The sequence below is a fragment of the Mycobacterium sp. Aquia_216 genome (genome assembly GCF_026723865.1).
Classification (GTDB): domain Bacteria; phylum Actinomycetota; class Actinomycetes; order Mycobacteriales; family Mycobacteriaceae; genus Mycobacterium.
Genome location: NZ_CP113530.1, coordinates 57,672 through 113,269 on the forward strand (window position 1 = coordinate 57,672; position 55,598 = coordinate 113,269).

The window sequence follows — 55,598 nt, forward strand, 5'->3', positions numbered from 1 at the left end:
TGGCGAAGCGAATAGTGTCGGCCGGTCTTGGTGCGAACGAGCCGGACCGCAGCCCGGGAGACGGCCAGAAGGTCGGTCGCGATATTGACAGTGCTACGAGAGGAAGCCTGAGGCGTTGGGGCACTGTGGCTTGAGGGATCAAGCGGTGGATGCTGTGTCATGCTGCGACAGTCCCGCGACTAAACAGCCCGAGTGACCCCTCCAGGTAGTCCAGAGCGGTCTTGTAGTCGTCACTGACCGGCTTCGCCCGGTAGCCATACAGGGGCAGGGGAGTGGTGTTGACGAATGCTTCGTCGACGATGCCGGCCCGCCGTATGCCGGGGGTGACCAGCTCCCCGTAGATCTCGCGAAGGTCGTTCATTTGGTCGATATAGACGCGGCCCGCATTCTCCGGGGGGACTACGCACGGGATGATTGCGAGCAGGGGCAGCTCCATTCGATACGTCTCGCGCAGGATTCGCAGCTGGCTTTCCAAGTCGGGAATGCCGCGGCTCTCTTTGTAGGCCGGCTTGGTGCACGCGATGACGCCCCAGGCACCTGGAGTCGTGTCATTCTCGCTGATGCTTGTGGCCAGGATGCCGGCGACGACGAGTGTGGACATTGTTCCCGGGCAGTCAATCAGGGTGACGTCGACGGGCTCGGCATCTGCGAGTGCCTTTCGTAGCCGTAGGACACCACCCTGTTCGGCAGACAACTCAATCATGATCTTGTCCAGGGTCGCCCGGCGTGCCGGGACGAGGGTGAGGTTGGGGATCTCGCCGAAAATCGGCTCGTCCTGGTCGTCGACGCCATTGACCACGCGGCCGGGAAGTTCTACATCGCCGATGGCGGCCTCGTTACGCAGAATCTCGGCGATCGTCTTGCCATGGGTGTCCTCGTAGCCGAGCCAGGTGCTGGCGTTGGCCTGGCTATCGAGGTCGACGATTCGAACCTTGAGGCCGGCGAGTGCCAGCTGTGTTCCGAAGGTGACGACGGTCGTGGTTTTTCCGGTGCTGCCCGCCAAGCTGGCGAAGGCATAGGTGGTGCCCATGGGGCCTCCTTAACGGTCGTAGGGGAGAGGGTGTGACAGGGACATGGATAGCGGGGTGTTGCGGCCATCTCGGGCAACGAGGGGGGTGGTGATGCACGGTGCATCAGTGTCGGGGAGGGTGCCTGATCGGACGGGTGATGCACCGTGCATCACCGGAAGGGTGGTGGGTGGTTCAGCGGGTGATGCACCGTGCATCACCCGTCCACGCCAGAGCGTTTTGCCTGGTCGTGGCCGTTTAATCATTGCTGCTCCTGGCCCGGATCGTGGTTTGGCTCGTTTTGATTCGTGTCTTTTCCCACGGCGTGGGGGAGTAGTTCGCACGTTCTTGCAGCAGCTGCAGGTACGCGGAATCGATGTGATTCCATTCGTTTCGCGCCTTGTCTGCAGCGTGTAATTCGAAGCCCGCGACTGCACACGCCCATGCGATCTCGAGGTGGCGTTTGAGTTCGCACTGGGCTGTCGCGGCGGCGCGATAGGACGTGACATCAGGATGCTGGCCGGTCTCTAAGCCGGCGGCACGGCTGAATTCGAAGGCGAGGCTCCAGCCCGCAGGGCTGGCGGCGAGCGCCGTCACTCCGGATGCGTATTGCCCAGCTAACAGCGGAAGGAGTTTGTCGCGCGGCGGCGGGCTGGCGACCAGTCGCGGACATGCGGCGCGGCGTGCTTTCGTCGCGGCGGTACGCAGCTTCGGCGAGTGCTCGGGCGCGGGCTGCGGCGCTGCCTCGGGGCTAGTTTCGCGGGCGCCAGGCGACGCCGCGGGATAGTAGACAAGCCCACCCTGCAGTGGATCGATCGACGCAACCACCGCACCGTCGACCGCGGTTGGCGACATGACCGCGTGGCGCTGAAAATCGGGTCCGAAGAGGGCTTGCGGGTCGATGATCTCCACGCCTTCGGAGGCCGCCTGCTGGCGTGCGCGGCGCTCGACGAGAATACGTTCGGCGGCACGCTTGGGGGTTGTGCCTGCGACCACCAACGCATAGGCGGCGAGCTGGTCGGCGTGCCGATGTGCTGTCCCTTGCTCGAGGTCGGTCTCTTGCTGCCAGGGCCGTGCGGGTCCGAACGGCAGCTTGCCGGCGAGCTCGGCGGCTTCGGTGGATCTGATCTTGCCTTGCTCGACTGCGTTGAGCACCTCGGGGGCTAGCAGTAAAAGGCTGAGCCGGCGCGAGACTGTGGATTGGTTGACTCCGAGTTTCTCAGCAATCGCGCGCTGGCCGAGGCCGGCTTCGCTGTAGTGGGCGAACATTTCTGCCTGCTGCAGCTCGGTCAGGTCCTCACGGCCAAGGTTCTCGATCGTCATGGCGTCGAGGTCGCCGCCATCGGCGAGCACAGCGTCGTCAACGACTGCGGGAATCGTCTCCAGCCCGGCGGCAAGGGCGGCCGCGCGGCGCCGATGCCCGTAGATAATCACGTAGTGAGCGTCGGGGCCGATCGCGGCTTCCAGTGTTGGGCGCGCCTGAACGAATGCCGTACGGGAGACAAGAAGGATGGGTACTTGCACGCCGGCGGCGCGGACCGAATCCACCAATTCCGTCCACCGGGAGCTCTCCGGCTGTGGGGCAGACCTGATCGGGTCGTTGTATGGATGGGGGGCGATCGCAGCGGTCGGCGCCTCGACGAATCGCTGCCCGTCGGCGGCGGCAAGGGAAGCGAGCCCCGCGGTGATGCCCCCAGAAGTGTTGATGTTCTTGGCGGCCGCTAAGAACTGTTCACTGTCGGAGCCACCGGCGTAACGGGCTAGCCTGTTCGCCGTCTTGCGGCCACCGGTTCCGCGCGTGAGCCGCTTGCCAACTGCGGAAGATCCGGTTGTCGTCATTCGCAACCTCCAAGCATTCAATACATGTACTGCGTCAGGGTAGGGCGTGGAAGGTGGTTCTCAGCGAACAACACGCGTGCACTCGGTGAAATTGCTGAGGATTTCGTACCGATCGGCCGGGACGGCCTCGGCATCGAACAGGGTGATGCACGGTGCATCACTAGCCGTGCCGGTGCGCAGAAGCGGGGCCCGCTGCCCCAGTATTGCAGCACCGATGGTCTGCGGCATGTTGAAGCGGCGACCGAGCGCCTTGGTGAGTGCGCGGTGGGCACACGTCGTCGCGTAACCACCGTCACGCTGACGGTCGGCACACGTCGCCGTTGCCTCGGGTGAAAGTCAGCCCGTGAGACATTCGGCGGCCGCCGGACCCCCCTGGCGCTGAGCGTGTCCTTCCAGGATCCGTCCCACCGTGCTGTGATGCAGATTATGGCGTCGGCTGATAGTGCTCGGCGCGGTCCCCGCCGCTTTTTCCGCCAACACCGCAGCCACAATCGCCGGGTCTTTGGACGTCACCCCGTCGCGCACCAATTGGTCGGCCGCCAAGCGCCAGTGCTTGATGTCGATACCATCGCCGGGCGCAGCCGGTGACGCCGAAACCGCTGCCAGGGACCGATTTACGCGCTCTGATGGCGCGCGATCGGATTCGCTTCGCGTAGCGGGGACAGGGGAGGGCGGCCCCGGAGTTGGCGGGGGAGCGGGCCGCTGGTCACCCGAGGCACTGCTGGGTGGTGGGAATGTCATCGCCGGTGTCGCTTGAGCCGACGGGAGAGCCGCCGTCGGCGCTACCTCGCGGACCTCTTTGACGTCTCCGGCGGCCGATCGGGCGATCGACTCGGAGCGTGGGGGAGAAAGCGACAGCAGCGACAGCGTGGAGTTAGCGATCGACACATCGATCGCCACCGGCCATAACCACGCCCGCGACGGCGCCATGCCCAGCGCGACGGCCAGGTCACGCAAAGCATCGAAAGAAAGAATGAACGCGCACCCTGCCAGGGCAAAGGTCATAGCCAGCGCGAGCCAGTAGACGAAGCCGACACGGCGGGTCTTGACCAGCAGTGCAACGGAGTGAGTGGCTCCCAGAAGCACCGCCGGCGGCACCACGGCCGCCGCTGCGGCCAGTCGAACGGTGCCCGGCGGTGCGGTCAACACGGCGTGAGCCACATTGCCGGCGACCGAGACGGTGGTCGCCAAAAACAGCCACGTCCAGAAGAAACGCACCGCTCCGCGCGTTTCCTTGGTGGTTCCGTCGGCAACCATCGATCACCTTCCCGCCGTCTGCATCATCCCGATGGCCCGCAGTCGGGGACTTATCGGAAGCTGACCTCTTTAGCGTATGGCCGCCAGAGTGCTTCACATGCACAACTTTCGGTGTCCCTGGCGCGCGGCCGCGTACCGGGTGATCACTGCGCGCAAGTGCAACGGACACATGCGCGCTCTTTGGTTGCGTGGAAGAAAGCCTATGTGTACGAACCTGATTGCTAACTGATGAACGGACGGGAATGAATTATGTTCGACGCCAGGGATGCTCGTCGAGCATCGTGGTGACGAGCATCACGAGTTCAGCTTCTCCGTTGTTGCGCAGCTGCTCGGTTATGGACTCGATCCGTTGCAGCAGAGCGCCATACGCATTGGCCGCGGCCGCGACATAGTTCTCGGCTGCCTGGGCCTCCCAGACTGAGCTATAGCGCGAGGGCAGCGTGCGCAGCTCTTCGGACAAGCCCCGGGCCTGCTCTTGAACCGTACCCGACAGGCTGCGCACCAGTTCTGCATCGTTTCCCGCTTGTGGCCGCCCACCATCTGCAGTCGCGGCGGCCTCAAGCAGATAATCGATTTGGCGCACCGTGGACAGGGCCTCTTCGATGGGGCCGGTGTGCCCGCGGAGCTGCACCGGAGGGACCGGGACGCTCAACAAGGATTCGGTGGAAGCCGCGTCGTTCACCGCGGCTAGGCGGATCTCCTCCCGTTCGGCGTGAATCCGTGCAATTTCGGTGTGCACGGCCTCGTTAGCGGCGGTAATCGTTGCGTTCGCCTGCCGGCGGGCTTCAGCAACGTGCGCGGCGGCCTCGGCACGCACCTCCTCCTCTTTGGCCTGCGCACGTCTCATCGCCTCCTGCGCTGCGTCGCGGGCCTTGGCTATCTGCGCTTGAGCGGTCTCCTGCGCTGCAGCGATCTCTCCGCTGGCCTGGCCTCGCGCCGCCGCCACCGCATCCGCGGCATCGGCGCGCACCTGCTCGAGTTCCCCACGCACCTGCTGCACTCGATGTTCGGCGCCCTGGCGCTCGGTGGCCCGCTCGGCCATGCGCTGCTGGGCCCGTTCCTCTGCGGCCCGCACCTCCTCGCGGGCCCCGGCTACCTCGGCCTCGGCGTCGGCGCGCACTCGGGCCAGCTCGTCTCGCAATTCTTGGACCGTCCGCTCGGCCGCCGCCCTCTCAGCGGTTCGCTCAGCCAACCTTTCTTCGGCGCGCGCTTCAGCGGCGGTGAGTGCTTCGCGCGCCGCCGCAGCGTCGGCGGCAGCCTCGGCGCGGACCTGTTGGAGTTCGCCACGCAGCATGTCCAACCGCTGTTGGGCTGCGGCCCGTTCCTCGGCGCGTTGTGCGTCTTTGCGTGCGCTTTCAGCTTCGATCGCTCTGACGCGTTCACGCGCTGCGGCAGCCGCCTGTGCCGACTGCTCGGCTTCAGCGCGCGCCGCGTCCGCGGCCAAGGCCGCGTCTCGACGATCTTGGTCAGCTTTGTCGGCCCGGCGCTCGGCGAGCACCCGCCGGTGGTCGGCTTGCACGAGCTGCTGGACGATCGAAAGCCGTTTGGGCGCCGGGCCGAACCGCCGGCGGCCTTCAGCGAGGTCCGCTTCACTTATCGCCGTGACCGCGGCGACTTCGGGGGGTGCCGCGATGCCGCTTCGGCGTGTGGCATCCAGGGCGGCCTGCGCCGCCTGTTTGGTCAACGACGCCCACTGGTCGACGTCGAGTTCTTCGATCTGCTGCACCAGCGTCGTCATGGCCGGCGCCGCCTTCCGGAGGTCGGCACCTTAGGGGCCGGCGCGTTCGATTCCTCACTGACGCCCGCGTCAGCGTCGGGGGCACCATTGGATTCCGGCGGCGCAAGGGGCGCCGCATCGGTTGCCGCTGCATCGACAGACCCGAAGGTGGCCGGGGCGCCGCTTTGCTTAGCCAGCACACGTGAGAGCTGACTGAGTTGAACCGCCGCCGCCTTGGCCAACGTGGCATCGCCGAGCTTCTCAGCGTCGTCGTGGATGCCCTGCAGGACGGTCAACGCCAATTCGGGCCCAAAGCCCACCGTGGCGCCCTCGTTGGCGGCAGGTTCAATGCCGCCCTTATCCACCACCCACGCGAGCCTCTCCCGGCATTCTCTGAGTCGTTGAGCCCGTAGCTCGTCTTGGTGCACCCCCTCGTGGTGGCGTTCTTGCTGTTCGGTCAGCGTCTGGTGTCGCTTGGCAGCACTGCGTACGGCGAAGACCAGCACAGCCGCCACGATCACGGCGGCAAGAAGTGCTGCTAGACCGCCGAATCCCGCTGAGGTGAGAAACTCACGCGCGGGCGGCAGCGCCGGCATCCCTTGCGGCAGGGACAATGATTCCGCTAGCAGATGGGGGCATGAGCCAGTCATCAAAAGCTCCTCTGAACTGCGGTCGGTGTGGGTTTACAGGACGCGTGACCCAAAGCCGTCACGAGGACGGCTTTGCGGAGAGCAGTGATTGCCGGCACGAGCATCGCCTCAGTGGGGACCGGGGACTGAGGGCGCAAACCAGCCAGGCAAATACTCGACGTAGCCGTAGGGGGCCTTTTCGCCGGCGGGGAGGTGGATCACGTCCCGGACGTCGATCGGCTGTTTCGGTGGCGGCCACGCGGCTTGCCCTCCGTAGGACGGGTCGGGGGCGAAGATCCCTGGCGCCAACTCCTTGGTGCCGTACGGCCCGAGTTCGTGCGGTCCCAGTCGGGTAAGCGCGGAGTTATCCAGTGGAAACTTCGCCGGCGGTGGCCCCGACATCGACGTGTCCTCGGGATACCACAGGCCAGGACCAATCTGCTTGGTGCCATACGGGGCCTTTTCTCCCGGACCAACCGCGATGATTTTCGACAGGTCGATCCAGTAGCGGGGATCTTTGCCGTGTGGTGGCTGTTCCCCGGGCGCCGGGGAGTCCGGCAGCGGGTCCTGCCCGAAGCCGGCGCCTTGCGCCTGGCCGCCGCTGTGGTAGTCGAGGGCGCGGATTTGTCCGGCCAGGGTGCTCGATTGCTGCTGGGTGGTGTTGAGCACGGTGTTGGCGGCCGAGACCTGGCTGCGCAGGCCTTGGAGCAGGGTGCGTTGCGCGGCGGGGGAGCGGGCCGCGGGTGCGGCTTGGGCCAGGGCACGGGTTTGGTTGGTGATCGTGTCGAGTTGGCCGGCGCCGGTCTGGTTGAGTAGTGCTGCGCTGCTGAGGTTTTGGTGCAGGGCGGTGTCGTTGTGTCCGTTGCTGGTGAGCCGTGTGGTGGCGTCGTTGACAAATCCGCGGTGCTCGTCGACGAGGTCTCCGGTCATCACCGATGCGCGGGCGCCGGCGCTTTGCACGATTTGCGCGCCGGACTCCAGCGAGGGCTCCGTCGGGGCAGGCGGTTGGGGGCTGGACCCGAACAGCGTCCGGGCCCGCTGCACCACCGCCACCGCGTCTGCGGCTACCTGCTCAATCGACACATCCGCATTATCACCCGCCCACCACCACTGAAAAGTCACTTTTTCGCGCACAAGCGAGGGCGCAGCGGGCGTCAGGCCCTGCTCGCCGTCTTCGCGGCCCGGTCGTCAGCGTTGAGCGATGATGCTCGGTGTGATCGGCGCAGGTGCTGCGCCGCCCACCACGGAGCCATTAACGAAGGTGAACTGCCCTCCACAGTCCCCGGGCATGTAGTACTGCACCGTGGGGTTGGCCGCCGACAGGGTCGCAATTTGCGGCAGCGACATCGGTTGCCACGGGCCGATATGCGGGGGCGGATTCAGGCCCGCCAGCCCACCCGTGCTCACGCCGCCGAGTTCACCGGTGATCTCGTTAGGGGCCTTGGGAGCCCAGATCGCGCCGCCGAGGTTGAGCCGAGTAAACCGTTGGGCGTCGTAGCTGAATTGCACCCACTGCTGTCGGTGACCGTCTATGGGATCGACTCGGGTGTAGCCGGTGTAATCGGCGCCGGAGATCCGGAACTTGTATTGCTCCTCAAGATCGGCCATCGGGGGAGCGCTGTCATCTGCCCACGTCTTCCCGCCGGGCACATAAAAGCCGCTCGGTCCGCCTTCTGGCATATCCGCCAGCGACCGGTGCCCCGTCCACGGCGGCGGGGGAGTGTTGCCCACGTAGGGCGGGGGGATCACATCTTGCCAATACCCGAACCGCTCATCACCGACAAACGGATTCCGCGGGTCGATCGCGACCGGAGGTATCGCCGGATTGGGTGAGCCATGCTTGTCGTCGACGAGCTGGACATGACTATTCGGATCAGTCGCCCCGCCGCTGTGGTAGTCGAGGGCGCGGATTTGTCCGGCCAGGGTGCTCGATTGCTGCTGGGTGGTGTTGAGCACGGTGTTGGCGGCCGAGACCTGGCTGCGCAGGCCTTGGAGCAGGGTGCGTTGCGCGGCGGGGGAGCGGGCCGCGGGTGCGGCTTGGGCCAGGGCACGGGTTTGGTTGGTGATCGTGTCGAGTTGGCCGGCGCCGGTCTGGTTGAGTAGTGCTGCGCTGCTGAGGTTTTGGTGCAGGGCGGTGTCGTTGTGTCCGTTGCTGGTGAGCCGTGTGGTGGCGTCGTTGACAAATCCGCGGTGCTCGTCGACGAGGTCTCCGGTCATCACCGATGCGCGGGCGCCGGCGCTTTGCACGATTTGCGCGCCGGACTCCAGCGAGGGCTCCGTCGGGGCAGGCGGTTGGGGGCTGGACCCGAACAGCGTCCGGGCCCGCTGCACCACCGCCACCGCGTCTGCGGCTACCTGCTCAATCGACACATCCGCATTATCACCCATCTGCTACCTCCAGCTAATCGCTAATTGTGATCAGCGCAGTCCTCACGACAGCGCCCACCAGCCGGGGAAGCACTTCCGGGCATCGGGTAGAGCAAGCTGCGCGCTCGGCGTCCTTCCCGACGTGGTGCCCGGCCGCACCCGCATGCCAAGCTGGTCCACGTGCACTTCGACACCGCGACCAGCCGATGAGTCGCCGACGCAACTCCCTGCCCTGGGCGGCCACGAGCATGCCTGTCATCCGGCGCCAGTGGTGCTATGCCATGGAGGCGGCCGCGGGGATTAGCTTCGATGAACACATGGCCCCGCTCCCTCCTGAGGCCTCCGCCGGGGAGGTGGCCCAGGCGAAGAAGATCGAGAGGTTGGTGGCCAAGTTCGCTGCCACTGCCGAAGTTATTAGGGCCGAGGCGCAGGCATTGCGCGGCGCTGAACTGTACTGGGTCTCCCGCGACATGGTCGACGTCGTGCTCGAGGCGGCCGACTCGCTTCCTGAGTGGACGCCGGCCCTCGCCATGCCGGCGAGTACAGGGCTGCTGTGTTGGGCAAAATCAGCGGGCACCGTGGCCGCCGGCATGCCGGTCCGCGACGTGGCGGAGGCCGACTTGAACAATCCCCGGTTCCAGCCGACGATGTTCACCGACAACACGGCCACAGTGACTGAGGTCGCGTGGGATGGGGTCTGTTGGTGGAGTCGACCGGATATTGGTGTGCTGCAACTAGTTCCGTGCTCACGTGACGATCAGGGAGACTACTCACTACAACTCGCCAAGACCACCTCGCCGCTCTGGGCGGCGCACAGCATCATGATCAACCCGGACGTGCCGCGCACCGAAGAAGTGAACGGCACCGAGACCGCCTACCCATTCGTTAGTGCGGTGGGGGCGGCCTGGCTCTTGATGGCCCAGGCCAATGTGGCTGAAACGCGGACCATCAACGACCCTGCGATACCGCGGACCCAGCCCGACCCACTCACCGACACCGATGCTGCGGGCTCGGCGCCGGCGCCGGCGAGGCGCCCATCGACCGTCACGATCATCGACCTTCGCGCCAAACCCCTTGCCGCCGAACGCGGTCCCGAGTCCGGGCACGCCTACTCCCACCGGTTTCCTGTATCAGGTCACTGGCGGCAGCAAGCCTGTGGACCCGGACACAGCCAACGGAAACCGCGCTACATCGGCAGCTTTATCAAGGGCCCAGAGGGCGCCCCACTGATCGCGCCGAAAACCCGAGTCCACGTTCTCCGCCCGCCGCGCCAACCCTGACCGCGCGCCCGCACAGGCAGAGCTCTGAGGCCTGCAGTCCAAGACAATTCGCGAGCAGACAGCGCACGCCGCGCGTCGAGGTAGGCGGGCGTCCACCGCGATCCGTCGGCCACGCGGTTAGGCCAGTTAAGGCAGGCGCTATGGACGCGGCGCGGTGAATGCAGCTGTGAGCAGCCGGGGTTTTTTGCCCGGTCTCAGTGAGTTTGGTGGTCGCATCTACGGGAGATCTTGTTCCGCGAGCCTTAAAACGGGAGCGGCGATGCTTGGACCAGAATCTCTCGGGCAACGGTGATCGCGTCGCGCGCGTCGGCTTCCGGCAAGTGCGAACCTGCATGGGTGGCCGCGTTTCGCCGTTCAATGAGCCGAGACCGATAATTCAGCGGGAGGGTTCCGCCGCAATCGCGTGTCCAGTACTCACATAGTTTGCCGAGCATCCTGTGGGCGCGCAGCTCACCGTCAATATCGGCGTGGCCAGCAGCAGCGAGGTGGGTTCGGATAAGAGCAGTGACAGCGAGTTCCGCTGCCAAGCCGGCATCGAGCACCGCCCGCCGATAGTCCTGCCCCAGGCACAAGGAATTCGCATCGCGAATGAGTAGCCATTCGGCGGGGGGCGGTCCGTGGAGCTGCGCGTGGTCGATGCAGAGCTGTAGTTGTCGGGCGGTAATTGGTCTGTAGTTCGGCCACACCACAGCGAAGGCGCTCGACCCGACCGGAAGAATGCCGCCGGCACGGAGCGGCCGGCCCTGCAACGTGTAGAGACGCGACCACAGTGTGACACCGCTGAATTTGATTCCCGGTTGGACGCTACCGATTCGGGACAAATCTTGACCATGCACCACTTCGATCCAGGCGCTTATCGCGACCCACCATGCAGGCATTGCATCGGCGATTCTGCGGCCGGTGTCCCGCACAGCGTCGTCGTCGCCGCCGACCGTCAGTGAGATCCCGATTCGGCGGATGTTTGCCGCTGTTGGTGTCGTGAAGCCGTCCGCCCTTGTCACGATGCGACCCCAGAACGGCGCCAGCTCAGGTTGGCTGCTGAGCAGGTCCTCGCGTTCTGAATAGTGCCACGAGGGCGCCGACAGTTCCTCGGGGGACCGACTTCCTCCGTTAACGGATGGCAGGCTCAGAACTAAGGCTTCACCAGCAACGACCGCTGAGTACTTCGCCTGGAGAGCGGCGATGTCGACGGTGAACTGGACCGGACATTCGTAGTAGCCCTCGACCACACGCGTCTTGACAGGCTCCACACGCCGAGCCTAGGCCCCGCACTTCTAAATCGCGGGTGTTTCCACACCCGCGTCCGCGGCGGTGATGACAATTCAATCCAGGGTTGAGCGCGCACGAGCTGGGGGGAGTTGACGCGGGAAGAGAGCCCAGATTTGGCCCGGCGCGCGAAGCGCCCCGGAGGGTATGGGGCCGGCTCCCTGCGACCCGTCATCGGCTGACAACTTTGAGGTAGACGACAGATTTGAGAAGGCCCCAAAGTCGCGTCAAAGTGCGGCGGGCGTGATTCTCGCGGGTAGTCAGGCCCCACGTCTCGGGGCGTAATAATAAGCAGCACAGCTGGCTACCATCGGCGTATGTCGCCGCGCCGCCCTGCCGCATCTGAGCTCGGCATCCTCGTCACCACCGACGAACAGATGCAGGTGGTGCCACTTGCTGATCACCTACGGGCCGATGAGATCGGCGCCAACCCGATCGACACCATCACGGCCCGGTCCAACGTAGTGTTTTGGTTCAATACCACCGCCCAGTCAGCGGTCAACAAGATGGCAACGCTAAACCTGTACGCCGCGAGTGGGCTCTCGGCGCATGCGGTGCCGCTATTGCGCGGGACCGTGCTTATCACGGGAATCAATCCGGCGGGAGATCCAATCGGCCTCTCACGCCAACAACTCGGCCTTTTGCAAACCGGCCCGGCGCCGGGCTGGTGGGCACGATTCGTCTTGCAAAGCCGCGCGCAACGCTCCCACTGCCGCCGACCCCGCTAACCGAGATCATTGATCTAAGGTCGGCCTGAGTCGGGAAAGCCCGCGCCGGAAGTCGTCCCAGGCCGCGCGATCCGCAGCCGTATTTCTAGCTTTGAGGCGCCGGCGCAGCGCACGGCCATCGAGACCGTAGCGCCAACCGAGCACCCATTGATCACGGCCTCGGGCCTGGTATGAGGCGATTCGCGACATCTGCTGCCGTGTCAGACCGGCAAGCCCCCCGTACACGTCATGTGATGTGAGCACGACACGGCCCCGCAAGAGCGGAACTGTGCGCGCCGTCAACTCCGTCGCCGCCAACAGCAGTTCGGTCGCAGGCCGGTTCACCGTCTGAGACATCAGCTCCACCGACCCAAACCAGAAGTCTAAATGACCGAAAATGCTTCTGGTGGAGAGACTTTCGACTCGCCCGGCGCTCAGAAACGCCGCGATGTCATCTTCACACGCCGCCTGCACCACGGCCAACCCCTCAGGATGCAGGTATTGGTACGTCGGGTTGACGAAGATCGCGATCGACCCGGCCTCTTCCATGTGTTGATTCTCCCATCTCAGTCCACCAGCGAACGGCAGTCTTTTCGGCTGACGATCGCCAGCGTCGACAAGCTCGGTGGCTTCGATCCCACGGCGACTAGGGCCGGCGCAGCAGAGTTGGGACATCGATTTCCAGGGGTGGAGGCTGCTTCGAGATCACCGCCCACAGCTGACCGTCCTTGGTGTACTCGGCGCCCGCGGCCACCGAGGCGCTCGAATCCGCAGCCAGGCGCACGATCGCCCGGGCGAAATCGCCGGGCCCGGTCCCGGGAAACCCGCTGTGAAGGCCGCCTTGGTCAGGATGGGGGAGCGGCCACAGCGTATTGGAGCCGTCCCGGAAGAACGCGACGTCGATGCCCAGTAACACGACGGACTTGGCGGGACCTTCAGCGGGCACCCGCGTACCCACCGTCGCGTGCACCGCGCCGTTGACGGTCTGCACCGCCCAACAATCAGGGTTTAACGGGTCGCGAAGCCAGCATCTGATAGGTACTCGGCCGGCCTCGTGGGCCACGAGATGGTCACCGAGCTCTCGCGGCCCGGTGGCGGGTTCCAGTCGCCGATCGGCCCACTCACGTGCCCAGGGGTGCGTTTCGGTTGGCGATACCGGTGAGATCTTCCATCGAATCTGTGGCACTTTCGTTCATGCTGCGATTCTTCCTCCCAGGCCTGACACCCCGCACGGTTTCATGGTGTTCTTCCGGGCCCGTCGCACTCGAGGTCCTGTCGCGCACGATCAGAGTTCGCCTGCAGGGGAAGCCCGTGGCAGATTCCGCTGTGCTCGGCCGCGTACCGTTATGCTTCTTCAGTCTCGGCCTCGGTGAAAGCCCTTGCGGCGCCAGGTTTTCCCGGAACACAGACAAGCCAGCTCAGGGAATCCAGTCGTACCAGCGGTTCCCGCGGCGGAATGCGAATCGAGTGAGCACCATCGGACACGATTTGGGCCTTCCCCTCATACCTTCAGTCAATCCCTTGCGGCGGTGGTTCGATCGCCCTTGCGCTTCAAGCACGCCGGTGAGCGTCAGGGAAACACTCACTTCCCATCTAACGAGTGGCTAGGGGCTAGCTTCGAGGCGCGCGTTTAAGACCTCGTCGTCCTGGTCTGAGGTGTTCAGCTGCCAATACACCGCGCCACCGGGTTCACGTCTCATGCGCGACACCACGCCGGTTCGCGCCAGGGCGCGTAGTTGAGGAAGAACGTAGGCGTGATGTTCGAAATTGTTAAATCCGGCCGCAGCGCATAATTCCGGTGTCGACGTCTCGCCGCCGGCGCCCGCCAAGGCAGCGATGAGGCGTTTGCGGACAATCACCGTTGCCGGGCTCACCGTTGCCATCTCACTCGCCCGAGTTTTCCGACGAGTCTGTTGTCGGCGCCAATACCTCAAGCATGACGGTTTTGATCGAGTCGCGTTGGCGCACAGTCAAGTTTGCGGCCCGCAAAAGACGACCACCCAGCATGTCGTTTGGACATGACTTCGCGATCGCTACCCAATTGGGCAGCTCGGGATGGCCGGGGTCGGCGGCAGGTCGAGACGCCGCCTCACGTACCTCTGTTACTTCTACGCGGCCATGGTGTGCATGCGCCACGGTGAACAGGATGGCCGCGAGCGGAACGACCGCACTCACTCGCCACACCACCGAGGCGTCTGTGGTGCCGTCGATGGCCAGTAACCGTTCGGCTTCCATCAACGCCGCCGAAGCATCATGAATTTCTTGCACGGTCGCTGTTCCTTCCTGATGACCCACGCTCCCACGTGTCGCGCAGTTGGACCTCGCAATTTTCCCTCACGGGGGTGACACCCTCTGGCGTGTGCGTTAGCACGTCGACGAGCTCGCCGCCGGCGTTGCCGGGCCCGCGCCGCAGGCGTGCGACTCTGCTTTATCTGGCGTAAGCTGCTACTGGCTGTTCCGCGCAGCTACCCCGAGCCGAATAGGCGCCCGTACCGGCCTTCGGTGCTTGAGGGCAAGGTCCGCTGGATCCGCGGTCGTTCTGCCGTCACTGTTGAGTGTTGGCATGAGTACGGGGCGTGCCGCATATTCCAGTGAGGAAGCAACGCTATGACCAAGTATTCAGCCCAGAAGAAAGCTGCGCGCGCGTACCAGCGACTGCGTCCCGGCACCCGATTTGCCGCTGCCTTAGCTGCCGTCACGACCCGCGGCGCCGGGCGCCCCGGTTGGCAAGTGGGCTACGCGCCGGCGATCCGGCGCCGAAGGAAAGAAGCTTCATGCTATTTCTGCGGACGTGACACGGCCATTGCGTCGTTCACCGACATGACAGACGATCCTGGCCGGGTGGCCGTGTATTGCGACAATTCGGACTGCGATGCGCGGGAGTTCGAGGTCGTGATTGTCGATGATGGCACTGCTGCCACGCGCAACCGTACCGATGTCCGCATTCTCGCCCACTTCCCGCCGCAATTCGTTGATCCGCTATGGGCCGGACCTGGTGAGGACTGGGCGGCAGGCACGCCGCCCTTCGCGCGTACCCGCGGCGGGCTCGTTGACTGCATGTTCTGCGGTGAGCGAAGCTGCCGACTGTCCCAAGGCGACATCGCCCATGACGATGGGCGTATCCGCTTGTGCTGCAGCAATAATCACTGCCAAGTTGGTGAGGTCGAGGTGTTGGTTATGCGCGACGAAGTCAGATCACTCGGTGAGGAGCGCCCTGATGTCAAAGCGCTCAACGCGCTGTTCGTCAGTCGCGCCGATCGGCTGGCTGCTGAGTTGCCGCCTGGGGCGCCGCGGATTTTCGCGTTCGCGGACTTCGCGGCGCCCGCCGACGGGGTCGATCCGTTGGCGATGCGTATCTCAGGTCCGGTTCCCTGGGACGGCGGGTAACTGCATCCCAACTCCAACGGGCCGGATGCGCAGGGCCGGCGTGAGGGGGAAATGACCCCCGGCTCTTGCGGGTTTGGCACCGTAGTTCTCGACGAGCCCTACGCGGTCGACACCGCGCGTAGGGCTCGTTTGGGGCGTCGAGGAATCCAGCCGGCGGCGATGGATCGATCGCTGAAGCTCTGCAGTCGCGAATGGGCGAAACGCGGTGCAGTCTAGGGGCCTATCGGGTGGACCCGCCCATTGATCACGTCAACCCCACGAGTCGCGCGACTACGCTCGCACGGTACGGGAGCACCCGCGCACGGTGCGCGAGGGACAGAACTCATCCCGCCCGACGGCCAGCTCCAACTCCGCAACACATGCAAATGTTGGCGTAGGTCGTGATGCACCACACCCGTGTCGCCGTGGGCGTCGAACTCCCCACCCGCTCCCATCCCCAGGCTGTGTAGGTGTCGCCCGTTGTCGGGTCGGTGGGAAGTCAAATGTGGTTGTTGCCCAGGCGGGTTCCATCGTCTGATACCACCCCGGATAGCGAGTGCTCACTGGACCGCCTTGCACCTAGCGCCCGCTGACAGCTCCACCGGCGCGCGCGGTCGCCGCGTCGGCCCCGATGTAGACAGCCCAACCATTCAGGAGAGTCTGGCCGCGGACCGCGACGAAGGCGTTGTGCAGCAATTCACTTGGGGAAAGTCGCACCCCCGAAAGGCAGCCACTTGGCTCGTTCCGGCCCGCGCAGGCCCTCCCTCTCACGGTCGGCGATCACCGTCGCGAGCCTATCGATCAATCCACCCGCAGGAGCCCTCGCGTCTGCATCGGTGAACTCCCCGGCCGACCCAACGGCACCATCCGGTGTCACTAGTTCGTAAAACATGCCGTCATTCTCCTTGGTAGACACTACAACTCGTGTACGTATCGGAGTTTCTCGCGTTGCATTGCGCCACTCCTTCTCGCTCGATTCTCCTGTAGGCAATCACCGCTTCGCGGTACCCGACCCGCGTTTCCGCGGGGACCGTTTCGACGGTGTGGGAGGGGTGCTTGTTGCAGCTATCTGGGGAAGTTGGTCGCGGTAGGCGGCGGCGGTCTCCCGCGCGAGCGTCAACGCCTCGGTGAGGGTATGCACCCGTTCGTCGGCGCTACGTTGGACTTGAGCGAGCTGCTCGGAGTGGTCGATGCGCAGCCTTTCGGTTTCTGTACGTGAGTCTTCGCGTTGCCGTTCGAGGGCTTGGTTGAGGGAGGCCAGTGCTTCCCGTTGGGCTGTTAGCGTTCCCTGTGAAGCTGTCGCTTCGGCATGTGCCGCGGCGAGATCGGCACGCAGCGTGGCTGTTTCGGATGCGGCCTGCTCAACGGCTGCGCGTGCTGAGTCGACTTGGGCTTGCAGCCTTCGGCGTTCTTCTTCGGCGTCGCTTCGGACCTGCTCAAGCTCGGCGCGTAGCGTCGCAGCGCTCTGGCGCTCACGCTCGGCCGCGACGTCGGCGCCCTCTTGGGCGGCCCGGGCGGCAGCGGCCTCGAGTCCGGCGGCACGGGCGTCTTGGCGTGCCCGGTCAAGCTCGGCACTGCGTTGGGCGAGTTCGTCTCGATGTGCTGCCTGTGCCTCCGCTAGCTGCTCATGTGCCGCCGCCACAGCGGCCTCGGCCTCGGCCTGAATTCGGGCGATCTCGACACGGGCCTGTTCTCGCGCGCGCTCCGCTTCGGCGATCGTCTCCTCGGCCAGCGCATCGGCCTCGTCGCGTTCGCGTTGGGCGATCTGTGCGCGCTCATCAGCCAGTCGCGCTGCCCGCTCGGCAGCGCTGCTACGTCGCTCGGCCTCGGTTACCTTGGTGAGCGCGTCGCGGTGTGCGTCCTCGACCTCTGCACCCGCGGCCTCGACGTCGCCCGCAGCGCGGAGATGGAGCACCACATCGTCGAGGTATCCCCGCAGGGTCGCCACCTGTTCTGGCAATTCAACGAGCCGCTGTTCCAGCGTGGCGCGCGCCAGGGATACAGGGGCAGCGAGCCTGGTGTCCTCCTCTTGTGTTGCCACGGCGACTCGCTGCGCGCGCCGCGCCCGCCAGGCGTTGGCGCGGTTGTGCAGCGGTCCGCCGTCTGCGTCGGCTTGTTCGCAGTATCGCGAGGGGCGACCTGTCGCTGGGTCAGGGCGGCTGGGCCGGCTGCAGCCCGGGTAGTTGCAGCGATCCCGCGGGTCGCCGGCCGCAGGGGCGCTTTCACTCATGCATCAATTCTAGCACTTTCGTCTTCGCTAATGCGACGTAACGAAACGTAACGATAGCGACGAAACGAAAGAGACGAAATTTTGGCGGGTGAGGCCCCGGCCAGATGCAGGGTGTTGAAAGGATGCCGTGGCGACGTAGCGTCGGGATTATGACGCGACGAGGGGGAACGACGTGACCACCGCCGCCGGGGAGTTCTGGACGGTGCCGCAGCCGGACCGGCGCATCGGCGGTTCCTTCAACGCGGAGCTCGGCGAACCCGTCGAGGTCGACTTAGATGCCGTGCTGGCCGTAGACCTCGATGCCGACGATGCTCCGGCACCCAGGCCAGCGCCCCAGCGGGGCGACGTGGCTGGCGCCATGAACGTGGCCGCAGCAGGAGAGGTCGCACGGCGCCGGCCCTTCAATTTCTGGGGACAGCTCGCTACCGGGGAACCGGTCAGCGTGTTCGAGGCAACTAATCAAGGAATGTCCGGAGCGGCAGCGCACTACGTCGCCCCCATCGCGGTCATCGGTGCAAACGTCACTCCCGAGCAGCGCTACGCCAGCGTGCGATTCCGCCTCGATCATCCGTATTGGTTGAGACACCTCGCTGATAACGACTCGAGCGGGGTCGGGGACGACCACTCCACGCTGAGGGTTGAGGCATCTGCACACGGCAACTGGCTGGTGTATGAGTCCTCGACTGCAGCGACGCTGGTAGAGCTCGAAATGCGGGCGATATCTGGCTGTTTGGTGTTGGCGCAGTTGGCGCTGTTTCCGGATCGGGAACGGGAATCTGACCTGCGGACGCGTGAAACACAGGTCCGGATTGATTCCGCCGGACCTTGGCTGACCGTGCGCGGGCCCATGTTCTGTGCGCCCACACCCGCAGCGCTTGACACGGATTTCCTCTTGCTTCCCACAGAGCTCACTATCGACCGGTTCGCGAAATGGATTGCGGTCAACGACAAGTTCGATGGCTTGGCGTGGGCGGTAGCACGGCGCATGAACCTTCCGATACCGCTGCACGTACAGCTACTGACCTCGCTAGTCGAGGGAATCCACCTTCGACTGACCCCGGAGCACGAACAAACGTGGTTTCCCGATGCGTCCAAAGCCGCGCTCAAGCGCATCCGCCGGGCCGCCACGCAAGCGGCGGTAGACCAAGCGCACACACTGGGCCTCGACCCCGACGCCGTAGGCATGCGCGTATGGAACGCCCTGGGACATTGGGTCAACAAGAGCTATCTCGAACGTGCCGAAGAGGTTGTCACCGCGGCCTGCGCCGCAGTGCCCGAGCTTGGCCTGTCGATAACGAGGCTAGCGAAACACCTGCGAGATTCGCGGATCACCTTCGCCCATCAGCTACGACCAGAGGGTGATCTTCAAGAACGCCACGAGCGCTGGATGGTCTTATTCATCATTACCCCGTGGCTCCTGCGCGCACGCCTGTTACTCGAAGCGGGTATCGACCCCGCAGTGTTGCGCGAAAAGTATTTAGAGAACGAGACTTTCACACTCCACCGTGAACAAGCAGAGATTCGAGTCAGGAAACTGCGCTGGGATCAGCCGCCTGAACCACCATCTAAACGCCGCACATGGACACCGAGTGTGACACCGGAGAATCCGGCTCCCACCCGCATGGACTTGATCAAAGATCTGATCAAGAGCTTCCTCCCGCGGTAGCTCCGCATTTCCCCCGAGTGCCTGCTAGTCGATTACCGGCTACCACCGGGGCGAAATGAGCACGCCATACCGACGATGGAGCCGCCGGTCATCGTGGAATCCCTTAGCGTGCAAGCCCATACATGACGCGCGATGGTTGTAGCGAACCTGTCATCGTCGCTTTGTGGTACGCCCCCCTTCGGTAGTCAACGCCCGGTATGCCGAGGCAAGCAGGGGAGAGTGGAGTCAGTGCCAGGTCAGCATGTCGAGGAGTCGCAGATCGGTGATGCGGTCGAGGTGCGCGCCTAACGTGCCCTTGTCACCGAGCGCGGCGCGCAGCTCCGGTAGTGCCTCAGATTCTGTATTGGCGATCAGGTCGTCACGGATCGCAACCCAGTAGGCGGCCTTTTGGTACTTCAGGCGGGGGTAGCGTTCGACGGCGTGCGCGGCGTTCTGTAGGTAGACGTCGGTCACTTTGGAATCGAGGATAGGAAATGCCGCGGGCCGTTTGATGTGCAATACCTTGCTGATCTTCGACCTGCCTACCCGGCTCGGTGCATCCTGTTCGAAGTGGCGATAGAAAGCCTCGAGCTGGTCGTAGAGACCGCCTCGGATGTTCGGTTCCGCACGTCGAAGATCGGCGTCGGCTGGCGGCCACGGAGCGCTCGTTGCCCGTTCGGCAAACCAATTGAGCTGGTGGTCCGATATCCGTGAATAGACGGTGCGGGTGCGGGCCACTTCGTCACGCGTGAGGGTCGTGGGGTGGCCAGGGCCCGGGAGGTCATATCGGGTGATCGTTCGGCCCGGATATTGCCGCAGCTCATCTACGCAGTCTGAAATGGAACGCTCTCGGCCTGCGATCAAGATCACGGCCGAAGTCGACATGCGCATGACGATAGCCCGGTCCACCGACAGCCGTGGACATTGCATATTCAACCCTGGCAAGATGCTAAGTGGCTGGTATTATCGGCTCTCGAAAGCCGTTGGGGCATAACCTAATTAGTCGCCTACTGGTAAGTCTGCATATTCCTTTCCTGCATATTCCCCAAACCGAGCCTGGCACGGTGGGGTAGGGGCGGATCATTAGCTGCGCACTGAGCGCAGGCTGAACGTCGCACCGGTCGGATCGCCCGCTGCCGCGACTCGGGGCGTGAAGCGTCCGTCTCGTACTTCCGCCCGGGCACGGGCCCCGGCTAAAATCGACGCATGGGTAAGCCGTATCGGCAGTTGATTGATATCGGTGACCGGGCGGTGTGTGTCCGCGTGCGGGGCAGCGGCCCAACCGTCGTGCTTGAGGCCGGAGGTGCCGGCGCTGCCGGTGAAGGCACCACGGGCGCCTACGGCGACTTAGAAGAACGCCTGGCTTCGTTTGCGACCGTGCTGACATATGACCGCGCCGGCAGTGGGTGCTCTGACGGCCCAGCGCACCGTGACGTTGCCGCGATGGCGGATGACCTGGCCGCGATCATCCAAGCCGCGGGGTGTGTCACCCCGGTGGTGGTTGTCGGTTGGACGCTGGGGGGTTTGGTCGCAGAGATGTTCGCTGTGCGACACCCTGACAAGGTTGCGGGTTTGGTGTTGCTCAACCCCACGGAGATGCCCACCGAGTCGCGGCTCAGCCGCTATCGCTTGCTGGCTTACGGGCTGATTTACGTTCTGGTGTCAAACGTTGCGCACAAGCTCGGCGTGTTTCGCACTCATACCGGCCGCAGATTATTGCTACGCAGGGCCGCGTCAGCGGGTGCCAGCACGGATGCACTTAACTACGTTGAACACTTCTTGATGCATCCCCCGAGGGAGCGGTGGTCCTATGTGCCGGTGCTGCCGCAGCTTTTCGGCGGCTATGCACGTGAGACGGCCACGGCGGTGCGTGCGGCAGTGTCATTGCCGCCCGTTCCGGTGCGGGTGCTGGTGCCGCAGAATCGCCGCGGCAGACCGCGTGCCTTGGTTGAGCGTCTTGATGCCGCTCATCGCGAACTGGCGCAACGGTTTCCACAAGGAGAACTCATCACCGTTGACCAGGCCGATTACTATTTCCCGATCGACCGGCCCGACGTGGTCGTCGAGACCGTACGCGATGTGCTTGGGCTGGATTCAGATACCCACATGACCACGACCTAGCAACCGAGAGCGCTCGTTCTGCCGAACCCCGGCTTGGGACAACCATCGCGGGTGAAACAGAAAACGAGACGTTCGGAATCTCTGGATTCGAGACGCGCTCTGGTCCGTGCAATCGACGCTGCCAGCGCCCGTTGCCGAAGCCGATCGCGACGACACTTCTTGCAGCAAACGACATCGTCGTCACGCCGCACGAGTGCCAAAATGCCTCTTCATCAGTTGCAACAGCGGCACTTATCCAAACCAATGGTCGCTGCGTCGAAAACTTCTGCAGGCCCTAACGATACGGAGGTCAACTCAAATCTAGGCGCGGCGAAACTACCAAATACGTTGCTGCACCATCTATTTCGCGGTACGGAGTAGTTTACCGGTAAGCCGCATATTCGAACCCGTCGTATTCTCCCGCAGTCGACCGCGCCGGGTGGGGTAGGGAGTGCGGGTGTTGCTATGGTCGGCCGATTCGGTCAAAGGGGGCTGAGGACTGATCGTCACGACATCGCGCTGCTCTTTGCTGTCGGTCCTATCCGACGGCGCGCCTGGTGCTGGCGGTGGCGGCAGAGGTGCGTCAGGATGTGGAAGTGAGTGGTGTGCTCGATCCGGCCTTTCCTGGATGGCAGTGGCAACCTGATGAGATTCGAAGGTTGGCGGGCAGGTCAGCCGACCTGGTGGCTGAGGCGCTAATCGCCGCCTCTGTGGATCCGGTGATGCGGCGTCCGCCACGACATCGCATTGATGCGAGGGCTAGTGAATCGTGGTCAGCCGCCGGTGTTTCGGAAGATTCGTTGTGGGACGAGGTGCGTGATGCCATCGTTCCGTTCCCTTTCGGCAATGGTCACCCGCGCTTTTCGGCATGGGTGAATTCGCCACCGCACCCGCTGGCGGCCATGGCTGCGGGGGTCGCTGCGGCCATGAACCCCAGCGTGGCTGGGGGAAACCATGCCGCGGTGCATCTTGAGCACCAGGTCGTGCGGTGGTTTTGCGAACTCCTTGGCTGGCCCCTCGCAGCTGGGGGTCAGCTGGTATCGGGAGCCTCAGCGGCCGCATTGACGGCGTTGACCGTTGCGCGACACCGCGCCGCCGCGGGCATTGGTGTCGACGATCGCCGACTGGGCCTGACCGGGCTTGAGCGTAGGCCGCTGATCTATGCGACAGCGCAGGCGCATAGCTGCCACACCAAAGCGGTTGAGGCGCTGGGCATCGGGTCAGCCAACATCGTTCAGATCCCTACCGACGAGTCTGACCGAATGATCCCCGATCTGCTGGATCAGCGACTCACTGAAGACATCCTGGCCGGCGGCCTTCCGATCGCCGTGATCGCGACGTTGGGCACGGTCAACACCGGCGCTGTCGATCCGCTCGAACAAATCGCCGGCGTATGTGAACGCCACGACGTGTGGATGCATGTCGACGCCGCCTACGGTGGGTCAGCGGTCCTACTGACCGATGTTTGGCCGCGGGAAAAGGCTGCGCTCAGGGCGGCGGACAGCATCGCCGTCGACCCGCACAAGTGGCTCTACGTCCCTGTCGACGCTGGGCTGCTGATGTTCTCCGATATGGCGGTGGTGCGCGACACGTTCAGCTACGTGCCTGACTACCTACGTAGTGGCGGTGACCCCGACGAACCGGTCTGGTTCTCCGAATTCGGTCTGGAGCAGACCCGACCATTCCGCGCACTGAAGGTATGGATAACCCTCAAACACTTGGGACGACAACGGCTCGGGGAGTTGATCAGTCGTGACATTGCCGTCGCCGCGGCTCTCGCCCGCGCAGTCGAAGAGTCTCCCGACTTCGAGCTGCTTGCTCACGGATTGTCTGTTGTCTGCTTTCGCCACCGGCCTTCTGGGATGCCGGCCAGCGCGCTCGACGACCACAATCAAACCGCCCTAAGACACCTTCAGCAGCGCGGCCACGCATTCATCGCCGGCACCCGCGTCGGCGATCAGTTCGCACTGCGCGCCTGCGTCGTCAACCCTGCGACCACAACCGCCCATACCAACGCGCTGCTGGATGAGATCCGTGCTGCCGCAGCAAGCTGTCCCCCTGCCCCAACTTGATCTTTCCACCCCGCGCGGCTGGTCAGTATGGGCGAACGTCGCTGGCAGGGCATGATTGATACGTGCGCCTTTTCACGGTCGATTGCTTCAGCGACCGGCCCTTTGCGGGCAATCCCAATGCAGTCTGCCTGCTGGACTCAAAATGGCCGAACGATCAGTGGCTGCAACAGGTGGCCGCCGAAATAAACCTGCCTGCCACAGCCTTCGTCCGCCCAGCGCAGCCTCATCCAGAATTGCGATGGTTTAGCCCGCATACCGAACTTGCGCTGTGCGGCAGCGGCACCCTGGCCGCAGCACACATCCTGTCCGAGCTAGGGGAGGACTGTGCGACATTGGTTTTCTCCACCCGCGCCGGCGCGCTCGGCGCGCACCAAGAATCTGATCAACGCATCACATTGGATTTTCCCGCCTACGATCCCCGGCCTGTCCCGATTTCGTCGAGACTCGTTGATGCGCTTGGTGTTAGCCCCCGAATAGCGGCACGCGGCCAGCACGACTTGCTGGTTGAATTGGATTCCGCGCACGAAGTACGCCGCCTGATGCCCGATTTTGCCGCGTTGGCCACGCTTGATGCGCGCGGCCTGATCGTCACGGCGCTCGGCGGCAATGACAGCGACTTCGTCTCTCGCTTTTTCGCACCGGCCGCAGGCATCAACGAAGACCCAGTCACCGCCTCCGCGCACTGCACCCTGGGCGCCTATTGGTCGACGAAACTGAACAAGACCACGATGATCGGCCACCAAGTTTCAGCGCGCGGCGGCCGCGTCGACGTGCGGCTGCGCGGCGACCGGGTCGACCTCACCGGACGAGCCTTAACCGTCACGCGTGGAGCGCTAGTCATCTAACGCAAATAGGTTGCGGCGAAGGCGCTTTCCTGTAGATGGCACTCCCATGCTCAGAAGTCCGGTAGCGGACAAAGCGGTGTCAGTCCCCCGGCGGGGGAGGAGGTCCTGGACAACGACGCCGCCAGGCATCCGTCGACGAGCTCGTCTATGATTCATCCAATGAATCATCCTGCGGTAAGCGCCACGATCGCCAGGACAGGTCGAACATTACTGATAGACAATGCGTTCCATGTTGAAGCAGTCTTATCGGTGTGCGCAGAGCAATCAAACATGTTGGCGTTCAACATGATAACGAATATGCAGACTTTAAGGCGACATAACGTCGATTATCGGCACTGAATTAAGGTCGTCATGGGGTCCGAATTCAGGTACGATCGAAACTCATGAGAATCATATCGGTCACCGAGGTCAAGGCCAAGATCAACGAGTACGTCGACGCGGTCCGGGACACTCGTGACCAGATCACGATCACCAAAAACGGCGCTCCGGCCGCCGTGCTGATCGGCATCGACGAATGGGAATCCACCCAGGAGACCTTGCACTGGCTGTCTCAGCCCGACTTGGTGGATTCGGTGCAACAATCCGAGGCCGACATTGCCGCCGGCCGAACCTATGACGAGGACCAGATTCGAGCCAAATACCAGGTCCCTCGGCGGCCGCGCTGAGGTGGCCAAGCCCGGCCGCGGTTACGTAACTGGATTCACCGCAACAGCCAAACGCGACCTCGACAGGTTGCCGCCACGGATCCTGGCGGCCGTAATCGAATTCGCCTTCGGCGACCTGGCCTGCGAACCACGGCGCGTCGGCAAGCCGCTCGGGCGCGACCTCGCCGGTCACCACGGCGGCCGACGCGGGCCCTACCGACTCCTCTACCGCATCGATGACGAGACGCAGACGATCTGGGTCCACCGTGTTGACCATCGCGCCTACGTCTATCGGCCGCCAGCAAACCGATAATTCGTCACATGACGAAACTATGAGCGTGCGAGTGGTCAGGTGAGGTGAGCCCGGTCCCGAACAATCCTCGGATTTAGTACCAGTACGGTACCATAACCAATGGTACCGTACTGGTACCTAGCGATTTGGAGCCCGTTATGCCGGCGTTGAATGTGGATTTTTCCGATGAGGAACTGGCTGTCGTTCGATCCGCTGCCAGCAACGCGGGCGCGTCGATGCGGGCCTTCGCGAAGCAAGCAATTCTCGATAAGGCAGTTGATCGAACTGGCCGAATACATGCCCTTGGCCAGGAGATCGCGGAGCGGTCGGCCGAGTTGAATCGCCGATTGGCGTGACTGAATACCCAGCGGCCGATGAGGTGTTGATCGTGGCGGAGTACGCCTGCGGGTTCCGCCCTCTGGTGAGAGATCCGGGTCTATTTGAGTCAAGTCTGATGCGCCCAGCAGCAACAGTTTTCGGGACCGATGCGTATCCTTCTGTGTGGGATAAGGCGGCAGCGCTGCTGCACTCATTCGTGACGACGCAGTCGCTGGCAGACGGGAACAAGCGGACGGGTTGGGCTGCATGCTGGCTTTTACTTGGCCTCAACGGGCACCGGTTATCTTCCACCCTTGACGTCGACGCCGCCGAGAAGTTCGTGCTCGCTATCGCTGACGGCGAACTGAGTTGGGAGCAAATCGCAGCTCGACTATCCGACTTCGCAGAGTGACGTCAGAGATTGGTGAAGAGCAAAGGAGTACATGACGTTTCGACCCCGGCAAGACGCAACCCCGCGAAGATCGGTTCCGTAGTCTCCGACCGTGTCCAGCTGCCCTGATCCCGTTGTAAGGTGCAGATTTATGCCGCTGACTGAGCATTCGCAGTTCGCTGGCTACACCGTGGTGCGTCTGCTCGGCGCCGGCGGCATGGGGGAAGTGTATTTGGCCCGCCATCCCCGCCTGCCCCGCTACGAAGCCCTCAAGATCCTGCGGACCGACGTCTCGGCCGACCCCGACTACCAGCGGCGGTTCAACCGCGAGGCAGACCTGGCCGCCAACCTGTGGCACCCCCACATCGTCGGCGTCCACGACCGCGGTGAATTCGACGGGCAGCTTTGGATCGCAATGGATTACGTCTCGGGCACCGATCTGGCCGCGCTGCTGCGAACCCGGTATCACGCCGGCATGCCCAGCGGCGATGCGATCACCATCATCACTGCCGTGGCCGAAGCGTTGGACTACGCTCACCATCGCGGCTTGATGCACCGCGACGTCAAGCCCGCCAACATCATGATCAGCGGGCCCGACGAGGCAGGCGGACCCCGAACGTTGCTCAGCGACTTCGGGATTGCCCGCGCTCTCGACGACATCAGCGGCCTGACCGCAACCAACATGGCGGTGGGCACACCCGACTACGGGGCACCCGAGCAGCTCATGGGACAACCCACCGATGGCCGCGCCGACCAGTACGCCCTAGCTGCCACCGCCTACCACCTACTCGTCGGGCAGAAACTGTTCCCGCGCCCCAACTCTGTGGCCATCATCAGCGCCCACCTCACCACACCCCCACCCCCACCGAGCGCCAGAAGACCCGACCTGGCCCCCCTCGATGCCGCTTTCGCTCGGGCCCTGGCGAAAAACCCCGCCGACCGCTTCGCGCGCTGCGGCGATCTCGCCGCCGCGCTCGCCGAGAACCTGCACCAGTCACCCACCCGCGCCTTCCTGCACGGCGTCCTCGCACCACCCACCGGGCCCACCGCCCACCCTGTGCCGCCATCAACACCCACGCCGCTCGACGTCGCGCCGTTCGCGCCCACCCACCACGCCGAACCCGCTGCCACACCGCCACCTTCGCTGCCACCGCGACAGCTCCCCGCGCGCCGCCGGTTGGGTCGCCGCGCCGCCGTGATCGCCGCACTGGCCAGCGCTGCCGCGTTGGGCATCACGATCGTTCCCAACTTCACCCACCGCGACCATCCCCCAACCCCGAGCATCGCCCAACTCCAAGCCGGTGCCACCCAAGTCGGCCGCAGCTATCTCGAGGCACTGGGCCGCGGCGACGCCACCGCCGCCCTGGCCTTCTCCGCGCACCCACCCCCGCCCCGCCCCCTGCTCACGACCGAGGTCCTGCGCGCCCAACTCAACGCTGCCCCCATCACCAACATCAGCGTCCGTTCGGCGCCCTCTGCTCCAGGCGACAACCCCGCCGACGTGCAATACGTCATCTTGTCCGCCACCTTCGGGCCCACCCCGTCCCAGGCGCGTGTCGCCGTGCACCGCACCGGAAGCGACTGGAAGCTCGACACCACCACCGCCACCATCAACCTGGGCGCCCCAGGAACCAGCAACGCATCGCTGAAAGCCGTTGCATTGTGGGGTGTTCCAACTAACGGTGTCTCACCGGTCACGGTATTCCCTGGCGGCCTGAGCATCTCATCGACCAACCGCTACATCGACATCACCGCACCCGCCACAGCGGTGCTGCTCGATGCCCTGTCGAGCACCATCGAGGCGCCCACGATCCAGCCCACCGCCGCCCTCAACGACACCGGCCTGCAAGCCGCCAAGACCGCCGTCGACAGCTTCATCCACCACTGCCACCGCGGTGGCACCCCCCCACCGGAGTGCCTTCAGGCCGCAAATAACCCCACCATCAATGGCGCGGGCGACTTCACCAACACCACGTTCACCTTCGACCCGGCCACCATGGCGGTGGCTGTCCAGGGCAAGGCCACCTACCACGGAACCAGCGCCGCGGTCCCCCTCTACACCCTCATCGCCGACATCATCGGCACCGTAGACCTCACCCAGGACCCGCCCACCTTCACCCGCAACGTCCTTCGATAAGTCCAAGGCCCTGCGGGCACAACTCGCCGGCACCCCCGTCACCGACGTCGACGCCACGATTGGTCCAGCGTGCGCGAAATTCCGCAGGCCGGCGGTCGGCGGTATCGCTAGCCCGACGGCCATCGTCGAGCCGTCGCCCTCGATGACCGGTGTGATGTGCCAAATCAGGTTATGGCCGCTGGATGCCTTTCGGTAGGTGATGTAGGCACGGGCGTCCGGTCGCGGGGAGGTCTCAACGTAGTTCGCGCACCGGTGGCTTATTCCGGGGTGCCCGATGTTCCTGCTGCGCCGTATAGCTGGCCGCCGCTACCGCCGCTACCGCCGCTACCGGCGAGGCCCGCACTGCCGGGGCTGCCCGCCGTGCCGCCGTCGGCGGGAACGATCGGGCCGCCGGCACCCCCTTGGCCTGCGGCACCACCGTCACCGCCCGCTCCGCCGTAACCGATCAGTTGAGCGTCGCCACCATTACCGCCGACCCCGCCGCCGCCCCCGGCCCCGCCAGCTCCACCGTCGATCGTGCCGCCGTAGTTGACGATGTCGGTGCTGGTGCCGGTGCCGATGGTGGTCGCGGTGCCGGTGATAGCACCGCTGTCGCCCCCGGCGTAGCCGGTCCCGCCGTTACCGCCGGCGCCGCCGTTACCCCATAACAGGCCGCCGGCCCCGCCGACCCCGCCGGCCCCGCCTGCCCCACCCACCCCGCCGGACCCACCATCGATGGTGGCGGAGGCGGAGGAGTTCGAGATGCCAGCACTGTAGAGAGTGCTGGTCCCGGCGCCGGTGATAGCACCGCTGTCGCCCCCGGCGTAGCCGGTCCCGCCGTTACCGCCGGCGCCGCCGTCACCCCATAACAGGCCGCCGGCCCCGCCGACCCCGCCTGCCCCACCTGCCCCACCTGCCCCGCCGGACCCGCCATCGACGCTGGCGTAGTTGGCGATGCCGACGCCGGAGCCCGAGCTGGTGCTGGTGCCGGTGCTGGTGGCGGTACCGCTGATAATGCCGCCAGCGCCACCTTGGCTGCCGGCTCCGCCGGCGCCGCCGAGCCCCCCGTCGCCCGCCAACAAACCGGCGGCCCCGCCAACTCCGCCGCTCCCACCGACACCGCCCACCCCACCGGCGCCACCTACGAGGGTGCCGCCGTTGTAGATCGCGTAGCTATCGACCGAGCCAGTGCTGGCGCCCGTGATGGCGCCGCCGACGCCCCCTGCGGCGCCGGTGCCGCCGTCTCCACCAGCCCCCCCGTCACCCCATAACAAGCCCCCGGACCCGCCCGCGCCACCAGCACCACCGGCACCTCCGGTCCCGCCGGACCCGCCGTCGACGGTGCCGTAATTCAAGAGACCGTAGCTGTATTCACCGCTGGTGGTGACGGCGGTGATGGTGCCGCCGTTACCCCCGGCCGCACCATCACCGCCGGTGCCGCCACCCCCACCGTTGCCCCACAGCAGACCACCGGCCCCACCGGCGCCGCCGGCGCCGCCGGCGCCGCCCGCGCTGCCCGAGTTACCGGTGATAGTGGTGCCAGGAATCACCGTGGAGGACACAATGGTGGCGGCGCCGCCGGCCCCAGTGGCGCCGTCACCACCCTGACCGCCAGTCCCACCATCACCGAACAGGCCCGCGTGTCCGCCAGCCCCGCCGGCACCACCGGCCTCGCCGGTGCCTGCCACCGCGCTTCCACCTGCCCCACCGCCCCCGCCGTTGCCCCACAGCCAGCCGCCGGTACCACCCGCACCGCCAGCGGAACCAGCACCTCCGGCACCGCCAGCCCCGCCGGTGCCGATCAGTCCGGCCGCACCCCCGGTACCACCAGCTACTCCGGTGGTGGCGGAGGTGTAGCCGGTGCCGCCATTGCCATAAAGCCATCCCCCGGCCCCACCATTAGGGTCGGTCGCGGTCCCGTTAGCACCGTTACCGATCAACGCCCGCCCCGTGAAATCCAGGAACGGGGCGTTGACCGCGTTGATAGCCTGCTGCTCAGCGGATTGGAATTGTTGCGAGATGGCCTGCAGGGGGGACACACTGGCGGCCTCAGTGCTCGCATACGTGGCAGCACCGGCACTCAACGCCGCCACGAACTGCTCGTGAAACCCCGCCGCCTGCGCGTTGAGCGCCTGATAAGTGCGCCCATAGTCGGAGAACATTGCCGCGATCGCGGTCGACACTTCATCCTGGGCGGCGGCGAGCACCGAGGTCGTGCCCGCGGCCGCAGACACCCGCGCCGTGTTCAACGCCGAACCGATACCGGCTACCTGTGCGGCCGCCGATCCCAACTCACCCGGAACTACCACCATCAACGACACCACGACCACCTTGAGTTCGACGACACCTAGACCGACCCAAATCAGACCCCGAGAACCCAAAAACTACACAGTCGTCAAATAACCACGCGGCGAAAACTGACGCATAGAAACCCAAAGTTCACAGACCATCGGCTTGAGAAAGACTTCAGTACCTCTGGCGATCGGCCTCCGGTCCCGCAGGAAAGTATCCGAAGAGTGCACCCGCATCACTTGTAGGCTCGCCTAATGTTGCTGCAGCGAGGCGTACTCTTCGCCGGCTACACCATCGAGCGGCTCCTCGGCGCCGGCGAGAACGCACAGGTATACCTGGCCCGTCACCCCCGGTTGCCGCGTTACGAAACGCTCAAGATCCTGCACCCCGAGCTCTCCGCGGATGCGCCGTACCGCAACGAATTCAACCGCGCAGCAGACCTGGCCGCCGCCCTGTGGCATCCCCACATCGTCGCCGTGCACGACCACGGCGAACACCAGGGCCGGCTGTGGATCGCAATGGACTACGTCGACGGCGCCGACGCCGCCGCGCTGCTGCGAGACCACTACCCCGCTGGCATGCCCGCACATGAAGCCATCGCGATCGTCACCGCCGCGGCCGACGCACTGGATTACGCCCACCACCGCGGACTGCTGCACCGCCACGTCACACCCACCAATATCCTGATCAGCCGACCCGACGCGGGCAGCACAACCCGAATCGTGCTGCGCGACTTCGGGATTACCCATAGCTCCGCTGAGACCAGCGCGCCGACCACGACCACCCTAACTTTGAGTGGCGTCAATTACTGTGCACCCGAACAACTTCTCGGCCAGCCAGTAACCGGGCGCGCCGACCAGTACGCGCTCGCCGCCACCGCCTACCAACTACTGACCGGCTCCACCCTGTTCCCTGGCGACAATCCCGTCGCGGTCCTTGGCGCCCACCTCTCCGCCCCGCCCCCGCAACCGTCTCACCGGCGCCCCGACCTGGCATCCGCCGATCTCGTCTTTGCCCGGGCACTCGCCAAACACCCCGACGAGCGGTTCGTCCGCTGCAGCGACTTCGCGGCCGCACTGGCCGCCCAGCTCGGTACCCCGCATGGCGCTGCCGCCCGACTAGGCGCCCACGCCCCAGCAATGCCCTTTGAGCCCACCGGCTCCGCCCCCACACCCGAGAGGGAACACACCGCTGTCGGGCCCACCGCCCCGGCGATACCGATACCAACCCTGCCAGCATCTTTGCCTGCCGCGCGCGAGCGCAACCGCACCCGCGTGGCGCTCGCCGCGATATGTGTGCTCGCCGTCGTGGCCGCGCTCGCCGGGATCGGCACCTGGTACGCCCACAAGACCGCCACCCAACGCGCCGCGGCGGACCGCGAGGGCGCCCGCGTTACCGGCCAGCACTACCTGGAGGCCCTGGCCGCCGGCGACTCCCGCACCGCCCTGTCAATGGGTGCGCAACAACCCTCTACCCCGCAGCTGCTCAGCGATAAGGCGCTGCGAGCCCAACTCGCCGGCACGCCCATCACCGACATCGACGCCACGATCGACCCAAATCAGGATGGCGGCGCACGCGACACTCAGCGCTTGGTTCTGACTGCGAAATTTGGTGCCACCCCATCGAAAACCACGATCCGGGCGCATAAAGACAACGGCCAATGGAAACTGGAAACCACCAGCGTCGCCGTCAACATCGACCAGCCACCAAACTCCGATGCCGCCATGAAAACCCTTGCCGTTTCCGGCATCTCAACCGACGGAGCGGCCCTGCTCTCGGTCTTTCCCGGACCGCTGCACGTCACCTCCACCAACCCCTACCTCGACATCACCGCACCGCCGGCGACCCCGCTCCTGGAAGCGCTCACCGACACCAACCGACCCAGCATCCACCCCGCCATCACCCTCAACGACGCAGGACGTCAAGCGATTTGGACACAGATCGACACCACCGCCCTGCACTGCAACAACGGGGGCGCCCGGCCCCCGGAGTGCGGCCCGCCGAAACCATTGCCGCCCGGGATGTCAGCTGGCGAGGCACCCGATCCGGGCACCATGAAGTATCTCAACATCGAAAAACCGCCCGACCTCACCTACGACCTCGACGCCAACACCATGACCGTGCACGTCACCGGGAGGGTCTTCTACGCCGCTCAAGCACGATACGGCGGAAAACTAGCGCCCGTCCACATGACGGCCACCGCAGACCTGCTCTACGACATCACCCAACAGCCGCCAAAAGGTGTGCACAACTAACAATCGACACCACGGCGAATCAGCGCAGTGCTGCGCCATGAGATCGTGACCAGATTCGGCTCAACGAGCGCCGTTCGACCCGTTGCCACTCGCCGACTGATCCGCGCGGCCAGACCTGCGGCCCGCTCACGGTGGCAATCCCCTGCCGGTCGGGGCTGTCCGCCGCAGCATTCCTCGGCCCTGACGGCGCCGCCACGGCGGCGCTATCATCAGGGCGGCTCCACTGCCGTGGCCTAAGGCTTGGATAGCCCATGCCAGCGTCGTGCTGCGCTTAACGAAGGGATGCCCGGCCCGGCAGGAGGGGCAGACCGGCGGGGCGGCACCCTGGATGAAGGGATCGCCGTGCATGGCGATGACCTAGAGTGCCCCGCGACGGTTGACGGACGCGATCAGGGTTTGGCTGGCGGTCTCTCTGCCGGTTCGACCGGGCTTCATCATGGATTGCCGGCCCCGGTCGCGGTCCGCTGATCCGGCTAGACGCTCCTGCCGACACACCTGCGACCGCGCGACGGCCCTGTCGGTACCGCGCGGGTGGCGGTACGATCAATCGGTCCTAGACGCGCACTGTCTGATCAGCCCGGGTGCCGCGGTCGGGACGAGTTAGAGATGAATGCAGCGTTCGACGCGAAAGATTCTCGGCATGACGGCTAAGAACGTCACGCCCACCCGGACGCGTGATAGGCCCCGGGACGGCGCAGCCGACGCTGTTTGCGCCGGCGGCGTTGCCCCCCGTGGTGTGCCGCCCGCACCGGCTTTTGTGGAAACTGCCGGACCCAGGCATATTCGGGCGAACCTGACTGTGCGCCAACATCATCGGGGTGGTCGCGCGGATTTCCTCTCCTCCCGTGCAAATTGGACTACACGAGAAAGGCGACGCGCATGGTCGTGATCGGCGTGGACACCCATAAGGCCACCCACACGTGCGTCGCCGTCGACGCGGTCGGCCGCAAACTCGCCGAGGTGACTGTTCGGGCCACCACTGAAGGCCATCTCAAAGCGCTGCGGTGGGCCCGCGATGTGGGCGGCCCGGACGCGGTCTGGGGCATAGAAGACTGCCGCAACCTGTCTTTGCGGCTCGAACACGACCTGCTCGACGCCAACCAAACCGTGGTCCGGGTACCACCGAAATTGATGGCCCGGACCCGGGCCTCGGCGCGCACCCCGGGAAAGTCCGATCCGATCGACGCGCTGGCGGTGGCGCGCGCTGTCCTGCGCGAACCCGATCTCCCGATGGCGCACCACGACGAGGTGTCGCGCGAGATCAAATTGCTGGTGGATCGCCGCGAGGACCTGGTGGCCTACCGCACCGCGGTGACTAATCGATTCTTGTGGCGAGTGCACGAACTCGACCCGTCGCGGGCACCGAAGCTGGGCACCCTCGACACGGCCAAACATCAAGCTACGCTGCGGGACTGGCTTGACTCCCAAACCGGACTTGTCGCCGAGCTAGCCAGCGATGAGCTGGCCGACATTACCGCTTTGACCGAACAGATCAACCGCTTGCACAAACGTATCGGCGCGCTAGTTAAGACAGCAGCCCCGTCACTACTGGCCATCTACGGCTGCGCGGACCTGACCGCGGCCAAAATCATCGGCGAGACCGCTGGTGTGTCCCGGTTCCGCAGCGAAGCCGCCTACGCCCGCCACGCCGGTGTCGCACCCATCCCACACTGGTCGGGATCCACGGAGAACCGGTCACGAGCGACCCACTCGGGCAATCGCCAACTCAACAAGGCTCTGTACCGCATCGCCCTCACCCAGATCCGCCGAGACGGACCTGCCGGGCAGTACTACCGCAAACGCCGCGAAGGCGGCGACTCGCACGCCGGGGCCCTGCGCCGCATCGAACGCCGAATTGTGCGAACCGTTTTCGGACGGCTACGTGCCGAAGAGCGCAGGCGTTCCGTCCCTCAGACACCGCCGCAAACGTGTTGCCCGCGGACGCCCGTAGACGACACCTCAGCAACCGGTAGCAGTGCCGCGCACGCCTAACGCCCGAACCCATCTACCCCTGTCAGCGCACACCAGCGGGTCCGCCACCGCAGCAGGAGTCTGGCAACCCGCAACCCAGCGCAGAGACGCACAGTCCTCGGCACCACATTCCGGCTCCCCGTGACCGTCACACACTCACCAGCGCTACGCTCAGGGCCTGACCACTGGGCGCCAGGCTGCTATGCAGTGTGCCGCCATCGGGCTGGCTGATTCTACGTACTGCCGGCGCCCAGTGTGACGGGCGAGCCGGCGCACGCCAAGGCCATTAGCACCGGACTCGCCACGGCCAAGACCGCCATGAGCAGCGGCGGTCGACACCGCACAACCTGGGTCTGGCTTGTCGTTATCCTGCCCCCCGCCGGATGGCTCCGTGGATTGGTGCCGACCCAGGCTGGTATCGGCGCTGGCCCGAGACCGGTCCGTGCCGTTCGATAGCCGTTTTCAGGGGCGTACTCGCTGTGCTCGGCTCAGCATGAGCGCTGTCGCCGTACGGTAGGCCCGCGTCGTCATCAGCGACTGGAAGCACGACTACAACCATCACCGGCGGCACTCCTCGCTGGGCTATCAATCGCCCGCTCATTATGCTTCGATCTGCACGCACCGGTGAACCCGTCAAACGCCCATCTCGGGTGAACGACGTCCCGTACCCGAGGCCCGTCGATGAACCTCATCCAAGTGCCAATTTCGTGCGCTGCCCAAGTCCCGCCGGGCTCGCCGCGCCGTGCTGGCACACATGTGCCGTCTGCGCGCACGTTGCGACGTGTTGGCGGGTCGTATCGCACCCAGCGTCAGTCAGCGGCCGTCGAGATTCGTCAGCGAGCACGAATTATCCAGTGCGGGCGTATAAATCGTTGACTGACAGGTCTGGCACGTGTGCGCGCGATGCATGGAGCGACAGCTGCAGTGGGCGACACCGACGAGGACCTTGTGCGGGCTAAGGCGTGTGCCGCAGGTGGGACACCAAGCCGGGCGAGGCTCCTCCCAACCACGCCGCGTCTGACGTAACTCCATTCCGGCATGCTACAGCTCGAGGCTACGAACCGTGTTGGTCGAATGGATCACGCGCAGGGCATTGCTGGTGAGATGGCACATCGTGCAGGCCCCAGCGCGCGCCGCACGTTCGGAGTCGGGCGGCTTCAATACCAATTGAAGCGCCTGCGGCGCTGCTGAATAGCTTGAGCCGTGCCGGCCCAAGCCGATGTTTCTTTGCCTTTCTGGCTTTCGATTGTTGCCCGGCGGTTCGCTCGCGCTAAGGCCACGGCCTCCGCTGCGCTGCGGGCCCAAGGGCTCGTAGCGATAGCGCCCGTTGCTCGCCAGCTCGCGGGCGCCATCGCTACGCCCGGGCCTTGCACTCCGCGCCCCTATGCCGGGCCAAATCTCAATTGCCAGAAGGCAAAAAGAGCAGGCGGCCATGTGGGCGCCTGCCGTACACAGAAAGGTTCAACCATGACCGACACAACCAACATCGACAGCGCGGCCACCGCCGCCGACCAGCCCATCGGGACACTGGAACACCTTGACCCGGCGCTGCTCGATATCGGTGACAACGTCCGCGACGATGCAGCGCTGAGCAAGGCGTTCATCGCCAACATCGCTGAAAACGGTGTGCTGGTACCGATCACGGCTGTTCGTGACCCCGACCGGCCCGAGGTCATCCGTGTCCGCAACGGGCAGCGGCGCACCCTGGCCGCCCGCGAGGTCGGGCTATCCAGCGTTCCGGTCTACGTGCTGGCGTCCACGGCCGCCGATGCCAGCCAGGAGACCATCGACCGCATCGTGCATCAGATCGTGACGAACGATCAAAAGCGCGATCTCACCGATGCCCAGCGGGCGCGCGGGATCCAGCAGATGATCGACGCGGGGCTGTCGGTGACCAAGGTGGCCAAGCGGTTATCTGTCGGCAAGGAGGCCGTCAAGGCCGCCCACACGGCAGCACGGTCGGCCACCGCCATGGATGCCCTGGCCAACGGCCAACTCAGCCTGACCGAAGCCGCCGCGATCACCGAGTTCGAGGACATGCCCGGCGCGGTGGACCGGCTGATCAGGTCGGCAGGCGGTACGTGGTTCGAGCACACGCTCGCCCAGCTGCGCCAGGAACGCATCACCGCCCAGACCCGAGCCCACGCTGCCCAGCCTTTCGCCGACAAAGGGTTCACCATTCTTGAGCAGCGCCCGGATTCGTGGGACCCGGCCTGCATACCGCTGCACCACCTGGTGACCGCCGAAGGGGAGGAAGCCGACGATACCGCCGTCAGCGACCCCGCCCACTGGGCCGTGTATCTCGTGGACGACACCGCCCTGTGCGACGTGGAAACCGGCGAGGTCGTCGACGAGCAGAGCGTGGATTGGGAGACCGAGGACCAGCCAGACGCCACACCCGCCGAGGGGCTGCGCCACGCTAACACGGTCACCGACAAGGAGGTGTTCACCCCCGATTACTACTGCCTCGACTACCGTTCCGCAGCATTGACCCCGCAGAGCTGGTTCGCGCGGCAGGCCGGACTGGTGGACACCGACACCGGCGAAGCCGTCGACTTGGACGACGAGGCCCGCGAGGCCGCACGCCAGCAGGCAGCGCTCGACAAGGCCGAGACCGAGAAGCGTGAGCGCCGGAAAGTCTTGGCGCTCAACAAGCTCGGGGATGCCGCCCTCGGTGTGCGGCGCGAGTTCGTCAGGAAGCTGCTGGCGCGCAAGACCCCGCCCAAGGGTGCCGGTCTCTTCGTGGCGGACTGCTTGGCTCGCGACAGCGCGTTGCTCACCAACAACAACGCGCTGGACACCACCGCCGAGCTGCTCGGAGTCGACAGCGGCCAGGCCGTGGCCAAGCTCGTGGCCGATCTGCCCGGCACCGGCGACGGCCGCGCTCAGGTGATCACACTGGCCCTGGTGCTCGGCGCTCTGGAATCGCGGACCCCCAAGGACGCCTGGCGCAACAACACGGGCTGGTGGGGCCACCACGTCGGCTGCAGCGAGTACCTGCGCTGGCTCGCCGACAATGACTACCCGCTGGCGCCCGTCGAGGAGGTCGTGACCAAGGCCAAGAGCGCCGATGACGTGTACGAACAGTACTTGGCTGACGCAGTGAAGGAGTAACGACCCAAAGGAGGGCCGGGGCGCGCCCCGGCCCTCCTTTCGGTCACCAGCCGCCGCCAGTAAACGAGGCAGCGGCCCCGCGCTCCAGGGTGCCTCGTTGTCGTCGGCGGAAACGCTTACGGCGTTGCCCATTATTTGTTTTCCACCCCTCATCGCTTTGTCAGTATGGCCGGGCTCGGCCTCTGCGCAAGGCCACGGATAAAGGCCAAATGGCCCGAAAACTTTTCGCTCAAAACCACTCGCTGCGCTCGGCGAAAACTTTTCGTCCGGACCATTGCGCTCCGACCGATCTACCGGCCCGATTAGTGATCGCGATGAGGCGCGGGAGAAAAGGGTGAACACGGTAAAACGCTGCGGATCATGCTGGGAACCAGGCTGTTAGACCAGGAATCTATCAAGCATCGAATTACGTTTTCCGCCCATTGATCGCAGGGGCAAAACAATTTCATAAAGGCAAAAATAGTGTTGTCGATACCCGTCGAATAGCGGTAAAATCAATACAACGAGTCACCACACGGAAGGACTGCCAACAATGAGTACTCTCACCGTTTACACAAAGCCCGGATGCGTGCAATGCAACGCCGTTTTTCGTGCCCTGGACAAACTGGGAATCGCCTACCGCCGAGTCGATATCTCCGTGGACCCGGACGCACGCGACTACGTCATGGCGCTGGGCTACCTGCAGGCCCCAGTTGTCTACGCCGGCCCCGACGACCACCACAGCGGATTCAGGCCAGACCGGCTCCGCGAACTCGCCGCCTAAGCACGCCGATCAGTACCTCGAGGAGCCCCACCATGCACCAGCTCACCATCGACCACGACGCCCAGCCGGGCAGCGTCACCGACCACGCCGACTTCACCGCCGCCCACCAAGCCCTGCTGAAGTACGTCGTCGGAGCCGACTACTACCTGCGGCCCGTCCAGAACAGCACCGCACACACCAGTTACGAACTGCTACGACTGGCCGACCTCGACGACCCGCGGCCGTGCCGCGAACCCCAGGTGGCCGGGGTGGCCACCATCGAAGTCATCTCCCAGAATGAACCGCCCTTTGCTGCACCATATTTCGTCGCCTGCGACGCCCAGACCTGGATCACCGACCACGCCAGCAAATGGTTACACGGATCGAGCACTGACCCCGGCTACCACTACCCCATGTCTGTGCTGACGATCGCGCGTGGGGAAGCCCACTTCTATCTACGCCCCGGTGCCCTACTGAACGAAGCCGCGTCGCTGGCCGGAGCGGACACCGCACTCCGGCCCGCCCAGGACACCGTGGAAACGCTGCGCCACAACGCCGTCCAAGACAGTGGCAACCTGGGTAACCCGGCCGCCATCGCCGCCGCAGTGCAACGACACCAGCCCAAGGGAACCACCAAAGGCCAAACTGCAACGCTCATCTGGTACTACGCCCTGCTGCTGTGGGGAGTGAGCGCACCATGACCGCCGCCCGCAAGCTTTGCGCCCCGTTGACGCTGGTGACCGACGACGTCGACGACACCGAAGACCTCGACGTCGAATGGCGCTCCCAGACCGTTGTCGACGAATACAGCCCCGAGCACCAGTTCATCGGTGCGCTGATGTGGCTCAGCGCCGAACGGGCCCGGCACTTTCTGGACCTCGTGCCCGGCAACGCGATATGGAGGCCGCAGACCCGGTGGGCCTATGAACTGATCCGCGCCCTGGTCGACGCCGGCACAGACCCCACGCCGGTATCTGTGTTGGCCGCCGGGCGCCGCCAGGCCGGCCGCGACGCGCTTGATCCCACCGCGCCGCCGAGCGCCGGCAACCACAAGCGGTTGGCCCTGTATCTGTTCGATGCCTATTCCCAAGCTGTTGCGCCGGCCGCGGCGATCGCAGGGTACGCACGTGCGGTGCTCGAGGAGGCCTACCGTCGCGGGTTCGACACGTTCGGCATCAGGATGCAGCAACTAGCGGCCAGCGGCGCTGACCGCGACGACTTGACTGAGCAATTCGCCATAATCCGCGACGAGCTCGCTGAGCTGTGGCGCCGCACTGAGGCTGCCGCCAAACCTGAAGGGAGCCAACGATGAGAATTCTGCGGACAAGCGGCGACCTCCTCATCGCCGACCGTGTCAGCGCCGCCATAGCGGACTACCCCCAGCCGGTGGGACGCGCGACACGCACCGCGCACGCCTGGCTGGACATTCTGCATAGTCGCGCCCAAATCCGTGCAGAACGCCACCGTCGCAGCGTCAGACAATAGACCCAGCACCAGCATCTGCCCAGCGAGGCCGGTGTGCACGAGAGGATCGACCATGATCAAGCCCGCCCGCGACCCGCGACGTCGGTGCCACCAGCTGCGGCGCAGGTTAAGACACTGGCCCCCAAGCCTTCTGGGCGGGCTCGCCCTGGCCACCTTTGCCCTCGCTGGACCTGCCGTCGCCCAAGCGCACAGTGCTACCATCTCCCCCGGCGATGAAATCGACACCGTGCAAGCGCCGGGCGGCACACGGTGCACCCTGGGCTATACGTTCACCGACCCTGGCACCAACATCAACTACGGCATCACCGCCGGCCACTGCAACAAGGGTCACGGTGACAACGTGGTTGACCGCACCACCGGCGCCGGCGGACATTTCATCCTCACCGTCGCCACCGCCGGCGATAACCTCCAAGATGACTACGGGCTGGTCGATTTCGGCTCCAACCATTCGGTCCGCACGATGTACGGCATGCCCGTGAGCGGCATCTCCACGCCAGACCCCCATGCTGCTGTCTGCCATGACGGCATCCGCACCGGCATAGCGTGCGGTTCGCTGGACGGACGCCTGATCGCCAGCCAATACCTGACCACCGGAATGGCCCAAAGTATTCCCGGGGACTCCGGTGGCCCAGTCTGGCAGCTCGCCCACGACAACGCCGGGACCGCCAGTGTCATCGGTATCTGGCTCGGCGAGCACATCGAGCCCAACGGCGCCCACTACGGACGATTCATCAGCCTCACCGACGTCCTGGTCAACGTCGCGGCCAAAACCCACGTCCTGTAAGGACCCTCAAGGTCTGGGCTGACCGGCCGGTGAGCCCAGACCCGTTGCTGCTCGACTTCTTCAGCCGTCAGCGGGTATCAAGTGTGACCGACAGGGCCCCGTCGTGGTCAACCCACGCCCGGCGGGCTCGGCCGCCGGCCTCTTCGGGGTTGACACCGACACCCCGCCGGTCCCCCACACCCCAGCGCTGACCAGCGCACTCAACATCTCATCCAGAACGGAGCATCATCATGACCAACTCGGCGGCCGCCACCCATGTCATCCCAGCGGGTCTGATCACTCACAGCACCGTGGTGATCAAAGGCCAGCACCACGATCACGACATCAGCGTTCACCATGCCCGAACGCCGGATGCACGCATGAGCATCACCCTGGCTGGTATGCACATGGTCCTCTACAACTGCCAAACCGCCCAAGGACTACTCGAGGCATTCATCGCCGCCCGCGGTCACCTCTTGCATGTACCCGCCCAAATCCCCTCTGCTCGGGCGGATGCCCTACACGAGCCAGCAGGGCGCGTGACGCTTTCCCTCGAATGGACCCGCCGGCCAGTCTATGCCGTCGCCGCACAGTCCACGTTGAATCGACTCAAGACCGCTCAGATCCACTGGGTTGAGCTCTATACGGCACCCGTTACGTGGCAGATCCGCGATCGCGCCGGACTCCACTCCCTCATTGAGGTCCTCAACCGGGTGCACCAGACCGCGGTTGCCGTCTTCAACGACGGCCAGCAGTACCATGCTGATCCCGCCGACCCCGATTACCGCGCCGCCTAACCGCCGCATTGCCGTGCGGGCCCGGCCAGCTTCGTGATCACACGGGGTTGGCCGGGCCCCCTTTTTTCTTCGGGCCCCCGGGTGCCGGCGCGCCCCGCGCGACCGGACTGGCCACCTACGGCGGCCACCAAATCCGTAGCCCCTCACCTTCTTTAGCCGTCAGCAGGGTGCTCATGCTAAGCGGGCGGGGGCCCGAGCGCTCAACCCACGCCCACCCCGAACTACGCAGGCCCAGTGACCTTTTCGGACCTATGCCAGCCCGCCAAGGCGCTCACGCGCCGGCGAGCGCGGACCGAAAACCCTGCTCCGCTCGGCGCGGACTCTTCGGGGTTGACCACCCACCCTCACCCGCTTACCCGCACCCCAGCGCCGACCGGCGCAACCCATCACCACACCGAACGGAGCATCATGACCATCGAAATCGTGCACAGCGCCGCCGAAGGCACCCTCGTCCACGGCACCTCCCGCGGAGACGGCACGAACACCATTCTCAAAGCCGCCGGCTTTCGGTGGTTCCGCACACTGGGGGTGTGGGGCATCGCCAGCAGCCGCGATCGCCAACCCAACCGGTACAAAATCAACCGAGCCGTCGACGCGCTTCGCGCCGCCGGACATGACGTCCGCGTCGACGTCGACGACACCCACCGCCCCACCGCCGAGGCCGAGGCCGACAAGGCGCAGCGCCAAGAGCAACGCGTCGGCGCGCTCCACGCCAAAGCCGACCGCAAGGCGGCCGCAGCCGAGGCGGCCTGGGAGACCGAGCGCCGCGCCGTCGAGGCGCTGCCTCCCGACGGGCAGCCGATTCTGATCGGTCATCACAGCGAACGCCGACACCGCAACGCGATCGCCCGAGCCCACGATGCGACCCGCCGCGCCATCGATGCCACCGACCTGGCGCAGCAGGCCAACAGCCGGGCCGAGGCCGCGGCGTCGACAACGGCCCACCGGCACAACCCGGTCACCGTGAAGAACCGCATCGAGAAGCTGCAAGCCGAGCAGCGCGGCGATCAACGCATTCTCGATGGCCACCGCCGCGTCGTCGCCCGCAGCGCCACCCACGAATACGTCGACGAGTTCGGCCCGGCGACAGGGTCCTACCGCGACCAGGTGATCGCGCGCATGGCCCAACGCGGCGACGAGATCGCCTACTGGAACGGGGTTTACGCCGACCTGCAAGCCTCCGGTGTCGCCAGCACGCACAGCCGCGAGAGCATCAGCAAGGGTGACCTCATCAAGTACCGAGGCCACTGGTACCCGGTCGTCCGGGTCAACCCCAAAACGGTGTCGGTTCGCCTGCACGAAGGCGCCTCGTGGACGAACACGATCGGCTACCACGAGATCTCCGGTCACCGCCTGGGCAGCGAACCCGCCACCACGGCCAACGACTAGCTCACCGCCGCCGCGGGCCCGGCCAGCTTCGTGATCACACGGGGTCGGCCGGGCCCCCTTTTTTCTTCGGGCCCCCGGGTGCCGGCGCGCCCCGCGCGACCGGAGTGGCCACCTGCGGCGGCCACGAAATCCTGTAGCCCCTCACCTTCAAACCGTCAGCAAGGGTCGCAGCCTAATCGGCCGGGGGCCCGAGCGCGCAACCCACGACCGCACCGAACTACGCAGGCCGAGTGACCTTTTCGGCCCAATGGAAGTCAATCCCCAAGGCGCTTCGCGCCGGGGATTGACCCGGGCCGAAAACCCTGCTCCGTGCGGCGCGGACTCTTCGGGGTTGCGCACCCACCCTCACCCGATTCACCGCTCCCCAGCGCCGACCGGCGCACTGAAATCACTCAATGCGAAACGGAGAACCACCATGACTGCACAACTGGACTACTGGGCCAGCACCGACCACGACCCCACCAGCATGCTCGAATCCATCCGGGGGCTCACCCCCACCGAGGCGCCACCCACAGCGATCACCACCGTTGACATCGACGAGCTCGCCGTCCTCCAGGTCGCCCACGACGGCCAGCGCATGCGACTCCGCGGAGCAGACCGCGACGAAGCGATCCGGCGCATGCACGGGCGCGTCGACATCGACCTCGTCGCCTGGCGGCTCCACACCACCTCACGCACCGTGCACCGCGTCGCGGCCCGCCTGGGCCTCACCCTCCACAAACCCACCCCCGCCGACCAATTCGGAGACCGCAGCCACCAGACAGGCCCGTCCTCCCCCCGCGCACGAGCCATCGCCTAACGACCGCACCGGGCCCGGCCAGCACCCGCACCACCACGGGGTTGGCCGGGCCCCCCTTTTTCTTCCGCCCGGTTCAGGTGGCGGCGGCGCGCCCCGCGCGACCGCCGAACCGGCCACCTACCGGTGGCCGAAATCCGTAGCCCCTCACCTTCAAGCCGTCAGCAAGGGTCGCAGCCTAATCGGCCGGGGGCCCGAGCGCGCAACCCACGCCCGCACCGAACTACGCAGGCCGAGTGACCTTTTCGGCCCAATGGAAGTCAATCCCCAAGGCGCTTCGCGCCGGGGATTGACCCGGGCCGAAAACCCTGCTCCGTGCGGCGCGGACTCTTCGGGGTTGCGCGCCCACCCTCAGCCGATTGACCGCTCCCCAGCGCTGACCGGCGCACCACTCAGCACACCGAACGGAGCAACACATCATGGACCACGAATTCGAACTCGCCTTCAACCTTCTCGACGAGGCCGCCGGACGAATCCAGCACCAGCAGTACGGAATCACCCGCATCCTGTTCCACAACCACGGCGACATCGCGCTCACCACCGTGCACGACTACACCCGCGAAACGGGCCACCACCTCGTGCTGCTCGCCACCGACGACCACGGACAGATGGTCGCCATCGAAGCCACCGCAACCCACGTCAACACCGAACCCGACACCCGGATCCTCAAAGTCCGCGCCGGCGACCTGACCTTTCACGCCACCGCCGACACCTGGACTTACCGCGCCGCCCACCACGGTCACACCTACACCCTGACCGCCGGCGTCGGCGACCAACCGGCCTGGACCACCACCGTCGACAACCAGGCACCACACCGTCACGACGACCTCGACACCGCGATCGACACCATGCTCGCCCACCACTCGAGCGGGGCAGCCTAGCCACCCGCCGGCTGGCCGGGTCCACACCCACACCGGGCCCGGTCAGCCCTCTCACCCGCTCTCAACACACAAGGAGTTTTCTGTTGCCCGACATCGACTTCGGCGCCGCCCTCGACTTCATCGACACCGCCGAAGGCATACCCCGCCAACTCCGGTTCCAGCGCAACTGGGCCCCGCCCGACGACCCCCGCATTTTCGACGGCACCGGGCAACTCGTCGCCGTGATCGCGGCCGCCGGACGCACCGACAACGGCCACACCCTGCCCATCAGCCGCCCCGGGGTTGACCTCGACGACGTCGAACGGGTCCTCGAGGGATGGCAAGACTGGGCCAAACTCAACACCTACACCATCGACCTAGCGGCGATCCGGCGTCGCATCCAAGCCGCCGGACTCACCTAACACCGGCTCCGCCGCGGGCCCGGCCAGCTTCGTGATCACACGGGGTTGGCCGGGCCCCCTTTTTTCTTCGGGCCCCCGGGTGCCGGCGCGCCCCGCGCGACCGGACTGGCCACCTACGGCGGCCACCAAATCCGTAGCCCCTCACCTTCTTTAGCCGTCAGCAGGGGCCAAGTGTGACCGCCAGGACCCCGTCGCCGTCAACCCACGCCCGGCGGGCCCGCCCGTTCTCCGCTCCCGCCGGCCTACCCGGCCGGCTCCCGCTGCGCCCGTGCGTCACCGGCGGCATTTGCGGCCCTACCCAGCTCGCTGCCGCTCGCGGCCGCAAATCCGCCTCCTGCTGATCCGCCGGCCTCTTCGGGGTTGACACCGACACCCCGCCGGTCCCCCACACCCCAGCGCTGACCAGCGCACTCAACACCTCATCCAGAACGGAGAATCACCATGTGCTACAACCGCATCGCGGTCCTGGCCCACCTGCGCACCGAACTGATCGCCGGCGCCTGCAACCCGAGCCGAGGTCTCGCCGAACTGGCCGCCCCACTGCTGGCCGACCAGACCTACCGACCGCTGCTCGACAAGATCGGTAACCGCACTCCCCTGCGGGCCGCCCTGCTGTGGAGTCGCATCGGCGACCACCTCAGCGGGCAAGCGCGCATCGACGCGCTCACGATGGCGGCAGTGTTCGCCCTCCAAGGCGGTAACCCGGGCATCAGCGCCACCTACATCACCCGCGTCGACGTCGCCGTCCGCACCGCCCACACCCAAACGCCGGCCCTGATCGACGTTCTCAACATCGACCACCGCATCCGCGGGCACCAAACCCACGCCACCGTCTAAAACCCCCGCCCCCCTTGACGAAAGGACCCGCCATGAGCAACCACACCGAATGGGGCCGCGCCGCGCACAGCCTCTACACCGTCCGCCCGCGCCAACGGGCGATGGAGGAACTCTCGCCCGACGACGACCACGAACTCACCGCGCCGTACGTGCTGGGCTTGTGGAACGAGAACGGCGACGGGCTTGCGCTGCAAGGAAGCCGCCGCGAGCTGCTCGACTACCTCAGCCTGGCCACCGCCCACGTCCAACGCGAAACCGATCCCCGCCGAGAACTCAACCAAGCCCTCAAAGGACTCCAAGAGCTTCGACGAGAACGTAGCGCGGCGCTCGATCACGACAGCACGGGCGGCGATATCGCTCGGCTCGACGAACAGGAAGTTGACCTGCTCAACGACGTCGCCGAGGCCGCCGCTGAAGTCAACGACCAGCTCTAACTTGCCGTGCGGGCCCGGCCAGCTTCGTGATCACACGGGGTTGGCCGGGCCCCCGTTTTTCTTCGGGCCCCCGGGTGCCGGCGCGCCCCGCGCGACCGGACTGGCCACCTACGGCGGCCACCAAATCCGTAGCCCCTCACCTTCTTTAGCCGTCAGCAGGGTGCTCATGCTAAGCGGGCGGGGGCCCGAGCGCTCAACCCACGCCCACCCCGAACTACGCAGGCCCAGTGACCTTTTCGGACCTATGCCAGCCCGCCAAGGCGCTCACGCGCCGGCGAGCGCGGACCGAAAACCCTGCTCCGCTCGGCGCGGACTCTTCGGGGTTGACCACCCACCCTCACCCGCTTACCCGCACCCCAGCGCCGACCGGCGCAACCCATCACCACACCGAACGGAGAAACACCATGAGCGCATACGTCGTCGAGGCCGAACACATCAATGTCCTGCTGTGGGCCGGACGCCACGGATTCCGCCGACCCGGCTACAACCTCACCTGGGTCTACGGCAACCCGACCCGGGTCAACCAGCTCACCGAGGACAACCTCGACCAGGTCGGGCAGATGCTCGTCGACGCCAACACCGCCTCGGTCAACTACTGCTACTTCAACAACCCCATCCACGAGCCCTACGAGTACTACTACACCCGCCCGCTGCACACCAGCTGGTCGATCGTCGAAGTCCTCAAGGCGTTGCAGTGCTACGAATACCAGGCCTGCGAACCCAAAGACTGGCAGCACACCGAGGCCTACGCGTTCTGCCGCGAGCTGCAAACCATGCTCGCCCAGGCCCTGCCGGGCTACGACCCCGCTCCCTGGGGCATCACCCGCATCACCCTCCCCGCCGCCTACCGGCGCAGCGCCTAACCACCCACCCAGTACGAGAGGAGCCGTCTCATGATCATCGAAGGCACCGTGAACCGCAGCATCGACAGCCGCACGGTCGAGATCCCGTTCATCATCGACACCGTCACCGGCACCTACAGCCAATGGGGACACGACACCATGGCCCTCGGCGAGAACGTCGACCTCCTCGAGGCGCTACGCGACACCGCCTGCGACATCACCTAAGCGGCCCCGCCGCGGGCCCGGCCAGCTTCGTGATCACACGGGGTTGGCCGGGCCCCCTTTTTTCTTCGGGCCCCCGGGTGCCGGCGCGCCCCGCGCGACCGGACTGGCCACCTACGGCGGCCACCAAATCCGTAGCCCCTCACCTTCTTTAGCCGTCAGCAGGGGCCAAGTGTGACCGCCAGGACCCCGTCGCCGTCAACCCACGCCCGGCGGGCCCGCCCGTTCTCCGCTCCCGCCGGCCTACCCGGCCGGCTCCCGCTGCGCCCGTGCGTCACCGGCGGCATTTGCGGCCCTACCCAGCTCGCTGCCGCTCGCGGCCGCAAATCCGCCTCCTGCTGATCCGCCGGCCTCTTCGGGGTTGACACCGACACCCCGCCGGTCCCCCGCACCCCAGCGCTGACCAGCGCACTCAACACCTCATCCAGAACGGAGAACCACCATGACCACTGACTTACGCACCCCCGCCGACATCATCGCCGCGGCCGCCGGCTTCCTGGGCTTCGCCCCCACCAACAGCATCGTGGCCTACATGCTGCGCGCCGACACCGGCCAGAACCTCACGGTGCGCTGCGCGATCCGTTTCGACGTCACCATCACCACGGCCCAAGCCGCCAACTTGCCCGCCACCTGCAACCTGCGCCCCACCGACAACCACGGGGCGATCCTGCTCGCCGTCTGCGACGAGCAGCGCTACCCGCACGCCCTCGCCGTGCTGGACGCCCTGCGCGATGCGCTCACCGACGCCGGAATCCCCGTCCGCCACCGCATCATGACCCGCGACGTCACCGCCGAAGGCCAGTGGTATGACCCCGACACCGGCCAACACGGCCCTACCTACCCCTACACCGACTCCCTGATCACCGCCCAGCGCGTACTCAGCGGCGGTCGAGTCAGCCGCGGCCGCAGCGACATCGAGGCCGAATTCGCTCCCCTGCCCCCCGCGCCCCCCGTGGCGCTCGGCGATCACGGCGAGCTCGTCCTGTCCACCGCCGAAGAGATCGCCGATGCCCTCAACGGCCATCCCATCAACCGCAGCCTGCCCACCCGCGCCGGCCACATCATCACCGCCGACGTCTCGATGCGCGACGCCATGATCTGGGCCGCCATCGAGCACACCCAGGCCGCCACCGACCTGTGGACCCACATCGCCCGCCGCCTGCGCGGACAACCACGCGCCGAAGCCCTCACCATCGCCGCGACCGCCTACTGCCTGCTCGGCGACACCGTCCGCGCCGGCATCGCCGTCGACACCGCCCTCGAGGAAGCCCAAGCCGCGCACGCTCCGGCCCCCCGGCTCGCGGTCCTGCTGCTGGCCGCGCTGCGCGCGGGCCTCCCGCCCGACGAAATCCAGCGCGTCATCCTTAACAGCGCACCCCGCTCCCACAGCGACTAACGAAACCGCGCCACCGGGCCCGGCCAGCTTCCTGATCACACGGGGTTGGCCGGGCCCCCTTTTTTCTTCGGGCCCCCTGCGCGCCGGCGCGCCCCGCGCGACCGGCCCCCTCAACACCGCGATACACAAGGGCCCGGTCAACCCCCTAGGAGGGTTGCCCCGGGCCCCGTTTCTTCCGCTCCGCGGTCCTGCGCAGTCCTGTACTCAGAAACCGCGACCGCCGGCTACCAGCGCAGCGCGTCCTGGCCGTCACTCGCACGCGCCCACCCGACGTCGACCGCCGGCAAGTGCGGCGCCTCACCGCTGACCAGCCAGCGCACCATTTCGCTGCCCACCACATTCCCTGCCTGTGTCACCCAGTCCAGCAGCGCACGTTCCACACCAGCCTCCTCCGACCCCTCGCCGCGCCATTACATCCATTCTCGCGGCCGCCGGCGACACCACCGAACACGCCACGCCTTAGTGCGGCAGCCCCGTCGACACCACCCAGTGCACCGTGTGGCTGACCAGCAGCCACACCATCACCGCTACCACCAGCCCAACAGCAGCTGCCCCGACCTTGATTTTCACCACGTCCGGCTCCTTCTCATCGTTTGCTGCACGCACTCGGGTAGCTGCTAGCCAAGCCCTTCTCAAGCGCGGCCCCCAGTCCGGTCACCACGTCCACACCCACCGGCCACGCGGACCGCCGTGTTCGCACGTGCGCGGCCGCAACTTCCGCCGCGCCAGCAGCTTCAGCCACCATTGCCATCTCCCCCGCTCACCACAGCCAACCTCCCTCAACTCTAAATCCGCCACGCCCCACCTCCTGGCACGATTCCTCACCCCAGCCCCTTCCCCGTTCACACCCCCGCTCGCCCCCGACCTCACTCACTGAAGACTTCTGGCACATTGGCACAAGTATGTGCAAGACTGGTTGTGGCCGCGCGCTGCGCGCGGCCACAACCGTTCGTCCCCCTGCTGGGTACGAGCCGTCGCGGGCGGGAGGTGGTCGCCGGTGTTAACGATTTCCCGGCTCTCCCGCTGGAGCATCGCCTATTACGAGAAGACCGCCAATGAGGCCAAACAGGCCGCGATGGATCGGGTGGCCGCTGGCGGCGGGCTCGGTGAGTACTACTCCGAAGGCGACACGCGGGTACCGACCTGGGTGGTGGCGGGCGATGCGGTCAGGGTTGGGGAGCTGACCGGCTTGAGCGGCGCCGCGTTGGCGAGCGGGTTTGCTGACGGGGATGTCGCCACCACCTGGCTCGACGACGGAATCGCCCCCAACGGCGCCGCCGGGCGCGCCTTCACCAAGGAGTCGGTACACGGTTTCGACCTGACGTTCGCCGCGCCCAAGAGCGTGTCCCTGCTGCGGGCACTGACCAGCGAGATCAACGAAAAAGTGGTCGCCGAAGCGCACTCGCGCGCGGTCAAGGCCGCTATGGATTACCTGCACCAACACGCCGGCTACACCCGGGTGCACAACCCGGTGACCGCCAAGAAAGACCTGCAACGATTGCCCGGTTTGGTGGCGATCGCCTACCAACACGAGACGTCGCGGTGCGGAGACCCGCACTTGCACACCCACGTCATCGTGCCCAACCGGCAAGCCCGCGGCGACGGTGTCTTGGTCTCGATCGACTCCAAATCGCTGCATCACGAAGCTAAAGCGGCCGGGGTCATCTATCAGGCGGTGCTGCGCCACGAGCTGCACGCCGAGCGCGGCGTCGAATGGCGCGGCGTCGACGAACGGTCCGGCATGGCCGACATCGCGGGCGTCACCAAGGCGTGCCTGACAGCATGGTCGCGGCGCTCCACGAGGTTGCGGGAATGGGCGCGCAACAACCTCGTCGTCGTCGACGGCGAACCCAACGCACAACAGCTCGCGGCCGCGCAGAAAGCCACGCGCCCGGCCAAACCCGAATCCAAGCCGTGGGCCGAACTCAAAGAGGAATGGCGCGCCGATGCGCGCGGTCTGGAATTGGACCGCGCCGCGCATGTCGAGGCGCGCGATGCGCGCCGCGCCGCGCCGCGCATTTTGACCGACCGCACGCGGTTAGCGCACATGGTGGGCGCGATCGACAAAAGCGCGTTCACCCGCGCCGACCTGGTGGAGTTGGTGGGTGCGCTGCTGCCCGTCGATGTGCCCGAAGATCCGCGCACCATCATCGAAAAGATCGTGGACACGGTCGCGGTGCGGGTCAGCGCGCCGCGCGAGGCGCACCACCGCGAAGGACACGAGCTGTTCACCGTCGACGCGGTCATGGCCGAAGAGGAGCGCATCTTCGCGATGGTCGACGACGCGGACGCGCGCACGCACCTGGATGTGCGGCCCGCCGACCTGGGCGACCTCTCGCCCGACCAAGCGCGCGCGATCGCCAACATTGCGCACTCCCCCTACCTCGTGCAGCCGCTGCAAGCGCCCGCGGGCGCGGGCAAGACGCACTCGCTCAAAGCGCTGCGCGGCGCCGCGCACCGCGCCCACAAAGAGGTCCTCGTGCTCGCACCCACCGGTAAAGCCGTCGACGAGGCGATGCGCGATGGCGCGGGAGACCGCGGGTTGACGGTGGCCAAAGCGCTCAAACTCATCGAAGACGATCAGCTCGACATCGACCGGCGCACCGTGATCGTGGTCGACGAAGCCTCCATGCTCGGAACCCCCGAGCTCAAAAAACTGCTCGCCTGCGCGGTGGTGGGACGCGCCAAAATGGTCCTCGTCGGCGACGCGTATCAGCTCTCACCGGTCAAAGCGCGCGGCGGCATGTTCGAGAACCTGTGCGACGAGCTGCCCTGGTCGCAGCGCCTCGGCGAAGTGTGGCGGATGCGCGACCCCGCCGAACGCGACATGTCGTTGGCGTTGCGCTCCGCGCACGGCAACCGGCTGCGCAAAGCGGTGGGCTGGTACCGCAACCACGGGCGCCTGCACTCCGGTGACCCGATCGCCATGGCAGATGACGCCACCAACGCCTACCTGCAGGCCCGCGCACAGGGGAAAGACGCTGCGATCATCTGCGACCGCTGGGAAATCGCTGATGCCATCAACCGCAAGCTGCACGGCGCGCTCACCCAGGCAGCGGCCGCGCCCACCGACGTCGCCGGCGATAAGACACGGTTTTTCACCGACACCGTGCGCGTGGCGCGCGATCAAGACGTCCGCGCCGGCGACATCATCATCAGCCGCAACAACGATGCCAGCCTGAGCGTGGAACCCGGCGCCGAGCACCGGGCCGGTGAGCCGGTCGACCAGGTCCGCAACGGCAACCGCTGGCACGTCGTCGGCGTCGACGCCCAGCGCGGCCGACTGGCCGCCGAACGGCTCACCGACGGCGCGCGGACCATCTTCGATGGCGACTACCTGCGTGAACACATCACCCTGGGATACGCGACCACGCTGCACGCCGCCCAAGGCATCACCGTGGGCAATTCCACCACTGCCGGCGCGTGCTTCACCGTGCTCAGCGACAAAGCCTCACGCGCTATGGCCTATGTCGGGATGACCCGCGGCAAAGACGAAAACCATGCCTACATCTACCAGCCCATCACCGGGGAAGCCGACCACGAACACAGCGGGGTCGCCGCGGGCGCCGAAATCCACACGCTGCGCCGCGGCAACAAATACGCCGCCGCGCACTTCTTCCGGATCATCCTGGCCAACGACGACCGGCCCCGGACCATGCACGCCGAGGCCGAACGCACCGACCGTGACCTGCTGCCCCCGGTCGTCGCAGGCCTGCTGGACCGCCACGACCAACGCCGCCAACAGCTCCGCGCCGGCTGGCGGGCGCACAACGCCGAAGCCCGCGCCCGCGACGCCGCCTACGACCGGCTGCGCCAGGCGACCCAACGCGGCCGCGAGCGCGGCAGCGAGCGCGGTCATGAGGGGGGGCTGGAACTGTGATGTCAGTCAGGAAGGTGAGCACCCGTGCCTGAGGAGCCCGAGCAGACTGGCGCGGCGGTGGATCCGCTCACCGAGGCCATCACGGCGTGGCAATCCGCACACACCACGCTGGGGCCGCACCACGAATCCACGTTGACCGCGCTGCTGGCGGTCGCCTCAGCGCGTTGGGGCGCGGGGGACAGTCTGGGCGCCGTCCACGACGCCGGCGACGTGTGGGCCGCCCGCCGCGACCTCCTCGGGGACGAGCACCCAGACACGCTGGTGATCGCCGGCTTGGTCGCGATGTGGCGGTACCACCGCGGGGACGAGGCCGCAGTTGGTGAGCTGCGCGCGCTGGTGCCGGTGATGACCCGCGTCCTGGGTGCAGAGCAGGCCGACACCTTGTGGGCCACGCACACATTGGCGACCGCCGAGGACGCCGGCGATGATCCTGCTCGTCGACTGCTGCGCTGGGTGCAGCTGGCTGCCGCCGAAACACGAGTGTTCGGGGCACGCCACGAGCTGACGCTGTCAGCGCTGTACGGGGTGGCCCTGGCCCGTCACGATCTCGGCGACCTATTTGGCGCGAGCACCGATGCGTTGATCGTCGTCGGACATCGCCGCCGCCTCCTGGGTGACCATCATCCCCACACCTTGGCCGCACAGTTGTCGCGGTTGACCTGGATGGGTGAGGCCGGGGCCACCAATGAGCACACCCTCAACGAGTTCGACGAGTTGATCGTGGCCCTGCAGAACACACTCGGTCATGACCACGAACAGGCCGTGCTCGGCCGCTACTACCGGGTGCTGTGGACGCCCGACACGGCCAATGACATTGAACGGATTTCCGAATGGGAAGTCCTCGCCGAGGATCTCGAACGCACACTGGGAGAACAGCACCCAGTTAGCGTCGATGCCGCCCAGCAGCTGGGCGTGGCCCGCGCTGAATGGGAAGTCGATCTCGACGATTTCCGCGGTCTTGCTTTTGACCTACTGATCGACCTCGAGTCCGAACACCGCGATGTCGAGCTTGAAGCCGGCCGCGGCTACATGCAGCCGGGCAACCTCGACGTCGACGCGCAAGACAAGGTGGCCGAAGATGCCGACGAACAGCGGGCCGAGCGGGCCGACCTGTTGGAACACACGATCGAAGTGAAAAAAGCGTTGGGCCGCAGCGCCCGCGCGCTCGGCAACGATCACCTCGATGTGCTGCAGTGGCGCTACTACCTTGCGTGGTCGCTGTGGGACGGTCACGAATTCGACGCCGCCGGGCAGCGGACCCGACAGCTCATCGACGACTGCGTACGGCTACTCGGCGAGGAGCACGCACTCACCGGCGCGACCCGGACGCTGGACTACCACATCACCAACCGGGTGTGGGGCGGGATCCTTCCCTTTTGGGACGGCGGCGCACTCCTGCCGTGAACCCGCCCGCCGGGCGGGTTCACCGTGGTCTGGGGACGTACACCGGGGGCTGCGTGGTGAGGTCAATGGTGCTGTCTACCTTGAAGCTTGAGCGCAACGGCACAGTTTGGCCGTGCAGAGTCCCCTCGCCGTGGTAGTTCAGCGTTCCAGTCAGATGAACCTTCATCATCTTCGGGTCGAGTTGATAGTTCACGTCTTGGGTGCTTTCGAGGGTGATCAGCTTCTGGGAGTCGATGTCGACGCCGGTGGTCGTCAGCGCGCAACCCCCCGGCGGGCAGCATCCTTCCGGTGCGGCCACGCCGGCAAAGCAGAAATGCAGTCGCCGGTCTAAGGCGTCCAGGGACGCCTGACGGCCGGCGTCGTTGAGCACGATGACCGGCGTGATGCTCGGTGGACTCGTGGTGTTGGTCAGTGCCTCCAACAGCAGCGGTGTCGTGGCCGCGGTGATGTCGATGTAACGGTTGGACGAGGCGACCTGCGGTGTCCCGGGAAACACCGAGATCCGGTTCGCGCCATCGACGGCGACCCCGGACACCGTCAGCGCCTTCATCGCGGCGTCCGCATCCGGAGGCGAGTTGATCGTGACCGCGACCGTGGTGGTATCCAGCTTCCATCCACCGCCTTGGTGATGGGCGGTGATCACCGTTTGCGACGGGGTCGGCCCGAACTTGGCCGACAGGGTCAGCCGCTGAGTATCGGGGGCGGCGTTCGGGTCCTGGGCTGAATCGGTGGTCACCGCGATAGCGGTGATCGGGGTGGCGGACAGCTGGGTGCTCAGGGCCTTGTCGGTGAGCAGCTGCGGGGTGGTGGGCTGCTGGGCGCTGAGCGACAACACGCTGCGGGCATCGCCGGTGGCCAGGGCCTCCAAATAGTGCTGGCCGCTGAGCCGCGCCGCTTCGCGATCTTGGGCAGCGCGCTGGGCGGCGTCGGGTCCGCTAAAGGTGTGCGCAGCGAAAATGCCGCCAACGGCCAGCACCGTCACCGCGATCACGGCCGACACGACCGCGATGACAACGCGCTTGCGGCGGCGGGGTTTGCCGGCCGATCCCGGTGGCGGGGGTGTGAAGTGGTGGTGCCAGGGCGCTGCCCTGCTGGGCTCGGCCGGTCCGGGTGCGCCCGGATGCGGTGTCACGAGGTACGGCGGGGGTGGGGAGGCGGCCATCGTCGGGTCGGCCGGTGACGCGTTAGTCGGCGGGGACAGTGCGCCGGCCAGCGCCGCCGCGAAGTCGGCGCAGCGCGGGAAACGCTGCGCGGGGTCTTTGGCCAGGGCACGGGCGAATACGGCATCGGTGGCCGCCCACTGAGGGCGCAGGGCGCCCGGACGCGGCGGCGGGGCCGTCAAGTGCGCGTTGATCACCGCGACCGGGTGGGGGTGGGGAAACGGTCGGCTGCCGGTGAGTAAGTGGTAGGCCGTCGCCGCCAGCGCGTATTGGTCGGCGCGGCCATCGATCGGGGCGCCGCGCAGCTGCTCGGGTGCGCTGTAGTCGACGCTTACTCCCATCTGGGTGGTGGTGGCGGACTGCAGATCGGTGGTTTGGGTCAGATCAGTATCATCGGCGGCCGGGCGCGCGATCCCGAAGTCGCTCAACAAGACTCGGGGCGCGCTGCC

47 protein-coding genes and 1 pseudogene are annotated in these 55,598 nt (G+C 66.0%); 32 read left to right on the plus strand and 16 right to left on the minus strand.

From position 1 onward, the window contains the following. Positions 1 to 157 precede the first annotated feature (157 nt). The 7 genes from OK015_RS28755 to OK015_RS28785 form a co-directional block, all read right to left on the minus strand. On the minus strand, positions 158 to 1,030 hold the full coding sequence (locus OK015_RS28755) for a ParA family protein (protein WP_268133227.1): 873 nt from the start codon (positions 1,028 to 1,030) through the stop codon (positions 158 to 160). Positions 1,031 to 1,265: 235 nt separating this feature from the next. After that, entirely contained in the window at positions 1,266 to 2,846 is a 1,581-nt protein-coding gene (locus tag OK015_RS28760; RefSeq protein ID WP_268133229.1) for a ParB/RepB/Spo0J family partition protein, read from the minus strand. Between the two features lie 336 nt (positions 2,847 to 3,182). Continuing rightward, a complete protein-coding gene (locus OK015_RS28765) occupies positions 3,183 to 4,103 on the minus strand; it encodes a DUF2637 domain-containing protein (RefSeq protein ID WP_268133231.1) in 921 nt (306 codons plus the stop codon). A gap of 247 nt (positions 4,104 to 4,350) precedes the next feature. Next, positions 4,351 to 5,841, minus strand: coding sequence for a hypothetical protein (locus OK015_RS28770; RefSeq protein WP_268133233.1), 1,491 nt, complete (start codon positions 5,839 to 5,841; stop codon positions 4,351 to 4,353). Then, on the minus strand, positions 5,838 to 6,470 hold the full coding sequence (locus OK015_RS28775) for a hypothetical protein (RefSeq protein ID WP_268133235.1): 633 nt from the start codon (positions 6,468 to 6,470) through the stop codon (positions 5,838 to 5,840). The genes OK015_RS28770 and OK015_RS28775 overlap by 4 nt, the downstream gene beginning before the upstream one ends. Positions 6,471 to 6,578: 108 nt before the next feature. Beyond that, positions 6,579 to 7,532: a DUF4226 domain-containing protein gene (locus tag OK015_RS28780; RefSeq protein ID WP_268133237.1), complete on the minus strand. Its 954-nt coding sequence runs from the start codon at positions 7,530 to 7,532 to the stop codon at positions 6,579 to 6,581. Positions 7,533 to 7,637: 105 nt separating this feature from the next. Further along, entirely contained in the window at positions 7,638 to 8,837 is a 1,200-nt protein-coding gene (locus OK015_RS28785) for a hypothetical protein (protein ID WP_268133239.1), read from the minus strand. Between the two features lie 296 nt (positions 8,838 to 9,133). On the opposite strand from OK015_RS28785, the gene OK015_RS28790 reads away from it, so the two are divergent. Further along, positions 9,134 to 10,096: a hypothetical protein gene (locus OK015_RS28790; RefSeq protein ID WP_326498563.1), complete on the plus strand. Its 963-nt coding sequence runs from the start codon at positions 9,134 to 9,136 to the stop codon at positions 10,094 to 10,096. Between the two features lie 242 nt (positions 10,097 to 10,338). Here the strand turns inward: OK015_RS28790 and OK015_RS28795 are convergent, their stop codons facing one another. Beyond that, positions 10,339 to 11,346 (minus strand): hypothetical protein, encoded by a 1,008-nt coding sequence (locus tag OK015_RS28795; RefSeq protein WP_268133243.1) that lies wholly within the window; start codon positions 11,344 to 11,346, stop codon positions 10,339 to 10,341. Between the two features lie 333 nt (positions 11,347 to 11,679). Here OK015_RS28795 and OK015_RS28800 point away from each other — a divergent pair, with 333 nt between their 5' ends. Beyond that, complete coding sequence (locus tag OK015_RS28800) at positions 11,680 to 12,090, plus strand: hypothetical protein (RefSeq protein WP_268133245.1); 411 nt, start codon at positions 11,680 to 11,682, stop codon at positions 12,088 to 12,090. 6 nt (positions 12,091 to 12,096) lie between these two features. On the opposite strand, the gene OK015_RS28805 is transcribed toward OK015_RS28800, so the two are convergent. The 4 genes from OK015_RS28805 to OK015_RS28820 all read right to left on the minus strand — a co-directional run bounded on the left by OK015_RS28805 (position 12,097) and on the right by OK015_RS28820 (position 14,337). Then, positions 12,097 to 12,618, minus strand: coding sequence for a hypothetical protein (locus tag OK015_RS28805; protein ID WP_268133247.1), 522 nt, complete (start codon positions 12,616 to 12,618; stop codon positions 12,097 to 12,099). 97 nt (positions 12,619 to 12,715) lie between these two features. Then, positions 12,716 to 13,060, minus strand: a complete 345-nt coding sequence (locus OK015_RS28810) for a hypothetical protein (RefSeq protein ID WP_268133249.1) — start codon at positions 13,058 to 13,060, stop codon at positions 12,716 to 12,718. A gap of 613 nt (positions 13,061 to 13,673) precedes the next feature. Then, positions 13,674 to 13,952: a hypothetical protein gene (locus OK015_RS28815; RefSeq protein WP_268133251.1), complete on the minus strand. Its 279-nt coding sequence runs from the start codon at positions 13,950 to 13,952 to the stop codon at positions 13,674 to 13,676. 1 nt (position 13,953) lies between these two features. Beyond that, a complete protein-coding gene (locus tag OK015_RS28820; protein ID WP_268133253.1) occupies positions 13,954 to 14,337 on the minus strand; it encodes a hypothetical protein in 384 nt (127 codons plus the stop codon). Between the two features lie 552 nt (positions 14,338 to 14,889). On the opposite strand from OK015_RS28820, the gene OK015_RS28825 reads away from it, so the two are divergent. Next, positions 14,890 to 15,456, plus strand: a complete 567-nt coding sequence (locus tag OK015_RS28825; protein ID WP_268133254.1) for a hypothetical protein — start codon at positions 14,890 to 14,892, stop codon at positions 15,454 to 15,456. A gap of 970 nt (positions 15,457 to 16,426) precedes the next feature. Here OK015_RS28825 and OK015_RS28830 read toward each other — a convergent pair. Then, positions 16,427 to 17,665 carry a hypothetical protein gene (locus OK015_RS28830; RefSeq protein WP_268133256.1) on the minus strand — a complete coding sequence of 413 codons (1,239 nt, stop codon included), beginning with the start codon at positions 17,663 to 17,665 and terminating at the stop codon, positions 16,427 to 16,429. A gap of 172 nt (positions 17,666 to 17,837) precedes the next feature. Between OK015_RS28830 and OK015_RS28835 the strand changes: the two genes are divergently transcribed. Further along, positions 17,838 to 19,331: a hypothetical protein gene (locus OK015_RS28835; RefSeq protein ID WP_268133258.1), complete on the plus strand. Its 1,494-nt coding sequence runs from the start codon at positions 17,838 to 17,840 to the stop codon at positions 19,329 to 19,331. A 225-nt stretch (positions 19,332 to 19,556) separates the two neighbouring features. Here OK015_RS28835 and OK015_RS28840 read toward each other — a convergent pair whose 3' ends face one another. After that, positions 19,557 to 20,195 (minus strand): DUF6308 family protein, encoded by a 639-nt coding sequence (locus OK015_RS28840; protein WP_268133260.1) that lies wholly within the window; start codon positions 20,193 to 20,195, stop codon positions 19,557 to 19,559. Positions 20,196 to 20,516: 321 nt separating this feature from the next. On the opposite strand from OK015_RS28840, the gene OK015_RS28845 reads away from it, so the two are divergent. From OK015_RS28845 to OK015_RS29405, 8 genes are all read left to right on the plus strand, one after another. After that, entirely contained in the window at positions 20,517 to 21,431 is a 915-nt protein-coding gene (locus OK015_RS28845; RefSeq protein ID WP_268133261.1) for an alpha/beta fold hydrolase, read from the plus strand. A gap of 701 nt (positions 21,432 to 22,132) precedes the next feature. Next, positions 22,133 to 23,482 carry a pyridoxal phosphate-dependent decarboxylase family protein gene (locus OK015_RS28850; protein ID WP_268133387.1) on the plus strand — a complete coding sequence of 450 codons (1,350 nt, stop codon included), beginning with the start codon at positions 22,133 to 22,135 and terminating at the stop codon, positions 23,480 to 23,482. 62 nt (positions 23,483 to 23,544) lie between these two features. Beyond that, positions 23,545 to 24,327, plus strand: a complete 783-nt coding sequence (locus tag OK015_RS28855; RefSeq protein ID WP_268133263.1) for a PhzF family phenazine biosynthesis protein — start codon at positions 23,545 to 23,547, stop codon at positions 24,325 to 24,327. A 383-nt stretch (positions 24,328 to 24,710) separates the two neighbouring features. Next, positions 24,711 to 24,992, plus strand: coding sequence for a type II toxin-antitoxin system Phd/YefM family antitoxin (locus OK015_RS28860; protein WP_268133265.1), 282 nt, complete (start codon positions 24,711 to 24,713; stop codon positions 24,990 to 24,992). 1 nt (position 24,993) lies between these two features. Continuing rightward, positions 24,994 to 25,284, plus strand: coding sequence for a type II toxin-antitoxin system RelE family toxin (locus OK015_RS28865; protein WP_268133267.1), 291 nt, complete (start codon positions 24,994 to 24,996; stop codon positions 25,282 to 25,284). A gap of 137 nt (positions 25,285 to 25,421) precedes the next feature. Further along, complete coding sequence (locus OK015_RS28870) at positions 25,422 to 25,619, plus strand: hypothetical protein (protein ID WP_268133269.1); 198 nt, start codon at positions 25,422 to 25,424, stop codon at positions 25,617 to 25,619. 98 nt (positions 25,620 to 25,717) lie between these two features. Further along, positions 25,718 to 25,993 (plus strand): type II toxin-antitoxin system death-on-curing family toxin, encoded by a 276-nt coding sequence (locus OK015_RS28875; protein ID WP_268133389.1) that lies wholly within the window; start codon positions 25,718 to 25,720, stop codon positions 25,991 to 25,993. Positions 25,994 to 26,123: 130 nt separating this feature from the next. Next, the gene (locus tag OK015_RS29405) at positions 26,124 to 28,109 is read left to right on the plus strand and encodes a serine/threonine-protein kinase (RefSeq protein WP_442791337.1); all 1,986 of its coding nucleotides are present in this window, start codon (positions 26,124 to 26,126) and stop codon (positions 28,107 to 28,109) included. Between the two features lie 257 nt (positions 28,110 to 28,366). Here the strand turns inward: OK015_RS29405 and OK015_RS29150 are convergent, their stop codons facing one another. Next, the gene (locus OK015_RS29150; RefSeq protein WP_442791338.1) at positions 28,367 to 30,409 is read right to left on the minus strand and encodes a PE family protein; all 2,043 of its coding nucleotides are present in this window, start codon (positions 30,407 to 30,409) and stop codon (positions 28,367 to 28,369) included. 225 nt (positions 30,410 to 30,634) lie between these two features. Between OK015_RS29150 and OK015_RS28890 the strand changes: the two genes are divergently transcribed. The 18 genes and pseudogenes from OK015_RS28890 to OK015_RS28975 all read left to right on the plus strand — a co-directional run bounded on the left by OK015_RS28890 (position 30,635) and on the right by OK015_RS28975 (position 48,705). Continuing rightward, a complete protein-coding gene (locus OK015_RS28890) occupies positions 30,635 to 32,635 on the plus strand; it encodes a serine/threonine-protein kinase (RefSeq protein WP_268133271.1) in 2,001 nt (666 codons plus the stop codon). Between the two features lie 879 nt (positions 32,636 to 33,514). Further along, the gene (locus OK015_RS28895) at positions 33,515 to 34,627 is read left to right on the plus strand and encodes an IS110 family transposase (RefSeq protein ID WP_268133273.1); all 1,113 of its coding nucleotides are present in this window, start codon (positions 33,515 to 33,517) and stop codon (positions 34,625 to 34,627) included. A gap of 496 nt (positions 34,628 to 35,123) precedes the next feature. Continuing rightward, a pseudogene (locus OK015_RS28900) lies at positions 35,124 to 35,234 on the plus strand (integrase core domain-containing protein); the annotation flags it as partial. A gap of 839 nt (positions 35,235 to 36,073) precedes the next feature. Next, on the plus strand, positions 36,074 to 37,720 hold the full coding sequence (locus OK015_RS28905) for a ParB/RepB/Spo0J family partition protein (RefSeq protein WP_268133275.1): 1,647 nt from the start codon (positions 36,074 to 36,076) through the stop codon (positions 37,718 to 37,720). 532 nt (positions 37,721 to 38,252) lie between these two features. Continuing rightward, a complete protein-coding gene (nrdH, locus tag OK015_RS28910; RefSeq protein ID WP_268133276.1) occupies positions 38,253 to 38,483 on the plus strand; it encodes a glutaredoxin-like protein NrdH in 231 nt (76 codons plus the stop codon). A 32-nt stretch (positions 38,484 to 38,515) separates the two neighbouring features. Then, positions 38,516 to 39,163, plus strand: coding sequence for a hypothetical protein (locus tag OK015_RS28915; RefSeq protein WP_268133278.1), 648 nt, complete (start codon positions 38,516 to 38,518; stop codon positions 39,161 to 39,163). Then, positions 39,160 to 39,774, plus strand: a complete 615-nt coding sequence (locus OK015_RS28920) for a hypothetical protein (protein ID WP_268133280.1) — start codon at positions 39,160 to 39,162, stop codon at positions 39,772 to 39,774. The genes OK015_RS28915 and OK015_RS28920 overlap by 4 nt, the downstream gene beginning before the upstream one ends. A 225-nt stretch (positions 39,775 to 39,999) precedes the next feature. Further along, positions 40,000 to 40,731, plus strand: coding sequence for a hypothetical protein (locus OK015_RS28925; protein WP_268133281.1), 732 nt, complete (start codon positions 40,000 to 40,002; stop codon positions 40,729 to 40,731). A gap of 230 nt (positions 40,732 to 40,961) precedes the next feature. Continuing rightward, positions 40,962 to 41,507 carry a hypothetical protein gene (locus OK015_RS28930; RefSeq protein ID WP_268133282.1) on the plus strand — a complete coding sequence of 182 codons (546 nt, stop codon included), beginning with the start codon at positions 40,962 to 40,964 and terminating at the stop codon, positions 41,505 to 41,507. Between the two features lie 408 nt (positions 41,508 to 41,915). Then, the gene (locus OK015_RS28935) at positions 41,916 to 42,896 is read left to right on the plus strand and encodes a DUF3560 domain-containing protein (protein ID WP_268133283.1); all 981 of its coding nucleotides are present in this window, start codon (positions 41,916 to 41,918) and stop codon (positions 42,894 to 42,896) included. Between the two features lie 415 nt (positions 42,897 to 43,311). Next, positions 43,312 to 43,695, plus strand: coding sequence for a hypothetical protein (locus OK015_RS28940; RefSeq protein ID WP_268133284.1), 384 nt, complete (start codon positions 43,312 to 43,314; stop codon positions 43,693 to 43,695). Between the two features lie 416 nt (positions 43,696 to 44,111). Next, the gene (locus tag OK015_RS28945; protein ID WP_268133286.1) at positions 44,112 to 44,573 is read left to right on the plus strand and encodes a hypothetical protein; all 462 of its coding nucleotides are present in this window, start codon (positions 44,112 to 44,114) and stop codon (positions 44,571 to 44,573) included. Positions 44,574 to 44,656: 83 nt separating this feature from the next. Further along, positions 44,657 to 44,974 (plus strand): hypothetical protein, encoded by a 318-nt coding sequence (locus tag OK015_RS28950; RefSeq protein WP_268133287.1) that lies wholly within the window; start codon positions 44,657 to 44,659, stop codon positions 44,972 to 44,974. Between the two features lie 441 nt (positions 44,975 to 45,415). After that, on the plus strand, positions 45,416 to 45,811 hold the full coding sequence (locus OK015_RS28955; protein ID WP_268133289.1) for a hypothetical protein: 396 nt from the start codon (positions 45,416 to 45,418) through the stop codon (positions 45,809 to 45,811). Positions 45,812 to 45,843: 32 nt separating this feature from the next. Beyond that, complete coding sequence (locus OK015_RS28960; RefSeq protein WP_268133291.1) at positions 45,844 to 46,245, plus strand: hypothetical protein; 402 nt, start codon at positions 45,844 to 45,846, stop codon at positions 46,243 to 46,245. Between the two features lie 404 nt (positions 46,246 to 46,649). Further along, a complete protein-coding gene (locus tag OK015_RS28965; protein ID WP_268133292.1) occupies positions 46,650 to 47,108 on the plus strand; it encodes a hypothetical protein in 459 nt (152 codons plus the stop codon). 30 nt (positions 47,109 to 47,138) lie between these two features. Further along, a complete protein-coding gene (locus OK015_RS28970) occupies positions 47,139 to 47,312 on the plus strand; it encodes a hypothetical protein (RefSeq protein WP_268133294.1) in 174 nt (57 codons plus the stop codon). 439 nt (positions 47,313 to 47,751) lie between these two features. Beyond that, positions 47,752 to 48,705 carry a DUF4192 family protein gene (locus OK015_RS28975; protein WP_268133296.1) on the plus strand — a complete coding sequence of 318 codons (954 nt, stop codon included), beginning with the start codon at positions 47,752 to 47,754 and terminating at the stop codon, positions 48,703 to 48,705. A 224-nt stretch (positions 48,706 to 48,929) separates the two neighbouring features. On the opposite strand, the gene OK015_RS28980 is transcribed toward OK015_RS28975, so the two are convergent. Next, a complete protein-coding gene (locus tag OK015_RS28980) occupies positions 48,930 to 49,085 on the minus strand; it encodes a hypothetical protein (protein WP_268133297.1) in 156 nt (51 codons plus the stop codon). A 617-nt stretch (positions 49,086 to 49,702) separates the two neighbouring features. On the opposite strand from OK015_RS28980, the gene mobF reads away from it, so the two are divergent. Further along, positions 49,703 to 52,585 (plus strand): MobF family relaxase, encoded by a 2,883-nt coding sequence (gene mobF / locus OK015_RS28985; RefSeq protein WP_268133299.1) that lies wholly within the window; start codon positions 49,703 to 49,705, stop codon positions 52,583 to 52,585. A 24-nt stretch (positions 52,586 to 52,609) separates the two neighbouring features. Further along, complete coding sequence (locus tag OK015_RS28990; protein WP_268133301.1) at positions 52,610 to 53,989, plus strand: hypothetical protein; 1,380 nt, start codon at positions 52,610 to 52,612, stop codon at positions 53,987 to 53,989. Positions 53,990 to 55,598 lie beyond the last annotated feature (1,609 nt).

Excerpts from the sequence above, each read along its gene's own strand:
- OK015_RS28755 (WP_268133227.1), bottom strand. The coding sequence starts at position 1,030 with ATGGGCACCACCTATGCCTTCGCCAGCTTGGCGGGCAGCACCGGAAAA.
- OK015_RS28760 (WP_268133229.1), bottom strand. The coding sequence starts at position 2,846 with ATGACGACAACCGGATCTTCCGCAGTTGGCAAGCGGCTCACGCGCGGA.
- OK015_RS28765 (WP_268133231.1), bottom strand. The coding sequence starts at position 4,103 with ATGGTTGCCGACGGAACCACCAAGGAAACGCGCGGAGCGGTGCGTTTC.
- OK015_RS28770 (WP_268133233.1), bottom strand. The coding sequence starts at position 5,841 with ATGACGACGCTGGTGCAGCAGATCGAAGAACTCGACGTCGACCAGTGG.
- OK015_RS28775 (WP_268133235.1), bottom strand. The coding sequence starts at position 6,470 with ATGACTGGCTCATGCCCCCATCTGCTAGCGGAATCATTGTCCCTGCCG.
- OK015_RS28785 (WP_268133239.1), bottom strand. The coding sequence starts at position 8,837 with ATGGGTGATAATGCGGATGTGTCGATTGAGCAGGTAGCCGCAGACGCG.
- OK015_RS28790 (WP_326498563.1), top strand. The coding sequence starts at position 9,134 with ATGGCCCCGCTCCCTCCTGAGGCCTCCGCCGGGGAGGTGGCCCAGGCG.
- OK015_RS28800 (WP_268133245.1), top strand. The coding sequence starts at position 11,680 with ATGTCGCCGCGCCGCCCTGCCGCATCTGAGCTCGGCATCCTCGTCACC.
- OK015_RS28805 (WP_268133247.1), bottom strand. The coding sequence starts at position 12,618 with ATGGAAGAGGCCGGGTCGATCGCGATCTTCGTCAACCCGACGTACCAA.
- OK015_RS28815 (WP_268133251.1), bottom strand. The coding sequence starts at position 13,952 with ATGGCAACGGTGAGCCCGGCAACGGTGATTGTCCGCAAACGCCTCATC.
- OK015_RS28825 (WP_268133254.1), top strand. The coding sequence starts at position 14,890 with ATGACAGACGATCCTGGCCGGGTGGCCGTGTATTGCGACAATTCGGAC.
- OK015_RS28830 (WP_268133256.1), bottom strand. The coding sequence starts at position 17,665 with ATGAGTGAAAGCGCCCCTGCGGCCGGCGACCCGCGGGATCGCTGCAAC.
- OK015_RS28840 (WP_268133260.1), bottom strand. The coding sequence starts at position 20,195 with ATGTCGACTTCGGCCGTGATCTTGATCGCAGGCCGAGAGCGTTCCATT.
- OK015_RS28845 (WP_268133261.1), top strand. The coding sequence starts at position 20,517 with ATGGGTAAGCCGTATCGGCAGTTGATTGATATCGGTGACCGGGCGGTG.
- OK015_RS28850 (WP_268133387.1), top strand. The coding sequence starts at position 22,133 with ATGCGGCGTCCGCCACGACATCGCATTGATGCGAGGGCTAGTGAATCG.
- OK015_RS28860 (WP_268133265.1), top strand. The coding sequence starts at position 24,711 with ATGAGAATCATATCGGTCACCGAGGTCAAGGCCAAGATCAACGAGTAC.
- OK015_RS28870 (WP_268133269.1), top strand. The coding sequence starts at position 25,422 with ATGCCGGCGTTGAATGTGGATTTTTCCGATGAGGAACTGGCTGTCGTT.
- OK015_RS28875 (WP_268133389.1), top strand. The coding sequence starts at position 25,718 with ATGCGCCCAGCAGCAACAGTTTTCGGGACCGATGCGTATCCTTCTGTG.
- OK015_RS29405 (WP_442791337.1), top strand. The coding sequence starts at position 26,124 with ATGCCGCTGACTGAGCATTCGCAGTTCGCTGGCTACACCGTGGTGCGT.
- OK015_RS28890 (WP_268133271.1), top strand. The coding sequence starts at position 30,635 with ATGTTGCTGCAGCGAGGCGTACTCTTCGCCGGCTACACCATCGAGCGG.
- OK015_RS28895 (WP_268133273.1), top strand. The coding sequence starts at position 33,515 with ATGGTCGTGATCGGCGTGGACACCCATAAGGCCACCCACACGTGCGTC.
- OK015_RS28905 (WP_268133275.1), top strand. The coding sequence starts at position 36,074 with ATGACCGACACAACCAACATCGACAGCGCGGCCACCGCCGCCGACCAG.
- nrdH (WP_268133276.1), top strand. The coding sequence starts at position 38,253 with ATGAGTACTCTCACCGTTTACACAAAGCCCGGATGCGTGCAATGCAAC.
- OK015_RS28915 (WP_268133278.1), top strand. The coding sequence starts at position 38,516 with ATGCACCAGCTCACCATCGACCACGACGCCCAGCCGGGCAGCGTCACC.
- OK015_RS28920 (WP_268133280.1), top strand. The coding sequence starts at position 39,160 with ATGACCGCCGCCCGCAAGCTTTGCGCCCCGTTGACGCTGGTGACCGAC.
- OK015_RS28925 (WP_268133281.1), top strand. The coding sequence starts at position 40,000 with ATGATCAAGCCCGCCCGCGACCCGCGACGTCGGTGCCACCAGCTGCGG.
- OK015_RS28930 (WP_268133282.1), top strand. The coding sequence starts at position 40,962 with ATGACCAACTCGGCGGCCGCCACCCATGTCATCCCAGCGGGTCTGATC.
- OK015_RS28935 (WP_268133283.1), top strand. The coding sequence starts at position 41,916 with ATGACCATCGAAATCGTGCACAGCGCCGCCGAAGGCACCCTCGTCCAC.
- OK015_RS28940 (WP_268133284.1), top strand. The coding sequence starts at position 43,312 with ATGACTGCACAACTGGACTACTGGGCCAGCACCGACCACGACCCCACC.
- OK015_RS28945 (WP_268133286.1), top strand. The coding sequence starts at position 44,112 with ATGGACCACGAATTCGAACTCGCCTTCAACCTTCTCGACGAGGCCGCC.
- OK015_RS28955 (WP_268133289.1), top strand. The coding sequence starts at position 45,416 with ATGTGCTACAACCGCATCGCGGTCCTGGCCCACCTGCGCACCGAACTG.
- OK015_RS28960 (WP_268133291.1), top strand. The coding sequence starts at position 45,844 with ATGAGCAACCACACCGAATGGGGCCGCGCCGCGCACAGCCTCTACACC.
- OK015_RS28965 (WP_268133292.1), top strand. The coding sequence starts at position 46,650 with ATGAGCGCATACGTCGTCGAGGCCGAACACATCAATGTCCTGCTGTGG.
- OK015_RS28970 (WP_268133294.1), top strand. The coding sequence starts at position 47,139 with ATGATCATCGAAGGCACCGTGAACCGCAGCATCGACAGCCGCACGGTC.
- OK015_RS28975 (WP_268133296.1), top strand. The coding sequence starts at position 47,752 with ATGACCACTGACTTACGCACCCCCGCCGACATCATCGCCGCGGCCGCC.